At 60.7% G+C, this 56,125-nt stretch carries 61 protein-coding genes and 1 pseudogene (1 of these 62 cut by a window edge); 8 read left to right on the top strand and 54 right to left on the bottom strand.

The features are described 5' to 3' along the window. The 23 genes from KHO33_RS36110 to KHO33_RS36005 all read right to left on the bottom strand — a co-directional run. On the bottom strand, positions 1-493 hold the 5' portion of the coding sequence (locus tag KHO33_RS36110; protein ID WP_200567500.1) for a phospholipase D family nuclease. The gene continues 89 nt to the left of window position 1, outside the view; only the first 493 of its 582 coding nucleotides appear in the window; its start codon is at positions 491-493; its stop codon lies off the left edge, out of view. Between the two features lie 178 nt (positions 494-671). Beyond that, the gene (locus tag KHO33_RS36105; RefSeq protein ID WP_200567445.1) at positions 672-1,001 is read right to left on the bottom strand and encodes a type 1 fimbrial protein; all 330 of its coding nucleotides are present in this window, start codon (positions 999-1,001) and stop codon (positions 672-674) included. 76 nt (positions 1,002-1,077) lie between these two features. After that, positions 1,078-3,993, bottom strand: coding sequence for an autotransporter family protein (locus tag KHO33_RS36100; RefSeq protein ID WP_234480804.1), 2,916 nt, complete (start codon positions 3,991-3,993; stop codon positions 1,078-1,080). A gap of 138 nt (positions 3,994-4,131) precedes the next feature. Then, positions 4,132-4,584, bottom strand: a complete 453-nt coding sequence (ssb, locus tag KHO33_RS36095) for a single-stranded DNA-binding protein (RefSeq protein WP_200567446.1) — start codon at positions 4,582-4,584, stop codon at positions 4,132-4,134. A gap of 20 nt (positions 4,585-4,604) precedes the next feature. Then, positions 4,605-5,051: a hypothetical protein gene (locus KHO33_RS36090; RefSeq protein ID WP_200567447.1), complete on the bottom strand. Its 447-nt coding sequence runs from the start codon at positions 5,049-5,051 to the stop codon at positions 4,605-4,607. Between the two features lie 7 nt (positions 5,052-5,058). After that, positions 5,059-5,805, bottom strand: a complete 747-nt coding sequence (stbB, locus tag KHO33_RS36085; protein WP_328822823.1) for a StbB family protein — start codon at positions 5,803-5,805, stop codon at positions 5,059-5,061. Next, positions 5,766-6,182, bottom strand: a complete 417-nt coding sequence (locus KHO33_RS36080; RefSeq protein WP_200567448.1) for a hypothetical protein — start codon at positions 6,180-6,182, stop codon at positions 5,766-5,768. The genes stbB and KHO33_RS36080 overlap by 40 nt, the downstream gene beginning before the upstream one ends. A gap of 11 nt (positions 6,183-6,193) precedes the next feature. After that, positions 6,194-7,891 carry an LPD7 domain-containing protein gene (locus KHO33_RS36075; protein WP_200567449.1) on the bottom strand — a complete coding sequence of 566 codons (1,698 nt, stop codon included), beginning with the start codon at positions 7,889-7,891 and terminating at the stop codon, positions 6,194-6,196. Further along, positions 7,884-9,908 carry a type IV secretory system conjugative DNA transfer family protein gene (locus tag KHO33_RS36070; RefSeq protein ID WP_200567450.1) on the bottom strand — a complete coding sequence of 675 codons (2,025 nt, stop codon included), beginning with the start codon at positions 9,906-9,908 and terminating at the stop codon, positions 7,884-7,886. Before KHO33_RS36070 ends, KHO33_RS36075 begins: the two co-directional genes overlap by 8 nt. After that, on the bottom strand, positions 9,905-11,041 hold the full coding sequence (locus KHO33_RS36065) for an ATPase, T2SS/T4P/T4SS family (protein ID WP_234480805.1): 1,137 nt from the start codon (positions 11,039-11,041) through the stop codon (positions 9,905-9,907). The genes KHO33_RS36070 and KHO33_RS36065 overlap by 4 nt, the downstream gene beginning before the upstream one ends. Next, on the bottom strand, positions 11,022-12,272 hold the full coding sequence (gene virB10, locus KHO33_RS36060; protein WP_236074778.1) for a type IV secretion system protein VirB10: 1,251 nt from the start codon (positions 12,270-12,272) through the stop codon (positions 11,022-11,024). Before virB10 ends, KHO33_RS36065 begins: the two co-directional genes overlap by 20 nt. Then, positions 12,265-13,110 carry a TrbG/VirB9 family P-type conjugative transfer protein gene (locus tag KHO33_RS36055; protein WP_200567452.1) on the bottom strand — a complete coding sequence of 282 codons (846 nt, stop codon included), beginning with the start codon at positions 13,108-13,110 and terminating at the stop codon, positions 12,265-12,267. Before KHO33_RS36055 ends, virB10 begins: the two co-directional genes overlap by 8 nt. Further along, positions 13,107-13,949: a virB8 family protein gene (locus tag KHO33_RS36050; protein WP_200567453.1), complete on the bottom strand. Its 843-nt coding sequence runs from the start codon at positions 13,947-13,949 to the stop codon at positions 13,107-13,109. Before KHO33_RS36050 ends, KHO33_RS36055 begins: the two co-directional genes overlap by 4 nt. A 2-nt stretch (positions 13,950-13,951) precedes the next feature. After that, complete coding sequence (locus KHO33_RS42705; protein WP_267915728.1) at positions 13,952-14,074, bottom strand: hypothetical protein; 123 nt, start codon at positions 14,072-14,074, stop codon at positions 13,952-13,954. Positions 14,075-14,129: 55 nt separating this feature from the next. After that, positions 14,130-14,456, bottom strand: a complete 327-nt coding sequence (locus tag KHO33_RS36045) for a hypothetical protein (RefSeq protein WP_200567454.1) — start codon at positions 14,454-14,456, stop codon at positions 14,130-14,132. Positions 14,457-14,506: 50 nt separating this feature from the next. Next, the gene (locus KHO33_RS36040) at positions 14,507-15,445 is read right to left on the bottom strand and encodes a type IV secretion system protein (RefSeq protein WP_200567455.1); all 939 of its coding nucleotides are present in this window, start codon (positions 15,443-15,445) and stop codon (positions 14,507-14,509) included. A 28-nt stretch (positions 15,446-15,473) separates the two neighbouring features. Continuing rightward, positions 15,474-16,151 (bottom strand): P-type DNA transfer protein VirB5, encoded by a 678-nt coding sequence (gene virB5, locus KHO33_RS36035; protein WP_200567456.1) that lies wholly within the window; start codon positions 16,149-16,151, stop codon positions 15,474-15,476. 32 nt (positions 16,152-16,183) lie between these two features. Next, on the bottom strand, positions 16,184-16,468 hold the full coding sequence (locus KHO33_RS36030; protein WP_200567457.1) for a hypothetical protein: 285 nt from the start codon (positions 16,466-16,468) through the stop codon (positions 16,184-16,186). A gap of 34 nt (positions 16,469-16,502) precedes the next feature. Continuing rightward, a complete protein-coding gene (locus tag KHO33_RS36025; protein WP_234480806.1) occupies positions 16,503-18,992 on the bottom strand; it encodes a VirB4 family type IV secretion/conjugal transfer ATPase in 2,490 nt (829 codons plus the stop codon). After that, positions 18,992-19,378, bottom strand: a complete 387-nt coding sequence (locus tag KHO33_RS36020; RefSeq protein ID WP_200567458.1) for a hypothetical protein — start codon at positions 19,376-19,378, stop codon at positions 18,992-18,994. Before KHO33_RS36020 ends, KHO33_RS36025 begins: the two co-directional genes overlap by 1 nt. Then, positions 19,371-19,802 carry a VirB3 family type IV secretion system protein gene (locus tag KHO33_RS36015; protein WP_200567459.1) on the bottom strand — a complete coding sequence of 144 codons (432 nt, stop codon included), beginning with the start codon at positions 19,800-19,802 and terminating at the stop codon, positions 19,371-19,373. Before KHO33_RS36015 ends, KHO33_RS36020 begins: the two co-directional genes overlap by 8 nt. An 8-nt stretch (positions 19,803-19,810) precedes the next feature. Further along, positions 19,811-20,128, bottom strand: coding sequence for a TrbC/VirB2 family protein (locus KHO33_RS36010; protein WP_234480807.1), 318 nt, complete (start codon positions 20,126-20,128; stop codon positions 19,811-19,813). A gap of 26 nt (positions 20,129-20,154) precedes the next feature. Continuing rightward, positions 20,155-20,808, bottom strand: a complete 654-nt coding sequence (locus KHO33_RS36005; protein ID WP_328822822.1) for a lytic transglycosylase domain-containing protein — start codon at positions 20,806-20,808, stop codon at positions 20,155-20,157. 15 nt (positions 20,809-20,823) lie between these two features. On the opposite strand from KHO33_RS36005, the gene KHO33_RS36000 reads away from it, so the two are divergent. Next, positions 20,824-21,441, top strand: coding sequence for a hypothetical protein (locus KHO33_RS36000; RefSeq protein WP_200567460.1), 618 nt, complete (start codon positions 20,824-20,826; stop codon positions 21,439-21,441). A 484-nt stretch (positions 21,442-21,925) separates the two neighbouring features. On the opposite strand, the gene KHO33_RS35995 is transcribed toward KHO33_RS36000, so the two are convergent. The 16 genes from KHO33_RS35995 to KHO33_RS35920 all read right to left on the bottom strand — a co-directional run bounded on the left by KHO33_RS35995 (position 21,926) and on the right by KHO33_RS35920 (position 37,078). Then, positions 21,926-22,249: a hypothetical protein gene (locus tag KHO33_RS35995; RefSeq protein WP_200567462.1), complete on the bottom strand. Its 324-nt coding sequence runs from the start codon at positions 22,247-22,249 to the stop codon at positions 21,926-21,928. Further along, positions 22,246-24,357, bottom strand: coding sequence for a DNA topoisomerase (locus tag KHO33_RS35990; protein WP_200567463.1), 2,112 nt, complete (start codon positions 24,355-24,357; stop codon positions 22,246-22,248). Before KHO33_RS35990 ends, KHO33_RS35995 begins: the two co-directional genes overlap by 4 nt. Continuing rightward, positions 24,354-24,575: a hypothetical protein gene (locus tag KHO33_RS35985; RefSeq protein ID WP_200567464.1), complete on the bottom strand. Its 222-nt coding sequence runs from the start codon at positions 24,573-24,575 to the stop codon at positions 24,354-24,356. Before KHO33_RS35985 ends, KHO33_RS35990 begins: the two co-directional genes overlap by 4 nt. An 84-nt stretch (positions 24,576-24,659) precedes the next feature. Beyond that, a complete protein-coding gene (locus KHO33_RS35980; protein ID WP_234480808.1) occupies positions 24,660-25,304 on the bottom strand; it encodes a hypothetical protein in 645 nt (214 codons plus the stop codon). A gap of 85 nt (positions 25,305-25,389) precedes the next feature. After that, positions 25,390-25,698 (bottom strand): hypothetical protein, encoded by a 309-nt coding sequence (locus KHO33_RS35975; protein ID WP_200567466.1) that lies wholly within the window; start codon positions 25,696-25,698, stop codon positions 25,390-25,392. A 318-nt stretch (positions 25,699-26,016) separates the two neighbouring features. After that, a complete protein-coding gene (locus tag KHO33_RS35970) occupies positions 26,017-26,877 on the bottom strand; it encodes a fatty acid desaturase (protein WP_200567467.1) in 861 nt (286 codons plus the stop codon). 100 nt (positions 26,878-26,977) lie between these two features. Next, complete coding sequence (locus KHO33_RS35965) at positions 26,978-27,706, bottom strand: helix-turn-helix transcriptional regulator (RefSeq protein WP_200567468.1); 729 nt, start codon at positions 27,704-27,706, stop codon at positions 26,978-26,980. Positions 27,707-27,747: 41 nt separating this feature from the next. Next, positions 27,748-28,002, bottom strand: a complete 255-nt coding sequence (locus KHO33_RS35960) for a hypothetical protein (protein ID WP_200567469.1) — start codon at positions 28,000-28,002, stop codon at positions 27,748-27,750. A 271-nt stretch (positions 28,003-28,273) separates the two neighbouring features. Then, positions 28,274-28,948 carry an OmpW/AlkL family protein gene (locus KHO33_RS35955; protein ID WP_236074776.1) on the bottom strand — a complete coding sequence of 225 codons (675 nt, stop codon included), beginning with the start codon at positions 28,946-28,948 and terminating at the stop codon, positions 28,274-28,276. A gap of 871 nt (positions 28,949-29,819) precedes the next feature. Further along, a complete protein-coding gene (gene mnmH / locus KHO33_RS35950) occupies positions 29,820-30,863 on the bottom strand; it encodes a tRNA 2-selenouridine(34) synthase MnmH (protein WP_200567471.1) in 1,044 nt (347 codons plus the stop codon). Positions 30,864-31,075: 212 nt separating this feature from the next. Continuing rightward, positions 31,076-32,209: a hypothetical protein gene (locus KHO33_RS35945; RefSeq protein WP_200567472.1), complete on the bottom strand. Its 1,134-nt coding sequence runs from the start codon at positions 32,207-32,209 to the stop codon at positions 31,076-31,078. Continuing rightward, on the bottom strand, positions 32,206-32,373 hold the full coding sequence (locus KHO33_RS35940; protein WP_200567473.1) for a hypothetical protein: 168 nt from the start codon (positions 32,371-32,373) through the stop codon (positions 32,206-32,208). The genes KHO33_RS35945 and KHO33_RS35940 overlap by 4 nt, the downstream gene beginning before the upstream one ends. Before the next feature lie 357 nt (positions 32,374-32,730). Next, the gene (locus KHO33_RS35935; protein WP_211629265.1) at positions 32,731-33,318 is read right to left on the bottom strand and encodes a hypothetical protein; all 588 of its coding nucleotides are present in this window, start codon (positions 33,316-33,318) and stop codon (positions 32,731-32,733) included. A 55-nt stretch (positions 33,319-33,373) separates the two neighbouring features. Next, entirely contained in the window at positions 33,374-34,597 is a 1,224-nt protein-coding gene (locus KHO33_RS35930) for a Replication protein O (protein ID WP_200567475.1), read from the bottom strand. A 256-nt stretch (positions 34,598-34,853) separates the two neighbouring features. Further along, positions 34,854-35,843 (bottom strand): ParB/RepB/Spo0J family partition protein, encoded by a 990-nt coding sequence (locus KHO33_RS35925; protein WP_200567476.1) that lies wholly within the window; start codon positions 35,841-35,843, stop codon positions 34,854-34,856. After that, positions 35,840-37,078, bottom strand: a complete 1,239-nt coding sequence (locus tag KHO33_RS35920; RefSeq protein ID WP_200567477.1) for a ParA family protein — start codon at positions 37,076-37,078, stop codon at positions 35,840-35,842. The genes KHO33_RS35925 and KHO33_RS35920 overlap by 4 nt, the downstream gene beginning before the upstream one ends. 741 nt (positions 37,079-37,819) lie before the next feature. Between KHO33_RS35920 and KHO33_RS35915 the strand changes: the two genes are divergently transcribed. The 3 genes from KHO33_RS35915 to KHO33_RS42845 are packed head-to-tail and all read left to right on the top strand — an operon-like array spanning position 37,820 to position 41,528. Further along, entirely contained in the window at positions 37,820-38,122 is a 303-nt protein-coding gene (locus KHO33_RS35915) for a type II toxin-antitoxin system TacA family antitoxin (RefSeq protein ID WP_200567478.1), read from the top strand. Then, positions 38,119-38,610: a GNAT family N-acetyltransferase gene (locus KHO33_RS35910; protein WP_200567479.1), complete on the top strand. Its 492-nt coding sequence runs from the start codon at positions 38,119-38,121 to the stop codon at positions 38,608-38,610. The genes KHO33_RS35915 and KHO33_RS35910 overlap by 4 nt, the downstream gene beginning before the upstream one ends. Before the next feature lie 2 nt (positions 38,611-38,612). Continuing rightward, entirely contained in the window at positions 38,613-41,528 is a 2,916-nt protein-coding gene (locus KHO33_RS42845) for an IS1096 element passenger TnpR family protein (protein WP_328822821.1), read from the top strand. Positions 41,529-41,610: 82 nt separating this feature from the next. Here KHO33_RS42845 and KHO33_RS35895 read toward each other — a convergent pair whose 3' ends face one another. Further along, the gene (locus KHO33_RS35895; RefSeq protein WP_200567480.1) at positions 41,611-42,102 is read right to left on the bottom strand and encodes a hypothetical protein; all 492 of its coding nucleotides are present in this window, start codon (positions 42,100-42,102) and stop codon (positions 41,611-41,613) included. Positions 42,103-42,435: 333 nt separating this feature from the next. Next, positions 42,436-43,659 carry a Swt1 family HEPN domain-containing protein gene (locus tag KHO33_RS35890; RefSeq protein WP_200567481.1) on the bottom strand — a complete coding sequence of 408 codons (1,224 nt, stop codon included), beginning with the start codon at positions 43,657-43,659 and terminating at the stop codon, positions 42,436-42,438. A gap of 359 nt (positions 43,660-44,018) precedes the next feature. Between KHO33_RS35890 and KHO33_RS35885 the strand changes: the two genes are divergently transcribed. Next, entirely contained in the window at positions 44,019-44,723 is a 705-nt protein-coding gene (locus KHO33_RS35885; protein WP_211629263.1) for a hypothetical protein, read from the top strand. On the opposite strand, the gene KHO33_RS35880 is transcribed toward KHO33_RS35885, so the two are convergent. The 9 genes from KHO33_RS35880 to KHO33_RS35845 form a co-directional block, all read right to left on the bottom strand. Then, a complete protein-coding gene (locus tag KHO33_RS35880) occupies positions 44,707-44,958 on the bottom strand; it encodes a hypothetical protein (RefSeq protein WP_200567484.1) in 252 nt (83 codons plus the stop codon). The genes KHO33_RS35885 and KHO33_RS35880 overlap by 17 nt on opposite strands. A 15-nt stretch (positions 44,959-44,973) precedes the next feature. Further along, complete coding sequence (locus KHO33_RS35875; RefSeq protein ID WP_200567485.1) at positions 44,974-45,297, bottom strand: hypothetical protein; 324 nt, start codon at positions 45,295-45,297, stop codon at positions 44,974-44,976. A 271-nt stretch (positions 45,298-45,568) separates the two neighbouring features. Beyond that, a complete protein-coding gene (locus tag KHO33_RS35870) occupies positions 45,569-45,766 on the bottom strand; it encodes a hypothetical protein (RefSeq protein ID WP_200567486.1) in 198 nt (65 codons plus the stop codon). 190 nt (positions 45,767-45,956) lie between these two features. Then, complete coding sequence (locus tag KHO33_RS35865) at positions 45,957-46,208, bottom strand: hypothetical protein (protein ID WP_200567487.1); 252 nt, start codon at positions 46,206-46,208, stop codon at positions 45,957-45,959. A 693-nt stretch (positions 46,209-46,901) separates the two neighbouring features. Then, complete coding sequence (locus KHO33_RS35860; protein WP_200567488.1) at positions 46,902-48,281, bottom strand: lysozyme inhibitor LprI family protein; 1,380 nt, start codon at positions 48,279-48,281, stop codon at positions 46,902-46,904. 117 nt (positions 48,282-48,398) lie between these two features. After that, a complete protein-coding gene (locus tag KHO33_RS42365) occupies positions 48,399-48,881 on the bottom strand; it encodes a helix-turn-helix domain-containing protein (protein WP_234480809.1) in 483 nt (160 codons plus the stop codon). An 8-nt stretch (positions 48,882-48,889) separates the two neighbouring features. Continuing rightward, positions 48,890-49,018, bottom strand: coding sequence for a hypothetical protein (locus KHO33_RS42700; protein WP_267915729.1), 129 nt, complete (start codon positions 49,016-49,018; stop codon positions 48,890-48,892). Continuing rightward, the gene (locus KHO33_RS35850; RefSeq protein ID WP_200567489.1) at positions 49,015-49,287 is read right to left on the bottom strand and encodes a hypothetical protein; all 273 of its coding nucleotides are present in this window, start codon (positions 49,285-49,287) and stop codon (positions 49,015-49,017) included. Before KHO33_RS35850 ends, KHO33_RS42700 begins: the two co-directional genes overlap by 4 nt. A 17-nt stretch (positions 49,288-49,304) precedes the next feature. Next, positions 49,305-49,766: a hypothetical protein gene (locus tag KHO33_RS35845; RefSeq protein WP_211629261.1), complete on the bottom strand. Its 462-nt coding sequence runs from the start codon at positions 49,764-49,766 to the stop codon at positions 49,305-49,307. Positions 49,767-49,966: 200 nt separating this feature from the next. Here KHO33_RS35845 and KHO33_RS43045 point away from each other — a divergent pair. Both KHO33_RS43045 and KHO33_RS35835 read left to right on the top strand, forming a co-directional pair. Further along, positions 49,967-50,703: pseudogene (locus tag KHO33_RS43045) on the top strand (tyrosine-type recombinase/integrase); the annotation flags it as partial. Positions 50,704-50,840: 137 nt separating this feature from the next. Then, positions 50,841-51,119, top strand: coding sequence for a hypothetical protein (locus tag KHO33_RS35835; RefSeq protein WP_200567491.1), 279 nt, complete (start codon positions 50,841-50,843; stop codon positions 51,117-51,119). A 135-nt stretch (positions 51,120-51,254) separates the two neighbouring features. Here KHO33_RS35835 and KHO33_RS35830 read toward each other — a convergent pair whose 3' ends face one another. Together KHO33_RS35830 and KHO33_RS35825 are read right to left on the bottom strand one after the other, a co-directional pair. Further along, entirely contained in the window at positions 51,255-51,551 is a 297-nt protein-coding gene (locus KHO33_RS35830) for an XRE family transcriptional regulator (RefSeq protein ID WP_200567492.1), read from the bottom strand. 364 nt (positions 51,552-51,915) lie between these two features. Continuing rightward, positions 51,916-52,296, bottom strand: a complete 381-nt coding sequence (locus tag KHO33_RS35825) for an antirestriction protein (RefSeq protein ID WP_236074772.1) — start codon at positions 52,294-52,296, stop codon at positions 51,916-51,918. A gap of 463 nt (positions 52,297-52,759) precedes the next feature. On the opposite strand from KHO33_RS35825, the gene KHO33_RS35820 reads away from it, so the two are divergent. Further along, positions 52,760-54,586, top strand: coding sequence for a ParB/RepB/Spo0J family partition protein (locus KHO33_RS35820; protein ID WP_456291056.1), 1,827 nt, complete (start codon positions 52,760-52,762; stop codon positions 54,584-54,586). Between the two features lie 212 nt (positions 54,587-54,798). Here the strand turns inward: KHO33_RS35820 and KHO33_RS35815 are convergent, their stop codons facing one another. Further along, positions 54,799-55,281, bottom strand: a complete 483-nt coding sequence (locus KHO33_RS35815; RefSeq protein WP_200567495.1) for a hypothetical protein — start codon at positions 55,279-55,281, stop codon at positions 54,799-54,801. Positions 55,282-55,863: 582 nt separating this feature from the next. Continuing rightward, positions 55,864-56,125, bottom strand: a 262-nt coding sequence (locus tag KHO33_RS35810) for an autotransporter outer membrane beta-barrel domain-containing protein (protein ID WP_211629260.1), incomplete at its 5' end; no start/stop codon positions are given.

The raw sequence follows: 56,125 nt of genomic DNA, 5'->3' as shown, positions 1-56,125 counted from the left end.
GCACCATTGCGTTTTCGCTATTTCGCGAAGCTGCGGCCGCCGAATAATTGAAACTTCCCGTCTCAAGGTCGGTGCCGTCGATAACGGCATATTTGTCGTGGTGGATTGGATAAACCCGGATCGTGCGCGTCGGGATGCCGGCGTTCACCAGCAGGTTCAGTGCCGCGTGCGCCTTGCCCGAGCGGTCTTCGGAAAGGTTGTTCTTCTCGTCGACGACCACGGCCACATCAACACCGCGCCGCTTCGCCGCGATCAGGTGATGCACCACGTCGGGCGACGTGAATGAATAGGCAGCCAGCCGGATCGAGCGCTGTGCACTGTCGATCGCCGTGTCGACCAGACGCGCGGCACTGCCCTCCGGCGAAAACCCGACCTCTGGCCGGCATGTCGCACCGTCGCCACCCGACGTGGCGAGGTTTTGATGGCCGGCACTTGCCCGTATGCCATCGAGCAGTCCGGCGTGAGCGATATCCGTTGCCGATATCGCCGCCATTGCAAGCACCATTGGTGCGATCGCTGATCGGTTAAAAAGGCGCATTTCCTGTTTCCTTAAATTTCTGTTTCTGGACCTGCGTAAAAAATGGGCCGACCGACATCGTCGGCCCCCAAAGGGGCGCTGTGCGAGCCGCCCCACGCTTCTCCCTGCGGTGCTCCAAACAACGCTTCGATTCTTACCGGTACGTGACGACGACGATGAGGTGACGGATGTGGTGAACGGTTGCCGCGCGAGGCGTTTCAAGCTGACGGGACGCCTGCGTAAACGCGACGGTGCGCAACGTCGTACCGGCCGTATCCACAAACGACACCGTGCCGCTGGCCGGCTGGGAACAGACGGTTTGCACCGCGGGCCGCCTGGCCACGTTTTGTGCAACGTCGAACGAACACATGGGCGCCATGACCATGCCGCTGAAGGTGATGGTGCCGCCCAGCGCATGCGCGGCGCAGGATGTGAGGAATGCGAAACTCACCACCACGTACCGGATCATCTGCAAAACATTCATGCGACATCTCCTCGAAGATCAGCCGGTTCGGGAACTGGCCGAATGCACGGAATTTCTGTTTGCCTTGAAGGCGTCCTCACCAGAGATACCTCACACCGATATCGCCCCAGACGCCCTTTCGGCTGCCGCTGTCGGACGAGTTGACCGAGAACTGGTAGCCGAACTGGCCATACACACTCATGTGCGTATCGATCTTCGCCGTGACACCCGTGGCGACATCCATCCGGGTCGCCTGCCCGACCACCGGCACCTGATCGATTCCGGAGTACGTCGTGCTCGCCTGCGCGCCCCAATCCCGCCAAAGGTTCGCGCGCACATACGGCTGCCAGACCTGCCCGTTCTGACGCGTAATGGTCCACTGGCCCCGCACGCCCAGCCGGCCGCTTACGCCCGAAGTCGAGCCCAGATCCACCGCACCCAGCCCGTCATTGGCTTCGCTCAGGCCGACGTGCTGCCAGATCACCTGCGCCTGCGGCTCCAGCACAAAGCCGGGCCCGAATGGCAGCGGCACCGGGTAGCCCGCTTCCAGCGAGGTGATGAGTCCCGAGCCCTTGACCGGCAGCTGGGCGAACTGGGTGCTCGCCTGGCCGTCGTAGTACGTGCCCTGGAACACCGCGTCGACATACCAGCCCCCGGGGCCGTAGTGGGTCCAGTAGGCGCCGCCGGAATACGCATCGAGATCGAGCGACCCCGTGTGGCTCGTCACATAGGCGGTGGCCGCCGCGTTGGTGATCAGGCCGTCCACGTCGACACTGCTGTTGCCGTAGGAGTAATAGACGCCAGCCGCGTCATGATGGCCGGGCAGGAAACTGCCGCGCCACAGGTCGACGCCCATCTCGAACCCCACCTGCTTGCCGCTGGCATTGGCATCGGTGAACGACTGATAGCGGTTGTCGATCTGCTGGCCGAAAAGACGGACCCAGCCGGAGTGCCCCCAGCCCTCGTTGCCCGCGCCTCCATCCGCCTCGGTGAGCGTGGCGCCGATGCGTTCATGCATCGTGCCGAGCGTGGTGAGGCCCAGCTGCCGCGCGACCGGCTGCACGACGCTGTAGGTGGCGATTTCGGGGCCGATGATCGGCAGGCTGTTTGACTGCGCGGCCGGCGGCACCGTCCCCAGATCGTCCGGGGGCGTCACAGGCTGCGGATCTTCCGGGGACGTTACGGTTGGCGAGGCCGGCGTCGTGGTGGGGGGCGGCGTGACCGGGGTTGGTGTCGGCGTAACCGGCGGCACGGCCATGGTCGAGCGCAGGAACCAGTCGTTCGGATCGCTGCCGGCAACGCCTCCCTGGAACAGCCGGTAGTCATAGGCACCGGCCCGCACTTCGCCGGCGAGTGAAAAAGCCCCCGCCGCAGTAGTGCCGCCATTGATGGCCTGAACCACCGCAATGCCATTGGCCGTGCTACTGGCCCCTGGCCCGCCGGCGTTGGTCACCGCAAGCGATGTGGTCCCGGTGGCGGTGCCGCCGTTGATGACCAGCTTGTCCGACGGCGAGTTATCCGCACCCAGGTACGTGTTGAGCGCCAGGGTCCCGCCAGCACCCACATAGTTGCCGCTGATGGTGAGCGAGCCGAAATTCGTGGAGCCGGCGATACCGCTGCCTGGAGCCACCGTGCCGGCGTTGCTCACGTTACCGGTGACGGTGCCGAAGCCTGCCAGGGTAGCGCCCGGAGCGATGGTCGTGGCCGGCACCGTCAGGGTGCCATTCACATGAAGCGTGCCGCTGCTGAGCGTCGCGCTGCTGGAAAACGCCCCGTTGCCATTGAGCGTCCAGTCGTCCCCCTGCATCGTCAGCGTCTGGAAATTCGAGAACTTGCTGATGTCCTCGGTATTCGTCCCTGCGAGGATGAGGTTGTTTGTGCCCGGGCCGCCCAGCACGTTGCCGTTGAGCACCGAGCCGGTATCCAGCGTGAGGTTGCTCAGCGCGCCGGCCGCCTGCGAACTGAAATCAATTGCCGTACCACCTGTACCCGTAATGGTTCCGGCGTTATACACAGTGCTGCCGTTCCCGCCGAGGCTGATACCGGTGGTCGCGCCGGTGATGACGCCGCCAGGCATGTTGCTGATCGTCCCGCCTTGCGGAAGCGAAACGCCCATGCCAGCATTGCCCTGGATCGTGCCGGCATTGGTGACACTCACGTCGGCTGTGCCAGCGCCGACGTAGGACGAGATGCCGTAGCCTCCGCTGATGGTCGCCCCCGCTTCATTGGTGATATTGACCGTCACACCGCCAATGCCAGGTTCGACGCCTGTGGGAACGTAGATACCCGCATAGAAGGGACTGTTCTGGCTGGTCAACCCCAATATCTGTCCACCGGACTGATTGTCGATGGTGGTGGTGCCAGGATGGCCATCCTCAATGCCGACGGCTCCCCCACTGATGGTTCCGCTGTTGATGACGCTGGCGTTGACGAGATTGCCGCTGATCAGCAAAACACCGTAGCCACCCGCTGGGCCCGCGATGGTGCCCGCATTGGTCAGATCGACGCCCTCGACATTGATGGCCGAGCTGCCCGCGACGGTATCGCTGATGAGCGCGCCGGCCAGATTGTTGATGGCCGTTGGAGACCCAACGATCGTATAGGGTCCGCTTCCGGCTGTTGAACCGCTCCCGGCGGTCGTAATGACGCCCGCATTCGTGAGCGTTCCCGTCCCGTTGAAAAGGATCGCAGGACTTCCGTCCGCAGTCGTCACGGTGCCGTCATTCGTGATATTCCACACGCTGCCTGCATTACTCACGACGCCGACCGATGCCGTACCGGCCCCACCCGATGGCGCCATGGAAACGCCCGCATCGATGAGCACGGTTCCACCGCCTGCGGGCGACGCAGGAAGGTTCACGGCGCTGCTCTGGTCTGTGGTGATCGTGACGTCCCAGGCGTACGCCGGACTCACGCTGGTGGCAAAGACCGCGCACAGTGCTGCCGCGCATATAGCCTTGCCCAGGCCGCTGCGCGCCGCAGCAACCTCAAGTTTCGCCAAACGACCATCCATTACAATGTCCTCATAAGAACAACAGTGGTTGGACTACTCCGTCCCCCACGTTCCGGTCTCCCGCCAAGGTTCGCGGAACGTGGGATTTTTTACGCGGCTTGTGCCGCCATACCTGCAGATTCAGTCTCGCGGGCTAGATCACTGACCCGCCTGCACCGCCTCGTCATAGTCGCGAGTCCAGTCGTCGGGTGCGTCATCGGCTCCCTGCGGTGCATCAGAACCGGTTGGCTGCATGGCTCCTGTTGCGCCCTCTGACCCGGCCCTGGCACCGCCCATCATTTCGAGGTGCTGCACGACCACTTCCGTCGTATAGCGGTCCTGTCCGTCGTTCGACTGCCACTTGCGCGTGCGCAGCTTGCCGTCGATATAAATCCGCGAGCCCTTGACCAGATGTTTGTCCGCGACCTCGGCAAGACGCCCAAAAAACGCCAGCCGGTGCCACTCGGTCGCCTCGCGGGCCTCGCCGGTCGTTTTGTCCCGGTAGTGATCGGTTGACGCGAGGCGCGCATGGGTCACGACCATGCCATCGCCAACATGACGGGCCTGCGGATCCGCGCCGAGACGCCCTGTCAGAATTACGCGGTTTGCCATCCAAACTCTCCTTGCGTTGTCTAGTGAAAATGCAGCAGCAGCCACGTGCCGCCCAGCGTGAGCACCGAGGTGATCGCCGCGGTCACGATCGCCACCGCCGCCCGGTCGGCGAACTGGCGCCCGGCATGGGCGTTCAGGCCGTGTCCGATTTTTTCCAGCGTGCCACTCATCCTTGCGAGCAGATCGCCCATCGCTTCCCTGAACGCGCGCTGTGCCTGCTCGCTTGCGAGCACGCTGATCTGCGCGAACGCCGCTTCACGTGCACTGGCCAGGTCCGCTGCTACCTTGCGCAGCTCGATCACACGAGCGCTGATTCGCCGGTCTGCGTCTTCGGTGATCGCCACCAGATCCCTGACCGACCGATGCAGGTTTGCGACGTCCCCCATGATTTCGGCGATCGCTGCATCGCGTAGCTCAGCGCTCGCCGCTACACCAGGCTTTTCGCGGTTCGTGTCCGGTTCGTTCATGGCAGCCTCAGGCAGTGATCGCTTTGAACACGGCGTCCAGTTCAGCGCTGACCCCGCCGGCCAGACGTCGGATCGAAACAAGCCTTGCAAGACGCGCCTTCTCGGCCTGATTTGCTGTCTGCCCGATCTCTGCCTTGTAGTCCGTCGGGTCCGAGAGGATGGCGTCAATGCTCATGCCAAATGCGGCGGCACGACTGTAGATCTCGCTACGATGAATGACCGCCGTGCGCGAAAGCGTGAAGCTCCGATGGGCCTCGTGGCATGCAAAAATCGGCTCGAACACGCGCTCCATGTCTGCGTGCTCAACCCGGTCAACCATGTTGAAGATGACCCTGATACGGCTTGCCGGTACGCCGTACGCCTGCAGCTCGCTGATCGTCGCGACGGTATCGCGCTGCTGCTTTCCAGCCGGAACGGTCGGCACAACAAACTGATCGAAGTCTTCGTGAGAGCCGTCGAATTCGCCCATCAGCGCCATGAAGTCTTCAACGTTGGACGCACCGATGTCGACGATCACTGCGCCACCTGAAAGCAGACGTTCCTGCAGCTCGCCGAATTGCTGGCCACGCATTCTTTCCGCTGACAGGCCCGCTGTCTCGTCAGCATTGATCGACTCGATCGCAATGACTTCCGATTCTGGCAACCTCGGCGCGAGCAGATGACGAACAACCGTTGTCTTCCCGACGTTCCCACTGAAATTGATCACAGCAATATTCATTTCTGATTCTCCATATAGCTCGCGCAACGAGAGCACGTAGCCTCGACCGGTTCGTAAATCAGGACGATGCGTTCGCCCGCGACGGGCTCGCACACGCATACGCCACTGCACTGATAGCGCCACACGGTGTTGCCCATCACGCGCAGGCCCGTGTCAGCACGTTCGCCGGTTGACGCATAGGCGGCATCGAGTTCGGCGAGTCCCAGTCCAGCACGCAGGCAGGCGCGTGCCTCGATATCGGCCGCCTGATGCGAAAACCTCGCCTTCAACGCTTCCACGAACGGCGCATACATTGCGTCGCCCAGCTGGCACAGATCGCACCAGTAAGGCGCTCGCGATACGGCACGCGTCAACCACCCCTTCGACCGGTTGCGTACCGGCCGGCGCACCGGGACAAACACTCGCTTATCCATCCGCTGCCCCCCTATCGGCCCAGGTCCGGCACGTCCTTGTCCGGCACGCCGCGGCTACGACCCGATGCTTTCGGCGTCGCCTCAGCCGGCGGCGCCTGCCGGGCAACGCGGTCCTGATCCGCTTTGCGCAGGCCCGCAGCCAGCGCCGGCGCCAGCGTCTCGCGTGAAGCGCCGCCACGCTGATGCTCGCGCTCGACCTTCGTCCCTGCCGCGACGCGCTCAGCCGTGCGGTTCATCAGCTCGCGCCGCACGTTCTCCGGCAGGTGGGCGGTGGCACGCTCAAGCTGTTCCCGCAACTGCCCGACGCGCACGGCCGGAGCAGCAGCGTCACGCGCCGGCGTTGCGTTTTCGCGAACCGCTTCGCGGGCGGCCACTTCTTTGACCACCTCGTTCGGTGCCGGCGTTTCTTTCGCGGCGTCGGGCGCACCGGGTGCCTGCGGTTCGCGTCCTGGGGCCGAGATGTTCAGGCTCTCGCGCTCACGACGGGCCGCCTCGAGCAGTGCTTCATCGCGCGCCTGCGGCTGGAAACCCTTCGCCTCGATGCCGGCGAGACTCGCCTCGATCCAGGCGTTGCGGCGAAACTCCTCGCTACCGTTGAGCGTGACCTCCTTCCAGCCCTTCGCCTGAGCCACCGCGATCATGTCCGCGACGGTGTTGCGGTCATCGCTCGGCGTGGCCAGCCGTGCTCCCCTGTCCTCGAAGTGGGGCTCGCCTCTCGCCTCCGGCGTTTTGTCCGTACCGTCGAATTTCCAGTACTTGCCGTGATGCACGACGTAGCGGCTCAGGATCGCAGCCGGGATTTCATAGCCGTCCTTCTTCGCCCGCGCATCGGCCGTTTTCGCTTGGCCGCGTACATCAACGGTTCGCGTCGACAGCAGCTCGATGCCGTTCTCCGCGACAGCAGCCGGCACACGCGTGATGGCCACCGGGTCGCCTGACGGTTGCGGGCCAGGTTGCGCGACGGGTTGTGCGATCGCTGCGCGGGCGGCCTCAAGATCCCGTGCGCGCCGCGCGGCCACCTGGTCCAGCGCCGGCTGGTCAATCGACAGATCCGGCCGCGCCTGCGCGTCATTGGCGACCACCCGTTCAGCGAGCGCAACACGCGGTTCGTTCGCCGCCGTCTCTGGCCGCCCGGCTTCACGCGCGGCGGGTTCATTAGCGGCAGGTAGCCCGGCTGCAGCCAGCGGTACCGGAGTAGCGGGCGACACCTCCGCGACGGCCGGGCCCGACTCAGGCCCGGATCCGGCGGCTCTGGCTTCACGCGCATCGCCCGATGCCCTCACGGTCTCCATGACCGTGTTCGCCAGATCCGGATCGACCCATCGCAACGCGTGCGCATACCCGGAGTCGCGCGCGTTCGTGGCGAGCTGACTGATTGCCGCCGCCCGCGCGTCCGGCTCCCTGATGCCACGCATCTCTTCAACGTCCTGCTCCGCCCAGTTGCGATAGGCCCGCTCCTTCGTGATATCGGCCAGCACATCGATCATGCCTTTCTGCATGGCGCCGCGCTCCGCCATGCCGACCGGACGCGCAGACGCATCGGCCACCGCTTCACGCGGGTCCGTTTTCGCGGCCGGTCCGGTAGATGAATTCGCATCCCGCGTCCCGCGTCGCAGAAATTCCTCGCGCGCCTTCTCGATCGCCGATTTTTCCGGCGACGCGTCCAGGTCCGCGCTGGCGTTGCCGCGCGGTGTCGTTTCTTCAGCCATTGACTACCTCACTGGTTGTTTGTGCTGTTTCGGTTGTTTCTTCCGGTACGCCAATACAAAGCAGGCTGACCAGTTCCGCCAGATCGCCCTTCACGTTGAGTTCCGGCAGATCGCTGAACAGCGCATGCCGGATCATGTCCGCGAGCTCCGGACTGATCTCTTCCTCATCCATCGCAAGCAGTTCGCTGGCCCGCATCACCTTCGTGCCGTCCGGGTTCCTGGGCGCGGCCGCCGCATCACGCCTCGCCATCCACGCCGCGATGTCTTCCCGCGGGACCTCATCCCACGTGGCCAGCTCGCCGCTGCCCGCCACATCCTTCAGTTCCTGCTCGGTTGGAACGCGCTTGCGGATCGCATCAAGGGTCGGGCTGATTTCCCGAAGCCGGTCGAGAAACAGGTTGTCGTTGTAGAAGTACGCCTTCTCGCACAGGATCGGCTTGCCGAAGCCCAGGATGATTTCCTGGTTTTTCGGCATCTCGGCCAGCTCCTGGGGCAGCATCAGCGCGCGGCGCTGGTCGGATTTGTTTTCGCCGCTCGACGACGACTTGCCACGTGTCCGGCTCTTCGACACGGACGTTTCGGTGAAGTAGCCCAGCGTCTCCGAAACCGTTTTCGCTTCCTCCGGATCCGTCGGCGGATAGACGATCTTCGCCGCGTGGTTGACCATCAGCGTGCGCGCACCTTCCTTGCCATACAGTTCCTGCGGCTCCATCTGCGCGGTGGCCTGGATGATCGTGAGCAGGCGCAGGTTGTAGCCGGCGATGAAGGAATTGGCCTTGTTGATGATCCCGATGCGCCCCATCGCCGTGAACTCGTCGAGCATCAGCAGGCACTGGTGTCGCAGCGTCCTGTCATGCTCGGGCAGCACCTCGGTGTTGACGTCAATCAGTTGCGAGAAGAACAGGTTGGCCAGCAGCGCCGCGCTCTCGAGGCGGTTCGGCTGGATGCCGACGTAGATCGTCATGCGCTGGCGTCGCACATCGTTCACGTCGAAGTCCGAACAGCTCGTCGCCGAATCGACCACCGGGTTAGAAAAAATCCCCATCCGGGCGTTGAACGTGAAGAGAATGCTGGTCAGCACTTTCTCGTGGTTCGACAGGAACCGGTCCAGTGCGCTCGTACACGTGAGCGACAGGCCGTGTGTCCTGCGTAACGATTCGATATGCTCCTTGACGGGTTTGCCCATACCCGAGGACTGCCGCAGGATTTCCCCGAACGTGCAACGACGCCCGGGCGTCGCAGTCTCCATCAGGAACAGTGCGAGCCCCATGAAGAGGTCGCGTGCCGCGCCATTCCAGTCGCCGCCGTCGGAACCCGTGTCCGGATAAAACTTGCGTGCAATCGACTCCACCTCGTCGATCCGTTCGTGCTCCGCCTTCGTCGCCACTGCGTCAAACACGTTCCACCGGTGCGTGCGGCCATCCTTCGAGAACGGCGCCCACAGATAGATTGCCTGGCCGTATTTGCGCCGGTATCCGGACGTATAACTGTAGTTCTCCAGCTTCAGGTCGAGCACGACCATCGAGTCCGGAAAGGTGAGAAGGTTCGGGATCGCAACAGCCACGCCCTTGCCCGAACGGGTCGGTGCAGCGAGCATCACGAACTGCTGGCCGGGGAACGTCAGATACCGGCCCTTGTACTTTCCAATCAGGATCGCCGGCTTGCCGTTATCCGCATTGAGCAGCCCCGACTTGCGGATCTCGAAGTCGCGCGCAAAGCGGGCGCTGCCGTGCAGTTCGCGCTTCGGCTTCGCGAACATCACCGCACACGCGATCGCGATCGGCGCGACCGGCACCACAATTGAGACGAGCGAACAGGCTGCGAGTGCTTTCTTGACGGCCGGAACATGACCGTACGCCTGCCAGTAGTCGTGCAGCGTAAAAATTCCGACCACCGACTGAGGCAGGTGCTCGACCCGCGCGAAGAGCGTCGCGCCGGCATACTGGCCCGCCAGCACAAAGCCGGCAATGCCCGCTGCTGCGAGCGCGCCGGCAACGACTTTCTGGCGGCGATTCATGCGAGCCCCCGCTGCAGCTTCCACTTCTCGACCGGGTTGTAGTACACCTGTGTCAGGCGCTTCTTCTCCATGAACAGCACCACGTCAATGGTCGTCTTCACTTCCCGTAGCAGGTAGTTGTAGTCAAGCGTCTGCCCTACCGGGCTCTGCTTGATCAGCGTCGCGATGCGCGAAAGCGCGGACACGCAGTCGTTCGCGTGCACCGTCGTGATGCCACCCTGATGCCCGGTGTTCAGCAGGGTCAGGTAGTCCCACGTCTCGTCGCCACGCAGCTCGGCCAGATACACGCGATCGAACTTCATGCGCAGCGTCGCCTTGACGATGTCACGTGCCAGCAGCGAATCGCTGTAGAACAGGTGCACATGATTGGGCTGGTAGGGCAGCGGCAGCTCGTGCGTATCCTCGATCGTCGCCACACGCACATCCGCCGCTACCAGATCAGCTAGCGCCTTCATCAGCGTCGTCTTGCCCGAGCCGGTGCCGCCCACCAGCACCACGTTCAGTCTGTTCGCAATCGCGAGTTCCAGGAACGTCAGGATGTCCCGCTGGCGTTTGGCCCTGAGCATGGCCAGCTCGAACGGCGCAAGCTGAACAGTGGCCGGCACGACATCCGCCGGCAACGCATCGTCGAAGCCCGACAGCGCCCCCGTTGTGGCCAGCGCTTCAAGCGCGGCCGGATGCGTCGCCGCGGTGGCCATGCTGACGTCATGAAAGTCCGTCAGGAACCCCGCGTCCACCAGCTGCCCGACCGTGAACCGGGCTGCGCTCGGCATCCGGATCGTCATCGAGACCGTACCGGGCTCGCATGCCGGCGGAATCACGATCTGGCCACGCTCGCCCTCCGGCAACCGCACCGGCTTGATCGGCGCCGCCACCGACAGCGGTGGCACCGCCTTGTTAAAGATCGCCAGCGCGTTCGCCAGCTTCATCAGCATGTCGAGCGAGCACCCCGGCGCCTCATGCCGGACCCACCCGTCGCGGCTTTCCGTCCAGACCTCGAACGGCCGGTTCACCGCGACTTCGGTCGCGCCCGACTGCGCCATGAATCCGGCAATGCCGCTTGCGAGCGCGAGGCTGCGCACGGTCACGCTGGCGTCGTACATCGGCTCGGCGTTACTGATGCGCGAGTTCATACACGCTCCTGAAGTCGACGTCGCGAGCAACGAAAATATTGATTTCCGAACCCTGGTTCGAATACGCAGTCGGCGGAATGTTGATCGTGTTTTTCAGCGTCTCGGCGGCGATGTTCTGCGACGACGAGGACGTACTGTTCAGGTTGATCTGGCCACTTCCACCACCCACGGTCTGATTGCTCAGTGCCTGACCGACGTCGCCCACCACGCTGAGCATCAGCGCACCGCCAAAGCGTTCCCAGAAATGGGTATCCACATACGCATCGAGACCGCTCGCGCCGAGTGAATCCGTGCCAGGCGAATCGAGCTGCACGCTCACACCGTTGGGCATGTCGATGCGTGACCACAACACGAAGATGCGCGCCTGACCCTGCAGCAAGGCAGTGCGCTGCTCCCCGGTCGCTTCGCTGCCGCGCTCGACCAGCAGTGTCCCGCCATCGGCCGAATACACATCCTTCGACACGATGCACGAGGTCATGCCCGGATAGGTCGTGACGATCTTCGTCTTCTGCCCGCATGGAATGGTGATGCCGCGCTTGAGCAGGAAATCCAGATCCGGCAACCAGGCCGCCTTGACACTGACGAGCTTCGACGGTGTCAGCCGGTCGTCAAGGCCACCTGAACCTGCACTGCTACCATTCCCCGTCGCGGGCTTTGCTGCCCCGGCGTTCCCGTTTGAGGCATGGCTATCACCCCCGTCAGGATTCGACACCAGCACATTGCCGTCCAGCCTGCGTTCGGCCGGCGTCTGCGGCGCCTTCTGCTGGCTGCCTGCGGCCCCCGTGCCCGGACCGGTGCCATGACCCGTTCCTCCACCGGCGCCTGCGTAGGTCGCCGGCTGGGCGCCCACCGGCTGCACGGGCATCGCGCTCGCGCCCACCGCTCCGCTGGGCGCCGGCATCGACGCAGCCGCCGCGATCGCGGCCTGGCGGTCGGCTTCCTTGCGCTGGCGCTCCATCTGCGCCGCGTCCACCGAAAAATCGTGACCCGTGTCCGCGGTCGAAGCCTTCGGCGCGTTGCGCGCGTCCTGTCTTGCCTGCAGGTGGCGATCGGCGATCCGCTTGATGAACACCGCCGTGCCCAGCGCACCCAGCGCAAGGGCGAGAAACACCAGCGCCACGATCCACAGCTTCCTCACGTTCGTCTTGCGACGCGCGCGGGTCAGTCCGGGCACGCCGCGCTCATCCATGCCGGCCGGCGGAACGCCTTCCTTTGCCTCTACGCTATTCACCGTTCTTCTCCTTCGAAAGCCGCACGGTGCCCGGCACCGTCGTACCCGTGTGGTTGAATTCACCATCCGGCGAATACGCGTTGTTGCGGATCCCCAGCACCGATTGCCCCAGTCGCAGCACGAACGACGCCGACGTGTCATGCACCACCACCGTGTCGCCCTCCATGTGGGAATTCACCAGCGCCTCCGCACCGTCGGGCAGCACCCGGAAAATGACCGGCAGGTCACGGCTCGTCGCATACTGGAAGTACGTGAACCGGCCGTCGTCCCACATCGCGGTTGGTGCGAGCACCGTATCGCCGTGCATGTCGTAATCCGCGTTCCTGTGTAGGGACTCCGAGGCGCTGCTTTTCGCCACCGCCGCTGCGCGTGCGGATTTTTTCGCGGCCTCGGCGGCCAGCCTCGCCCGCGTGTCCGGATAGTCGAACGACATCGACCAGACCGGCGTGTCGTTGCGTCCGGCGTTCACCAGATCGAACACATAGCGTCGGCGATCGGTCACGATCACCAGATTGGTCTGCGCGTTCGTTGCGTGCGGCTTGAACATGATCCAGTTGCTTTTCGCGCCCACCGTCCACGCCTTCGCATCCCCCACGCCCAGACCCGAAGCAGGTCCGTCAATGACCTCGCCCTCCTCGAGCTGCACGAGCGCCGCATTGCCGGCACGAAAGGGAATGCGGTACACCTCATTGGCGTCATAGACCGCGCATCGCACGTGGTCATCGCCACCACACGGTCCCGCAGTCACCAGCGCCCACGACGCCGCGGGCAGCATTACCGCCATCGCACCCAGCACCGGCGCTCCCGCACGCCTGATCCACCTGCTGATCTGGCTCATGGCGACACCCCCCGGGCTGTACCCTGCGGGGCGGCCGTCGGCGCGGTCGCAATCTGCGGCTGCGCCGCACCCGGCCCTCCCGTATCCGACGCACGCGTCCAGTCGCGATCAACCGTGTAGCTCGTCACCCGGAAGCCCGTCGGATCAATCTCCAGTTCGCTCTTTTTTTCCGGCAGGTTGTCGTGCCGGTACGCAATCGTCGCGACCCAGTACTCGGTCTTCGGCTGCATGCCGCCACCCAGCGGAATCAGTTTCTTCGAGAAGAACACCTGCGCCGTCTGACCGACGAACGTGATCGGTCCCACGTTCGCCACGATCCGGAACTGGTCCTTGAGGACCTTCTGCGGCGCGTTCGGCAGGCTGTAAAGCGCCACATACTGGTCACGCTCCTTGTCCGCGCTCATGAGCTTCACCGCATCGAACATGTTCTGGATGGTTTCCCAGTCGTAGCTTTCGCGCATCGTCACGTACCGGCGCAGATCGGCGCGGTCCTCAATCTCGCCAAACGGCACGGCGCCATCGCGCACCACGTCGAGCACATCGACCTTGCCGGTCACGGCGTTGTCACGCAGGATCGCCGGCGGATTTGGCCTCTTTAGTTGTACTAAAGCTGAAGATCCAACAATAGAAACCGCAGCAATCACGCCAGCACCGATCGCCACACGCCAGGCAACGGTCGTCTGTCGTGCCTGCGAAGCCTGCTTCGATTTCTCGAATTCGAGCGCCTGGTTCAAATACCACTTAGCTTCCTCGCGCCCCGATGCCGAAGGCGCTGATGCGGCCCCTGCCGTGGCTAGCTCCGTCCCCTGCCCCGGCTCTACCCTTTGATTGAGCGTCATTTTCACGTCCCCGACTTTGCAAGCGTGTGATTCACCGGCATCCAGTCGCCACTGGGCTGCGGCGGCTTCGGTGCCGTACACGCAGCCAGCAGCGACAGGCTGTACACGACAATAATCAGCTTCATCCTAGATTCTCCTTCTGGCAGGAAGACGCGCCATCCGGCGCGCCTCTGTTCCGCGTTATTTACTCACCCGCTCCAGCACTTCGCCCGGTAGAACCAGATGGCCTGTTTTCACATCGATGGCCCAGTTCTCTGGACCCAGACCAGTCTGGATCTGAAAGGCGCCGCCCTTCACAGTCGCCGGAAATGACAGGACGCCCGGGGGAAGCGGTATGTCCTGCTTGACGAGATACCCGTCGCCATTGCGTTCGATCACCACGCCCATGCCCTGCCCGCTTACCTTCTTCCAGGTCCCCACGAAGGCATCGCCATCTTTGTGCTGCCCGCACGCTGCAAGCAGGAGCGAAAGACAGATTGCCTGTACCAGCCGGTTCATTTTCATCATCAGATTTCCTTTGATATAGGGATATTTCAGACTGCCTCACCCGAGTGGCGTTACGCCCCGCTCATGCTGCCGCCCGGTGCCTGACCGCCACCGCCACGTCGACCTTTCATCAGGGCGAACGCTGCAGCAGCCATCCCGGCGGCGCCACTGACCTTGCCAACCATCGACGAGATGCCAACGCCACCCGCCAGCGACGACGCAAGCGACGGCAGATTCAGCGAGACGAACAGGAACACAATACCCATCGACAGGATCTTGAATTCCAGGGTCCAGGTCAGAACAAGCTGATCCGGCGTGAACGCCGACGGCAGAATGCCCGTTGCGAAGTTCACTTCGATCGCGCCGGCGGCGGCAAACAGCGCCGTCAGGAATGCATAGTTGAGGCACTGCCCCACCCACGCATCGAAGAACTTCCGCGTCGCCGGAAAAAGCGCTGCCACCACAAACATTGGTCCCAGCGCGAGCAGCAGGCCCAGCGCAAACTTCGCGAGAATGATGTAGGCCGCTGCGATTCCCAGAAACGGAACGGCCGCCAGGATCGTACAGAACGTCAGTGCGGCCGCCTCGAGCATGAGGCCAATGCTACCCAGTGATAGCGTGACGCCCTGCCAAAGGTTCAGGATCGCATTGAGATACGTGTTTAGCAGCGTGTCGAGTGCGGTGGCCGACGATGCGCTCCCCGTCAGCGCCTGCGCAATGTCGTCGCCAACACCGTTAAAGAACGGCACCACGTATTCACTGTAGTAGCCGATGTTCATTCCCGCAGTTAACACGGCCGCCCACCCCACCATCCGCAGGAAGAAGTCCACGATCGGCTGGTCGTTACTGCCGCGCCAGTACGACAGCGTCACCAGCAGCACATAGACGCTGAAGCCGGCAGCCGCCAGCGGGCTGATCAGCGAAATGAGGTTCGCTGATCCCGTGTTGATCGTGCCCAGCACGCTCTGGTCGAACGAGTCGAACATCGGCGTAAAGATCTGGATTGTCATGTTTGCCTCCAACGGCTTCGCGTGCGCGTCACTGCGCCATCTGGTTGTGAACGTCCTGCTCAGCCTGGCGCTGCGCGAGCTTTTCCTCGATGTCCTGCAGCCGGCCCATCAGGGCAAGGCGCGTCTGCTCGTTCTGGATCATCGCGTTCTCGGACTGCAGGCGGTTCTGCAGATCCGCCTTCGAAGCCGGGTCCTGCGTCAGGTCCGACTGCTGCATCAGGTTCTGGATGTTCTGCAGCCGCGAGAGCATCCCCGAATACGCCTGCATGGTCATCGCCTTGTTGGCCGAAACCGTATCGTTGTAGCGCTGCTGGCCCGGCGTGTTGGCCGTCATGCCCTCATCGCTCTCGATCTGCTGCGCCGCGCCGCTGATGCCCGAGAGCTGGCCGTTTTTGACCTGCTGGTAGATCGATTGCCACGAACTGGGCAGGTAGCTCGTCAGCGACGGGTTATTGAGGATCTGCCCCAGCCCACGGTTGCCCGTCAACGCCGTGTATTGCGCCGACATGGTCTGGTATTGCTGCTGCAGCGTCGTGACCGCCTGAACCATGTTCTGCACCGTGAGCACCGCCTGCGCCAGCGTGCTCACGTCAATCACCGGAATGCCCTGCGCACGCGCCGGCGCGCAGACGCAGGATGCGGCGATGGCGAGCGCCACACAAAGCGCGCGTGCCGGGCCAATCCTGGCTGTGGTTTGCTGTTTCATCAATCGACTCCTTGAGAAGGGTTCTGCCGGCGTTATTGATTGGCCTGCTGCGGTTGCGTCCCAGGTGAGGCCGGCGGCGGCTGCGGTAACTGGCCATCGGCCGGCACTTGCAGCTGGGTATCCGGCCCAATGGCCGTACCGCCCTGCTGCTGCAGGGCCTTCACCTGCTGCGCGAGCTGCTGGAGAGCGGGCGGGTCATATCCATCCATCGGAATGCCCTGCGCCCGCGCGGCGCCCGACACGAACGACAGCGCGAGTACCAGCGCTATCGATGACACGGTCGCCGCGCCCTGCGAAAATTTCCTGACCTGCTTCATTGCAAAGCTCCTCTCAGATGTTCACTGTGCAGCGTCATGCCACCGCCGCCGGCGCATCCGACGCTTCCGGCTGCCGGGCGGCCCTGCTCTTTTTCCCTTGGCGGCGCTCCTGGAACCGCTTCATGCGCAGCTCCAGATCGTCCCCGCATTCGGCCCGCGTCTCTTCCCAGATCGCCACGTTGTCGAGACTGCCCGAGAGCACCGCGATCTCGTCGGAGAAATCGATGCCGCCCGATGCTTCCTTCGACAGGTCCATCATGGCGAACGCCGACTGGTTGCTCTGCTTGATGAGGAACGTGCGCGACTGCTTCGACAACGCCTTCAGCTCCCTGAACTCACGATCCGTGAGGTTCAGAGGCCGGTAGCTTTCAATCGACGCGTCCGGGTTAGGCAGATAGATTTTCGTGGCGGTCTGGTCCCGGATCGCGGCAAACACCGGGCAGTTGATTGCATCTTCCGGCGACTGGGAAACGAGGATCATGAACTCGTCCGCCTTGCGCCCCGTCTTCAGGACCTTCAGCATCATCTTCTGCGTCGTCGGGTACGTCGCTGCCAGCCAGAACTCCTCGACGATGGTGGCCAGCAACCCGCCACGGGCCTGCATCAGGTCCTTCAGATGAAGCAGGTACGCGAGCACGGGCTCCGTCGGCGGATAGTCCGCCTTCAGGAAATCCGTCACGTCAAAGCCAACCCGTCGCGCTTTCGTGACGTCGACCATCGCGTCGGGGGCGTTATCGAGCACCCATGCAAACCGGCCGCCTTCCGAATGGCACCATTTCGCCAGACGTGCGGCCAGAGAGTTTTCGCCGGTGTACGGAATCGACTCCAGCAACCGGCTGAACCGCCGGTCCTCGACACGCTCGATCTGATACACCGTGTCCACCGCGTCCTTGATCTTCTTCTCGTCGGAGGCCGACAGCGTGCCGTCAACGTCGCGACCACAGGCGCCGACCAGGTCGACCAGAAACTCCCGGTTTTTCGGCGTATCGGGCAGCCCGAACGGCGCAAGTCCGGTGGGTTCGCCCGCTCTGAGCGAGTAATACAGGCCGCCCGAACTCTCGATGAAGATCTGCATGCCGCGGTCCAGATCGAGAGCGAAGATCTTCGGATTGAAACGCTCCAGAAAACCGATCAGGGCGAGCTGCAGGGTCGTCTTGCCGACGCCGGTCGAGCCCAGAAACAGCGTGTGGCCGGCGACCTTTTCTCCCGTGCTGTCCTCCTCGAGTCGCGAGGCGTGGAAATTGAAGTTGAACAGGCCCTTTGAAATCGTCCGCAGCGGCATCACCGCTGAGCCGTCACCGAGCGGATTGCCTCTCGCCTTGCCGGCCAGGTAGTTGTGCATCGAAAACGACGACGCGAGGTTGCGGGTGGACTTCGGCATCGGCCGCGGCTTGCGTGCATGGCCCGGCACCTGGCTCATGTAGGTCATGGGCGCCGACAGGGTTGCCTTGATCCAGCCGAACCCGCACAGGTTCAGTGCCCGGCTGGTCACAAAGGTGCCGTTGCTGATCGCCTGCTCGGCGGTATCGCCATAGACGACCAGCGCACCGTGATAGTCGCCGAACGCCAGCTCGCGCCCGGTGATGAGGCCCTGCGCCTCGCCCAGCTCCCTCACCTGGTGTTCGGCCTTGTCGCCCACCGACGTCAGCTTGTTGACCTGGTCCCCGATCGCCTTCACCGCCTCATGGTTGCCCATGCAACCGAACGACTGCGTCAGCGTGAATTCCACCGGCAGCGTGAGCAGCGGATTGAGCTGGCCCCACCCCGACTTCGGAAAATCCTTCAGGTCGTAGCAGCTCGCAAAGCGCGTCGCGTGGTCAGAACGGATCTCCACCGTGTCATAGTGAAAATGCAGCCACGACGAGGGAATCAGCGTCCGGCCGGTCCCATGCGTCACCGCAACGGGGTCATCGGTCCCGTTGACCAGCTCGCTCACGAACTGGTACGGCTGCGAAAACAGCACGCCGTCGCGCTCGAACGTGGTCAGCACTTCCGGATCGTAGGCCTGCAGCGTCCTGAGCAGGGTGTTGCCCAGCTCCTCGAGCTCGCCCACGCCCTCGGCCAGATCGTCGGCTTTCAGGACGGCCGACACATAGAACGTATTCTCGAAATAGTCGTCCTTGCGAAAGGGCTCGAGGTATTTCGCGCTGAAGCGCTGCATGAAGGCGGAAGCAAACTGATACCGCTCCGCAAACGACACGCGCCGGCGCTGGAAAGTTGTCCAAAGCGCAAGCCTGTTGCCCTTGTCCATCGCCAGGGCGGCAAACAGCCGGTTCAGCGAATCGAAGTTGTTTTCGATTTCGCTGCGGCTCACCGATTCGAACGCCATCCCGTTCACGCGGATCGTCAGCATCGAGCGGCCATCCTCGAAGCTCGTGACGCGCTCCGATACCGGTCGGCCGATCGGCGGCATCAGGTCCTGCACGGCGCCCTGCCGCTTCATCACCTTGCTGACCCACCTCGCCGTGCCGTCGTCGACGAACGAATGGTGGATGCCTCGCTTCAGAAAATCGAACAGATACATTACTGGCCTCCCGGTGTGGGCTTCTGTTGGTTCAGAGCATCGAAGTTGTTTTCGATCTCGCTGCGGCTCACCGATTCGAACGCCATCCCGTTCACGCGGATGGTGAGCATCGAGCGGCCATCCTCGAAGCTCGTGACGCGCTCCGATACCGGCCGGCCGATCGGCGACATCAGGTCCTGCAAGCCGTAAACCGTCTTGCCGGTCCCCGTCGAGCCCAGAAACAGGGTGTGGCCCGCGACCTTTTCCCCCATACTGTCTTCCTTGAGGCGCGAGGCGTGGAAATTGAAGTAGAACGGACCCTTCGAAACCGTCTGCAGCGGCATCACCGCGATGCCATTACCCAGCGGATTGCGCCTATTGCGCCTGTCGGGATTGCGCTTACCCATGAGCGGACCCCTCCTCTTGCTGGACGTGCAGGCGCGCCAGGAACTGTTCGAAAAGCACCATCGACTGCGGACGCTCCAGCGCATTCATGTAGCCTTTGAGGGTGCGACCGTATTTCATCGGCGCGAAGGTGCAGGTCCGGCCGAACAGACCCGCATTGGCGCGAGCGAGAAAACACAGCACCTCTAGCCCCAGGATGCGCAATGCCTGATCGTCGTTTGCGCAAATCTCCTTGAAGAACACCAGCACCGGCACACCCGGCACCGCGAACAGCAGCCCGCCTGGGCCCAGCACCGCAGCACCCAGCAGCGCCGCCATCACCGATGCGGCGAACACGCCGAGCGCCGCGAGCAGCGGGATGCCCCAGATCATCGCGGTACGCCCAAGGCCGGCGTACGCGGAGTACAGTGTTTTTTCCTCGCTCATACCCACGCTCAGCTGGTGAACAACGTCCAGGCCCACGGCGCGAGCACGATCACGCCCCCGACCGCCGCGACCTTGGCGATCGCGCCACCAAAGTCATGCACCCAGTCGGCCTTGTTGCTCCAGCACTGCAGGCCCACCCACAGCAGGTAGCAGACGGCGAGAATCCCGGCGGCCGCGTAGAACCACGTCTGGAAGCTGGTGATCGCCGTCGTGGCCGAGTCCAGCCCACTGGCGTTTGCGTTGCACGTCGCCAGCGCGATTCCTGCGCCAGCGAAAAGCGTGCGCAGCAGAACAGATTGTTTGAAGCGTTTGAAGCTCGATTTCATGAATATCCTCATGGGGTTCAGATGGATTAGAAGTCGCCAAAGGTGTCCCAGCCCGCATGGACTGGTTCGTGGTCCGGTGTTGCCGAAAGAGAGCCTTGCGGCAACACCGCTGCATCGCGCGCCGGCGACGGACGCGCGCTTTTACGACTAGGTGACACGTCAGGCACAACCGGAACCGGTTGCGCTGACGCGTTGCCCACCGCAGAAACTGGAAACGCGGTGTTCGCCACGACACGCTGAACGTAGCTCGTGCCGTTGCCGTCTCGCTGGAAACCGCGCTGGAAATTGCCGCTGTAGTAGCAGCTGAATGCCGCCTGCAACGCAGCCTGGCCAGCGCCGGTGCGAGCAGAAGCGCGCGCATAGCAGTCCGAGAGGATCGCGGCCCCCGCGCGCAGGTTCGCGCACGGATCAAACACCGACGTGGTATCGAGTCCGTAGCGGACCAGATTCGAGCGGTTCACCTGGCTCAGGCCCATGCTGTAATTCCAGCCGGACGCCTCCAGTGCACGCGCGGTCGCCACCGCCTCATCACGGTTGCGTGGCTGATGTTCGAGGCGGCCTCCGACCACGCCGATCGCGTACGGGTTGAAGCCGGATTCGGTCCGCACGACCGCCTGCAGCGTCACCGGATGCACACCCGGTGCGCACTGCTGCGCGAGCGTGTTGAAGTCGATCAGCACGAACCGCCCTCCTCGATGACCACAAAACCATTCATGTCAAAATCCGTTTCTTCCACTGCGGCCTGCACAGGCAGGCAATCTGTGATGCAAAACCAGCCCAAACCAGCGTCGTCGCAAGTACCCGGGAAAAACCTTGCCGGTCCGGCAGACAATGCAACCGTCCCCAACAAGCATGTCGGCGAGACCAATACCAGCGACCCGGCAACGGCCGTTGCTTTCGAGCAGTACCTCACGTCAACCCTTCTATTCATCCTCGGAGGCGGCCTCGCCATCACGGTCGATCTGCTAAAAACCGACCCCAGACACGACGTTCTGAAATATGGTGGTTTGGCGGGCATCAGCTTCCTTTCTGGCGTGGTATTTCTCGTGATCGGCCTGTTCCTTCGGTCGTGGAACCTCCAGCGTCGATACCGGCGAGCGGATCCGTTCATACACGTCATGATGGCCATCGCTTTTGCCATCGGCAGCGGGGCCTACTTCATGGCGCTCCTAAAGCATGTACATGAGCAACCGGTCCAGCCCCTCCAGCAACGCGCCAATCCGGCCCCAGTACAGGCTGATGCCGATGACGTTCAATGCAACGACAAGCGTCTGGCAGCAGCGAAACCAGCGAACAGCATGTCCGCCCACTAGCACGAGGCGGTCGAATGCGTGACCCGATTCCCCTAACAGCACAACCGACACAGAGAGCCCAACAACGCCGGCCAAAATATCGATGGTGAGCTGGCGTTCGCGGAAATCCGCGAACGCCGACGCGCCACCACCTATCAACACCAGGATGCTCAGTTCAAACACGACCAGGAAACCAATCCACGCCAGCATCGACAATCCAAAATCGGCTCGACAGGTACGGTTCATCGGCGAACGCTTTTTCAGCCTTGACCTGATGAATGTCATTTGCGCTCCCCACATTTCCCGTCATGCCTCGTGGCGCACACTTCACAGATCCCATCAGCAGGGACGACAGGAAACAGCTTCCGGCTGCTACGAAAGCGCCGGACACGCTGCAGCGCATCCAGCGCCGCGTGCGAACTGACCGACATCCCGCCGCCGGGATGGCCGGTCTCCAGCAGATCAAACAGATCTCGCGTCCTGACGTCTTCCGGATGCCTGGCCATCACACGGGCTCCTTCTTCTCGCTGTCTGTCAGTCGACCGGGCCACGGGCGCGGATAGGCCTCGCGCGGATGGATTGTGGGATCACGATGGGGCAACCCGAGCTCTGTTGCGATCGCGAGATCGGTCAGGAATTCATCCTGACTGGCCAGCCATCCCTCAATCCACCAGGCGCGGCGCAGCAGATCTGGTACCGCTCGCTGAAGCAGATCCAGCAGTTCGCGGTTCTCGTCGATGCGCTTATGGATCCCGCGTTGGCTGAATGCGACCACATTCACGACCGAGGCCAACTGACGCCTTGCCTTGATTCCAAAGACGTCAATCACGCTGCCCCCGCTTTCTTGAAACCGAACCCCTTGCCCTTCGCCTTCGGCTTCGCCTGAAAGTCCGGCTTGCCATCCTGGTCGGGAAATGACGCCGCGCACTTCGGCTCGGCCTGATAGTTCGAGCAGCCCCAGAACGCGCCCTTCTCGCCCTTGAGACGGCGCAGCTGACCGGTCCTGCATTTCGGACACTGCACAGTTGAAGCAACCGGCAGATTCATCTTCGCAGTACGAAGCTGCTCGATCACCTTCGTGATGAACGCGACGCTGCGATCGATGAACTGTTCGTAGGTGACTTCGCCCGCAGCAACACCGTCGAGTGCGATCTTGAACATGCCCGCCATCGTCGGGTTCTTGACCGGATCGGGCAGCGCATCGAGCAGGCCGCGGCCACTGCGGCTGACCATGAACCTGCTTTTCGTGCCCTTCACCGGTTCGAGAAAGCCGCGCTCGCGCAGCTCCGCGATGATTCCTGCGCGCGTAGCACTCGTGCCGATCCCCTTCCCTTCCTTGAGACGCGCCTTTGCGGCTGGATCGGTCGTGTACTTATGAAGGTCGATCATCGCCTCGAGGAGTGAGGATTCATCGAAGCGCTCGGGAGCCTTCGTCTCCCGGCTCTGCAGATCACACGTGGCGCAGTTCGCCGTGTCGCCTTTGGTCATGACCGGCAGCTGCTGCTTGCCTTCGGCATCCTCACCCGTTGTCGCAGCAGACGAGCCGGCATCAACGGGCGCATAGACTTCACGCCAGCCCGGCGACACCGGCGTCTTGCCACTCGCAGTGAAGCGCTCACCATCGACGTGCACCTCGATCTTCGTCTGCATGAAGACCGCCGACGGGTAGAACTGCGCAAGATAGCTGCGCACGATCATGTCGTAGACATTGCGTTGCAATGGCGTGAGACCGGACAGGTCACGCACCGCGACGGTCGGTACGATGCCGTGATGGCTCGTGCCATCGACTTTCTTATCGTTGAATGCCGCCGACTTTACGGACGGATCCGCGCCATCGATCACCGTCTGCATCGCAGGCAGGTTTTTCGCCAGCGCCGCCAGAATCTCCGGTGCATCAGCATGTTGCGCTTCGGACAGGTGGCGCACTTCAGTACGCGGATAGGTCGTCAGCTGCAGCGGTAGGGCGTACAGCACCTGTGCCGCTTCGAGCACTTCGGCGCCGGTGCAGCCGAATTTCGTACAGGCCGCCACCGTCAGCTCATTGAGCGACATCGGCAACGGCGCACCTTCCTTGCGCTCAGCCTTGTCGAAGTCGGCGATCGTCGCGGCCTGACCTGCCAGACGCTGCGCAAGCGCTTGCGCCACGGCCCCGTCAACAAGGCGCTTCGCCTCATCGAGACCGGCCTGTTCCTCACCCGCCTTCCAGGTTGCAACAAACGGACCATTCGCGTGCTCGATGCGAGCGGTCATCGTGAAATACGGGATCTGCCTGAATGTCTCGATCGCACGATCACGGTCATAGACGATCTTGAGCGCCGGCGTCTGCACGCTGCCAACGGTCAGCGCGCCGTCGTAGCCCAGTGCCCGGGCACGCAATGTCGCTGCCCGCGTAAGGTTCAGGCCGAACAACCAGTTGTAGTGCGACTGCGCATAGGCCCACCGGTACCAGGCACGGAACTCGGGTTCATCATTACTGCGCATGCTCGCCAGCGCCTGACGTACCTTGGTCTCGTTGTAGTCATTCACCAGCAGGCGGATGACGGGCTTGCGGTTGCCATAGAAGTTCAGTACCTCGTCGACAATCAACTGCCCTTCCGGCTCCGGGTCGCCCAGGTGCACCACTTCATCGACCGTCTTCAGGAGCTTTTCGATGGCCGACAGGTTGCGCTGCAGTCGCTCTTCCGGTTCCATGATCCATGTGGCAGGTACAACCGGCAGATCCTGCTCGCGCCAGACCTTCTTCCCGTTCTTGTTGAGCGGCACGTCGTCAGGCAGATATGCGTCAGGCATCGCCTGCGCGAGCGCATGACCCGCAAGCGGGACGAACGCGTCTTCCCCGACGTACGTAACGGCACCCTCTTTGCGGACGGTGCCTGGCAGGAACCTGGCGACCGCTTCGGCCAGGCTGGGTTTTTCAGAGATGAAAAGACGGCTCATGTCAGGCGGACCTTTCTGGTATGGGAATAGCGCACGAAGCCCCTGCACGGCTCACTACCCATTGGTTCGTCATAGAACACGCGGCTTGAAAGCGTCTCGTCGGTATGGAACGCGTCCGGGTTGGTCCGACGAATCCGCTTCAGAATCTGGTCAAGTGATTCTGCACGATTGACTGATGCGCTTAGGAGTGCTTGACGCTCGTCGTCTGTCAGATACATGGCAAAAGCTGCTTCCTGTTTCGAACCGGGGTTACGCCGCTACGGGCTGACTACTTCTGGCCGGGATTGAAAGTCCATCCGGTCTCAGTGGTTGCCACCACCATTGCCGGACTGGTTCGCGTTCTGCAGTTGCATGAACTGCTGCGCGGCCTGGGCAGGGTCGTAGGGAGCGGCAACCGGCACGCCCGCCAGTGGCGTGCCGTAGTACTCGCTGATGCTCGCACCCTGACCACCGGCGTCCCACCACACGCGCGTGAATAGCGTGCCGTCGATGGTCACGTTGATGGCGCCGCTGGCATTGCAAAGCAGTTCGCTCTGTTCCGGGCCGCCCCAGTGCAGCAGGTCTTCACGGCAATAGCCGGCGCTGGCAGGTGTGTTTGCAGCGCCCGAGCCGCTACCGAGGTTGTCCAGTGCACTTGCGGGAATCGCATTGCGCAGGTCGGCCGGCAGGTCGTTCAGGCTGCTGTTGAAATCACAGGTGGGGAATGGATCGCCGTGGCGCAGGGCCGTCCACAGCTGTTCGATCGGAGGAACGCAGGCGCTTTCGGCCTCGGGGCCGCGTGGGTCCGCCAGACAGAGCAATACCGTGCAGCCCCAGTCGTCAGCACGCACGACAGGAGATTGCAACGCGGTAGCCCCCGCTACGCAAGCCAGAAAGAGCGCGTTCGTGCGGCGCATTGCACGCACGCGAAAAGCAAGCGGTTTCCCGCTTATAATAGCGTCAGCCATGCCTTGATCTCTCAACGGTTCTACATCATGGTCAGGTTGGTGTCGGTGTTACCAGCACCGGCATCAACCGCTTCACTACTCGTCTCTACGACTGCTGCGTGCCCGCCTCGCGTTCTTCCGAACGCAACTTCCAGACTTTCCCGTCAACGGCAATGCTCAAATTTTGACAATTTGCACAATACTCATTGACGAAAGCCAGCGCGTCATCAAGATACTTCCACGTCTTTGTTTTACCGCGATTGGTTTGAACCAAATATTTCTGCTGCACCTTCTTCCCGGCATCAAGAACCGACACTTCGATCAACCACTTCCCCGCTTCCTTGCGGAGATCCACGAAGTAGTTAGTTCCGCCTGTAAGCGCCACAGCAGCCAATTCCCTGAACGTAAAGTACATAGTCCCCTCGGGCTGTTCGAACAGCGCGTATTTTCCACGCGAGTCAGCCTCGCAAGGGATGTTTCGGAGAGAAATTGATTGAATCATACACCAATATTATTTTCTTGAAATCAAAAAATTGATTTTGATATCAAAAAGCGTTTTTCGGTGCTCGCGCCAAGTCCAAGGAACAACGCCGCTTTCGTCCTACAGCAAAGTTCTCTTGTACGCGAACGCCAATCAAGACCACAGCGTACCCGGGACTTGACTAGCAGATAGCATCACCTGTTTGATATTGACAAGTAGCAATGTATGTGGACGCAATCTGTCGACCGTAGATCACTTGTCGACACTTTCGAGTCGCATTCGAACGCGGCGATCCATTGTCGAAAACCATAGTCTGGGCACCAACGCAAACCAAAGCATGTGAAGGTATCCGCCAGGCAGTGCTTGCCCCATCGCGGACAATCTCTCGTATGTCTGAGTTTGTTCGTGATGATGGTGCGCATGAAGCCCATTGTTCGACAGCAGCCGATTCGATAGCCAAAAGTGGACATCCCAAGCGGCATGTCCGCTGTCAATTGCTACGCCACCATCCAACCCATAATGCTGAAGATAACCAACAGCCTCGACAAGAAACACACTGATCAAACCGTAACCGAGGCAAAACAAAAGGCTCCGCCATGACCCAAACCGGAATGCGATCGCCAATAACATGCTTACGGCGAAATAGCCGCGAAGTACGCGGGTCCACGCGGCGTCGTGTTCGACCGTCGCTTTGAGGGACGCCATGAACGATCGCGGCACGTGATGCCATACCGATTGACCTATAGCCGCCGTCGAGCCGAACCTCGGATTTCCTACGTTCGCGTGATGTAGCCGATGTGCAAGTCGATAGTGAGGATAACCCACGATCACAAACGCGAACTCCGAAAGCGTACGGGAGACAAAACTTCCACGGTGCATGATTTCGTGGATGTGCGCCATAGCCATCGCGCTCAGAATGCCACAGCCGAACGCGAGCCCAATTAACTCGACCACACTCGCGTGACGCGCTACGCCGAGCGCCATCAGTATGGCCCCAAGCCATCCAATTAGAAACCAATGCGGAATTGTGACTCTGGTTGCTCCGGTTTGCTTACCATTTTGGCTAGAGGCACCCTGCTCCGGACCGATCACCTCATCTATGATCGGCATCATGGCACCGATCGAAACAACGAACGCCCACGGATGATGATTCAGAAATGATATTGCCGCTGCCGGTGGCACAAGCAATGCCAACCAAAAGCCATCTCTAACCTTATGAAAACAGGTCATGCTCTTCGGCAAACTTCACTGCAGCAGTGATGTGCGTTACACCGATCTTTTCATTGAACTTTCTGAAGTGGCTATACACTGTTGCAGCTGACCGTCCAAGCTCCTTCGCGATATCGTTAGCGGTAAAGCCAGAACGGACGTACTCCGCCAGCTTCACTTCGTCCTCCGTTATTTGATACTTGGAAAGGATCTCCTTCCTCAGAGAACGAGACGACCAGTTCAGGAGTTCAAGAGCCAAGCCTAAAAATAGTGGCCTATTTCGGCTCATCTTTGGCCCACCCACGCGCGGATCTTCATCTGAACCCACGTATAGAACGCCGATTCGCCCCCTTTCGCTGGCGTGCACAGGAATGATGTAACCACTGCGAAAGCCGTTTTCCGCAGCTACAGCGAGCATTTCTCGCTGACCTGCGGTACGCAATTTCAAGTCGGTACCAAGAATCGGAGAGGTATTGGTGCGGGCGTAATCAAGACACGGGTCTGTTACATACCACTTGTTGGCGTTGTACAGCTGACACCACTCCGGCTTGCAACCGATCAAAAACCGGTGGGATGCTCGCTCATCGGATTGATCACTTGGATGAAGAGAGACAAACACGAACCATTGCCCGCCCAGACCCTCGATAACATCCCTAATACACGGTACGAGTTCTGATTCATCCGTCGCAGCGATGATGTCCTGAAAGCGTTTTTCCAGTGTTGTTTCACTCACGGCTTTTCCCCTTGGTAGCTGCACCCGGCAATCCAGACGATTTAGGCCAACGCGAAACCCGATCGCTTCAAAACCTCATCGTACAAAACGGCTAGTTCCTGGCGATGTGGATCAGAAAGGACGAAGCGCTGCAATTCTTCTCGCGACGAAACGGGCAGCACTTGAACCAGTGAGAGTTGATCCCCCTGCACCAGATAGCGCTCCAGCAGGAGGCCAACCTTTCCCCGGTAGAGGCGAAGCCCGAGTCTCTCGTCATCCAGCGGAATCTCACGCTCATAAATTATGTGCTTCGTCATCAACATCTCCGTGGCGGTAAGGGGCCCCACAAGAGCTGCATGAATGCAGACCAGGATCGACTTCCCCGAGACTGGTAATGACGTCGTCGGCACCACACCGAAGACACTCGGTGATAAATGCGGAGAACGCAACGCGACATGCGGGACACGTTAGAGCATGCGCTTCCCCTTCCGGCAAGATTTCCCAGCCGTCATCCATTGGAATGCGACAACGAGGACATTGAATAAAAAATGGTGTTTGTTTATGCATGGCAGGTAACGGGTGCAACAATCAGAAGCGGTATCCAATACCCGCGAAAACAGTGATCGGATCGATCGTAATGCGTGTTTTATTAGCTAGCGTCGTCGCCCCATTCGCGGCAACAGATTGGATGGTGGCCGTTGTCCTGAGCGGGAAATAGGTTAGTGATGCCGTCGCATACCATCGGTCAGAGAATTCGTACGACAGGCCCGCTGTGACGACGGGATTCCACGACGAACTAAGCGACGCTTTCACTGCTCCCCCCGGCCCGGCAAAAGCTTCCGCTGCTTGGGAAAACGCCGGGTTGAGATGGATGTTTGAATACCAGGTGTAATTCAGCCCCAGCCCTAAAAAAGGGCGCACGCGAGACCGCGCGACGCGAAAATAGTATTTAATCAGTGCAGTTGCTGGCCACGCATGCGTACTCGCCAGCGGTTGCAAGTTGCCCAGCGGAAGCTGTGGTCCGTTTTCGCCCAATGGAGCAATCGTGCCTTGCGCATACGCATTGAGTGTAGGAGGAGCGCCCATCGCGGCTTCGAACGCGATGTTGTCCGTGAAAAGATGGGTTGCCAGCAACTCAGCGGTCAAACCGTCATGGACCTCGGCCTTTGTCCCCACAGAAGTGAAATCCCCGAATGCGGATCGACTCTCAAAGGGGGTGGACGATGAGTTCGCGAGATTCAACCAGGCGCCACCAACAGTCACGACGGTGTCGCCAGCACTTTGCGCTCGTGCTCCGTGCCAATGGCAAAGGCCGGTTAAGACACACACAACTAACGCAGCATTTTTTTTCGGCATCTTAGTGCGACGGTCAGCGCGGCAATTGCGCTGGACTCCAGCTCGTAACCGTCCGCTGATAGGTCTCAATGCAGGCGAGGGCTGAATTGTTGTTTCTCGCGGCGTTAGGACTTCTGCCTGATTTTCGTACATGCCGGCGACGTGGGGAGTGGCGGAGTGCTGAGAACGTCCAGAACGGGGCTTGATGTATTCAACTGAATGTCTGTGAGGCATGTTTCGATCTTCATCTTCTACGGCTCTCCCTACTGGTGCTTCCTGACTACTTCGTAACTGTTCAGCGGTTACGCGGTAGCCTCACACGTTTGCCGCACCAGCCGCTCCGCCACCTCTCCCGTCAACCATGCGACCTATTTTCGCAGCTAAAGCTGACCGGCTGAAAGCCGGTGGTTTCAACCTTGGACATGGAAAATGAATATTCGGAGGCCGCCCAGAAGACCGATTTCGAAAAATCTCAAGATAGTTTGACAACGAGCCGATAACAATCAGATAAATCCGAAAATGACTGCCATGCCCTAAATTTTTTTGGCGCGCTATCCAATGGTGCAGGAGCCCGAGCCTATGCCCATAGCAGCCTTACGCAAAGCGGATTGATAGGATAGCCGGATAGAGCAATCAAATGTTCAAGACAGTTTTCAAGGGAGCAATAGTCGGGTACTTGGGACCACCATGGATCGTGAACGCAGTGTGCGACTGCGTCATTTCGCTCGGAACGCTCCACTTGAACAGCGTTGTCCAACGGCAGATGAGCCTGAACGGCGATTTTGAAGCCGATTCGAGACTATCCGGCGCCGCTGCTTGCCGCGATAAGACATCTCGCGATGTCAATGAGGTTGTGCGGGTTTAACGTGTCGAGCCGAATCTGGGTGCAGAGTCCCGCGGCCGAATAATTCTTATGCGTCGAGCGCAGATACGCTGGATCGTAGTGGTCGATCATGATGCTTTCGAACAAGGCGTCGATTTCTCCATGTTCAGCCATTGAGACCCATTTCTGCAGCGTTGTCCCACCAACAAGCGCCTTCAGGTAGCCTAGCTGCGTAACTAAGCCAACGGGGTCTTTTGCGAAGTGAGGATACTCCCGATGCCACATCAACACGCGCTCAGGCATCGGCGTTTGTACCGTAAAAAGATGGCTGCGGTGCATCGCCTGGAAAAGCGCAGTAGGTAGCTGAACGCGGCCTATTCGCTTGCTTTCGTTCTCGATCCATACCGGCTGTGAGACATCAAGATTGTTGATCGCTTCTAACAGTAAGCTGTCGAATAATTTTTGACTTGGCTGCGGCTGTCCGGGTATCGCGCCGATGACTGAGCCGCGATGTGAGGCGAGGGCTTCCAGATCGAGAATCTGAGCTCCGCCCTCTCGCAATGCGTGGAGCAGTCGGGTTTTTCCGCAACCCGTTGGACCTGACAGGACATTGAGTTGCAACCGTGCTGGAATGTCGTCGAGGGACTGACGCACCCAGGTTCGATAACCTTTCCAGCCAGCCGGCAACCGCTGCACCTTGTAACCGATGGTTTCCAGCGCGTCCATCCATAGCTTGCTGCGTTTCCCGCCGCGAAAGCAGTAGACCAGGATGGCGGCCCTACGGGTTGTCCCGAAAAATGGAAGTTCCAGATGGTGAGCGATATTCCTGAGCGCGTACCTGACACCTATCTGGTATGCCAGCATCGGATCAGTGCGGTGTGTGGTCCCCACCTCCGCATATTCCTCGTCAAAGACGACCGGAAGGTTGATCGCGCCGGGGAGGTGATCCTGGGCAAATTCGCGCGGGCTCCGCGCATCAATGATGAGATCGAAGGCTCTCAGAGAGTCAGGCTCGTACATAGATTGTCCAAATAGAAACCGGGCTAACACCGCTACAGATAGTGGCGCGGTCGTGCACACGACGGCACGATACGTCCACGTGCGGCTGGCCGGCAGCCGCCAGCTTTGCCTATACGGCGTCAACTACGGTGGCCGCCAACGGCGAAGTTTACACGGATGAAGAAAGGGCAGTTAACTGCCCTACGCTGCCGACGCCCGATGCTGGAGATCAATCAACCGGCTCTGGTGAATTCGAGCATAGCCGCGCTGAACTGTCTGCGCAGCACCATTGCCCGCTGCTGGGAGCATCTGAAATGCTTCCGGATATCAGACACGGTAGCCCGCGCACGACCGGCGGCCACTTCCGCAGCGAGTCGTGCGAGATCCCTACTGTCACAGCCTGTTGCGACCTCAGTACGTTCGGCGACGGGTTCACTCGCGCGAAGCGTACCGCAATTACGGGTCGTTACTGCATCGTTACGCGTCTGGGAGAGATCGCTATCCGCCGGCCCGTCTTCCAAACTGGGCATGAGCGCCGTCGGCGATTGCGTCTGCGCGCTGTTACCGATCTCCACGGCGCCGTTACTCCCGACTACTTTTTGAGTTGCATGGCTAATACGGGGCAATGCGAGAAGCCAGCCGGCACAGGCAAGACTTTCAAGCAACCCACCGAACCCGAGTCCGACGATGAGATCGACGCGCGGCGTGCTGGTCCGGAACATCTGGGCGAGGCGGCTCGTCACAGGATCGGCTGTAGCGGCATCACGCTTCGTCGCCTGGTGCTCCTGAGCATTTTCAGAACGATCGTCATCCCGTTGCTGCCGGCGTAATTCGTCCATTTCGATGTCGAGCGCATCCACCCGAGCCTTGAGGGAAGCCCGGATGGCACTCGCACCTGCGCAGGTGCCGGAACACTTGCGGAGCTTCGCGGTTTCGATCTCCTGTATCACCCGCGCGCGCTCCCTGGCGACCGTGGTCAGGCTGCGGGTGCTGGAGGGTGGCGGCCCGCTCGCGGGAACGGATGAGAGAATCGCCGAAGCACGAAGCTCCCCCGCATGCTGCTGGGCGGAGATGAAGAAGATCGCGTGACCATATGCTGTGGCGATCATCGATACAGCCCAGAGAAAAATCGCGAAGCTGCGGATAGCGGCTGGAGCGCCGCGGGAAAGCGCGGGCATCAGGTGCGCGGCCAGTAGTACAACCAGTCCGATACCGACCCACACCAAGCGCTCCAGAAGCTGGCCGCCCCGTTCCCATGCCGCGATGACGCTGACACATGCTGATGTGCATGTGGCGACAGCGGCAAATGCTGCGGAGGGAACCTGAAAAGAGCGTACGTGCGCCCATGTGGGCACGGAGGCGTTCATTGAAGCCCCCGTTCGTGGGCGATTTCAGCGAGTCGGGTCAAGGCATCGCCGAGGACATCGATCGCGCCGTTAGGTGTCGACGCGTGGGCGGCGCCACGCAGGGCGTCATGAATGATCTTTTGCAGGGACTGCGATTGCTCAGGACGAGCGAGGATCTGGCGCATGGCGCATGCCTCCTTTTGCGGTTTGAATCCCGCTCCCCACTGTCAAATGGGTGGGCGGGCACATGACAGGGTTGACAGACCGGCGCAAAAGGAAACCGGCAAGCCCGAAGGCTTCCCCGCCATGGCCCACCCATTGAAGGCGCGCGAAGGCAAACGGACGAAAAAATACCGCCGGTCGGCGGTTGTCCGCCTTTTGCTTTCCAGGCTGTCAAACCCGGTTCCCGTTGTTTCAGGAACAAATATAGTATAGCGCAGGCCTCACTGCGGCAAAAGCGAAATGATGCCCAATACAGTCTTTAGTACTACTTGTCGCTTTTTCTGGATTCGTCGACGGAAATGCATTGCTCTCTGGTTGCGCTAGCGTTCAATGTGAACGACCGTCGATGCGGAGATGAAGTCGGTGTCCGGCTTGCCGTGCTCATCGAGCGTGCCGTTGTTCATTTCCATGTCAGCTGTCAGCGCTACGACTGTGCCGGCCGGCACGACGACGATCCTCATGTCGTCCATTTCGGCGTTCGGCGCGAAGTCGTATTCCCCCCCTGTCTTTGCCAGGAGGTCGATGTCCGGAACCAGTACGTCACCCTTGTCCGGATCGATGACGGTGTTGCCTTTGGCGTCGCAGGCAATCTTCCGCACGCGAAGCGTGAATGAGTCACCCTCTTTCTTGACCAGATCGAACTCGACGCTGCGGGGGTTCTTCGACTTAACATGCACGACCAGCAGGCGCAGGTCGTCGTGATACGGCAATGTCTGGGTTTCGAGCGTGAGGTTGGTCTGCCACGCGGTGGCCCCCCCGATTTCATACTGGTAATAGACCCACAGGCCGCCAGCGATCAGCGACGCCAGCGTAAGCAGCCGGATAACGAAGTCTGCAATTTCGAGTTTTTTCATGAGCGGATTGGCGGGTGACGGCGGAGCCGCCATGATACCGGGCGCCTGACGCAAACCATTCGCGCGGAAATGGCGTAGCAGCCATGCAGAAAAGGGAAACGACGGCCTCTCACGCAGCGGCCATATGCAGACGACCAGCTACGGCCACGCGCAGGATCTGCTTCATCTGCGCGAGCCGTTCATCTGCCTCCCCGGTGAGGACCCGCGGCCTCGCGTGGACGGGCTGGAGACGTGGTGCGGATGACTCCAACTCCCTGCCCTGCAGCCGCTTGCTTTCGAATGCCGCGTCGAGCTCTGGCGTGCCAGGAACGAGGTGACCGTTTTCGAGCGCGACCACAAAATCGGCCTGCCAGTTTCCGGGACTGACGCGTGGTGCGTGCTCCCCGCACTCGTGGACGATCAGCGTGGTTGCGTCGCTCGCCATGCAGATACGTCGGGAGGTATCGCGGTCGAAGAAAATCCCGCCGGCGTTGCGCAGAACCACGGCCGCGACCCGGAGCGCTTCCTGCTCGGCCTGATGGCGTTCTGTGGCGGCTTGCCGTTTGCTGCGTGCCTGCCAGGCAAAATCGGCGGTTGAGCGAAGCAGGGCACGCAGGTAGTTGATAGGACGCTGGGCCTTTTTCAGGTGTTCCCACGCGACGTCGACCACATCCGAAAGCAGCTTGTGGTGCTGGCGTGCCTCGCGCATGAGTTTGAAGATCAGGAATTCATGAAATCCCAGGGACAGCAGACGCTGGAGGTCCGCAGGGAGTTGGCCCGGTTGTCTCTTTTGAGAGGCAGGGAAAAGATCCTTATATATAGCTCCGTCTGCCACGCTGGCAGACGGTTGCATCAAGGAAACGGCTGCTGCGTCCTCGGTCTCCTGCTCTCCGGGTGCCGGGTCCTCGCTGACGACCGTGGGCTGTGCCTCGACAAGACCGAGCAGCTGGGCTGCCTTTTCGGTGAGGTGCAGGTAGGCGCGACCAAAGAGCCCGGCCTCGCCATATCGCTTTTGTGGCGGACGAACGATCAGGCCGCCAGTTTCGAGGTCGTCAAGGCTGCGATAGAAAGTGCGCATGGATTGCATGGCGCGGCCGGTCAGCAGTTCTCGACGGGCGTAAATCGCGGCGTAGGGACGATGCGCGTCGACCGTGCGGGCGAGCGCCGAGAGCAGGGCGCGGGCACGAGCGGGAACGCCGGACAGGTGCGCGGCGCGATGCGCAGCACGGAAGATGATCCACGGCAGGTTCGTGGTGTCGCAGGTGAAGTCCGCGAGGGCGCCGGCATCAGCCTGATCTGCCGGTTGAGGGCGAATGTCACCCTCGCCAGCAACGAAGTGTTGCGCGATAAGCATGTCTACACGTCCATTTCTAAAAAATGGATGGCACACGCTTGACTGCCGTCCGCGTTCCGCTACACTTCGAGATGTCTCTTGCTTGCCCGATTGGCGTCGGGGAAGTGCAGCAGTAGGGCGAGCGACAGCAAGCCCAATATTCAAAAGCCTTCGGTTCCAGCCGAAGGCTTTTGTCTTTCTGGCGGAATTAATTCATCGCTGCGCCTCGCAAGCAAAACTGATAAGTCATTGATTTTTCAGTGATCTCAAGTTGAGATCACTCTTTTGGTGTGGCAAAGTCAGCAAGAACAGCGTGAATCGCCTGTTCCGCCGCGATCCGAGCATCCTCCGACTGGAAATCGATCCGAAGCGTTTGCTTGGCACCAATCACTTTGCAATAAACACTCTTCCCTTGGCGGATGGTGACGGGCGTGGGCCGGACAGGCTTGGGTGTGGCAGTCTTGCTTTCCTTCGCCATGCGGACCCCCGCCTCTTGCGTTGCCGTACCCTCAGCAATCGCCTTAACGGCGCTAACCACCGCGTCCATTTTCCCCTCGCGGGCAATCGCGGCTAATGCCATTGCCGCCGTGCCCCCGATACAAGAGGGAGATGCCTCGATGATTTTGAGCGCACCCTCAGGAAGGTCGCCGAACGACATCCATCGTGACACCGATTTCTCATCGGCTCCGGAGTCACTGGCAAGCTCCTTTTGTGTCTTGCCGGTTTGTTCAAGCAACTTCTTGAACCCGAGGTATTTCTCAAAGTCCGTCAGATCTGGCTGGAACAGATTTGCGTAGAGCGCGCTGGCCTCGGTAACGTAGTCGTCAGCTCCTTGCAGGAAAACAGTCGGAATGCGGTCGCGACCGAGTTCCCTATAGATCGCCACGCGGTTGTGTCCTGAGACTATTTCATAGCCGTCGGCACGCTTGCGGACGGTGACCGCCTGAACCAACGGGTTGCGCCGCAGGTTTTCCTTCAGCTCGGCATATTGTTCGGCTGTCAGCTTGCGCCTGCGGCCGGGAACTTCGTGAAGCTCATCTAGAGAGACTTCTGTTGCCGTGCCGTTTTTAAGCTGCTCACGCAGCGTCTCGTTCTCCTGAACCATCTCTCGCAGCTCGCGCTCTTTTTCTGCAAGAAACGGGAGTGACGACATCAACTGCCCCGGCGCAGTCTTCGGTCGCGTCGGTCCTTCCTCAACCGGCTTGGTGGTCTTAGGGGTCGAGCCGATCATGGCCGACTTGGCGGCTAATCTGTCCTTGATACTCACGAAGCCTCCGTCTCTGCAAGCCAGAGGGCGACGAGTTGCTGATCGATAATCTCCGCCAATCGATCGTATGCTTCGCGCGCACGCTGGTAGGTCTTCAAGCTGCCTTCATACTTCGAGATGTCATAGACCGTACCGAACTCCGCCGCGGCGCTTTGCGTCACGGTCGTAGTTGGAATTTCAATCGGCAGCACGAGACCCTCATATGTCTTGTTGATCCATTCCCGGACAATGTGGGTCGCGGCCTGACTGTGATCGACCTTAGCCAGCAAGACGTGGATGAAGTCGAAACTCTTGTCGAGACTGGGGGCGACCTGCTTCATGCTTTCAGAGAGGTCAGACAGCAGGCTCCAGAACTGGGTTGACGAAGCGTAGTCCAGTGCACTCGGCGGAGTCGGGACAATTAAGCCGTCGGCCGCCATGAACGCGTTGATTGTCATGTAGGACAGGGCAGGGGGCGTGTCAATTATGATCACGTCGTACTTGTCCACTAGGGACTCCATGCCTTTATTCATGACGTTCCAGAACTGAAACTCAGGGTCTTTGGATTGTTTGAACGGCAGGAAGAATTCGGCGCCAAAGAGAGCCGCGCTTGCCGGTATCAGATCAATTCCGTCCCAGTATGTTGACTGGATCGCATAGTCAAGGTTGTCGGTATCGCCGTAGATCAGAGGAAGGATCGTCTGCTCATCAGAGACCTCGCTGTCCGCCAGTATTCCGTTCAGCGCAGAGAGCGACGCCTGCGGATCCAGATCAATCATGAGGACACGTCGGCCGAAGAGCGATAGACCTTGCGCGAGTGTCATCGCAGTCGTCGTCTTGCTCACGCCACCTTTGAAGTTGCCGATCGCAATTTTTTTACCCTTCGCACCCGGCGGGCGTTTTGTGAACGGCGCGACCTTGTCGATCCATACTCGCGTTTCGGCCAAGGTGAATTCTCTGCTTCGGCCACTGCCATGGAGCGTGCCTTGTGGCAGTTCGCTTTCTGCTCGAGCGAGATAGTTCGCCCGCTGCCGGTCTATCCGGCATAGAGCGCCGACTTGAGCCGTCGTAAACACTGGCGGATTCTTCCGAGGATGCGGGGCGAGCATGCTCTCCCGAACGTCCACAAGCATCCCGCTGGCGTTATCTGCGATCGTCTTAATGGACGACAGCGGCATACGCTTCGGCGCGTGCTTTAATTGCGGTTGTATGGAAACGATCGGCTTTTCAGCGCGCATCCGACTTGCAGTAGTCATCCGTGGACTCCATGGCTAACAGACCGGCGGACTTTCCTCGCCAGACGTATCACTGAACGCTCAACGAGAAAAAACACGCTGAGCGTTTAATTTGTGGAAGGCTACGCAGTAAACCGCTGCTTTGCAAGTTAACTTTTCTAGGGATATATCGCCTGGAAGCCGCGCGGCTGCTGCGACTCAGCGAAAAACGTGAGAAATTAGGTGAAGAATCGCCACGCGAACCGTCTCTTTTTCACCCGTGGTCAGCGGCAGTGCACGGCTTTTGTCATGCGAATTGATGGCATGAGATCGAGACCGGAGCCTCGATAGGCACGCCGCGTGAACGAAGCACTCGCATGCAGGCAGAGGAAGGGTGTGTTTGCTGGCGACGAGGCGAGCAGCTTTGCTGCGGGAGGGATACGGCGCCCTGGCATTGGCAGGCAGGCCCGGCAGGGCGGCGGAACAGCGACTATCATGTAGAGGTGGTCCGTGCTGGCGACACGTGACGACAAACGGAGCAGAGGTGGGGTGGCGGGAAAACTGGCCGCCCGTTTTTGCTCCGCGACGCAGCGGTCCGCGCGGTGCGGGCCGTTTTTTTGTGCCGGTCCAATGTTGCTAATGTGTATTAGCAACATTGCGTTTAATGAGCTTTCTGGGCCAAAATCGCGCTATGCTCCGGATTCCGCCGTCTCGTGTAACGACAATGTCATTACGTTTGTGCTATGATGGGTTTTCCTGTCCATGACCGACCCGAGGCTCCCCATGTCCGCCACCCATGCACCACCCGCCAAACGCGAGACGCTCAATCTGCGGATCCGTCCCGACGAGCGCGGGCTCATTGATCGCGCGGCGGCCAGCCGCGGCAAGAACCGCACCGATTTCATTCTCGAGGCGGCCCGCGCGGCAGCCGAGGAAGCGCTGCTCGAGCAGGTCGTCATGAGTGCCCGCCCCGAGGCGTACGCGGCCTTTCTCGCGCGGCTTGATGCGCCGCCGCAGCCCAATGAGCGCCTGCGCCGCACGATGCAGGCGGCCGCGCCCTGGGATGCCCCAGGCGACGCCGCATGACGCTGGGCGTACCCGAACCGCTCGAGGCCCGGCATGCGCTCGACGACTTTACGTGCGGGGCCGACAGCCTCGACCAGTGGCTCAGACGCCGTGCCCTGAAAAACCAGGCGAGCGGCGCCTCCCGCACCTTCGTCGTGTGTGATGGGGCACGCGTGCTGGCCTACTATGCGCTCGCATCGGGCGCGGTGGCCGTGGATGAGGCGCCTGGCCGGTTCCGGCGCAACATGCCCGACCCGGTTCCCGTCGTGGTGCTCGCCCGCCTCGCCGTGGACCGCTCGCTGCAGGGCAGGGGCATCGGTCGTGCGTTGCTGCGCGATGCGGGACAACGCATCCTGCAGGCGGCCGACACGATTGGCATCCGCGGCCTGATTGCGCATGCGCTGTCGGAGGACGCCTGGCGCTTTTACACGCAGATTGGCTTCGAGCCGTCGCCGCTCGATCCGATGACGCTCATGATCACGCTGGCCGATCTGAAGGCCGCGCTCTGACCATGGCCAACCAGCCTCAGCCACTGCTTGTACCGGTACCGCGCACCTACACCCGCGCCGAGTTCGCCGCGCTGCGCGCGTGGGTGCAGCGTGTGCCACTCGCGACGATCGCGCGCCTGTATTTCGACCTGGAGACCAGCCCGTGGGCCGGCGAACACGACGCGATGGAGCGGCACCTGCGCCAGATGCGTGACGAGCTCGTGCGGCTGGCCATCCTGAACGGCTCATCGGTGCTTGCCGACCACCTGAGGAATTCGGTTCGCCAGCACGGCAGCGCGCACCTGAGCGCCGTTACGCTGCGCATGGTCGAAGATGCGTCCCGTCTGGCCGTGGCCGCCCCGGCAGCGACGCACGCGGCCGGCCTGTGGTTCCGGCCGCTGATCGCCAGCCGGTTGACAGGAGAGGGGATTGCGACGCTGGGCGAGCTCGTCGCGTTCTGCAACCGCCACGGCGGCAGCTGGTGGCGTGCGGTGCCGCGCATTGGTCTCCTGCGCGCGCGCGCGATCGTCGCGTGGCTGCGCCAGCACGCCGGGTCGCTTGGCGTCACGATCGACGCCGACGTCGATGCAGCGGACCCGCTCGTTGCACCCGCAGCGACGCACATCGTGCTGGTACCCGCCGGCGACGATGAACCATCCGGGCCACTCGTGCCGCTCGAGCGCATCGCGCTGCCTCACGCGCTGTCCGGCGCGCACGGGGCGAACCGGGCACCGGGTCTCTGTTACCTGAAGGCGCAGCACGACCTGGACGCGATCCGCGCCTACCTGCATCGCTATGGTGACCGGCCGCAGGCGCGACGTGCGTACACACGCGAGCTCGAGCGGCTCCTGTTATGGTCCGTGACCGGGCGCGGCACGGCGCTCTCGTCGCTTACCGTTGAGGATTGCCAGGCGTACAAGGCCTTCCTCGCCGCGCCGGACGCACGCTTTGTCGGGCCGCGTACGGCCCGCAGTTCACCGCGCTGGCGGCCGTTCGCGCCAGATGGCCTCACGCCCGACAGCCAGCGCTACGCGGTGCGGGTGCTGCGCGCCGCGTTCGACTGGCTCGTGAAAGCCCGGTATCTGGGCGGCAACCCGTGGGTGGCGGTCACTGACCCGGCGACTGTGACGCGCGAGCACGCGATGCGCATCGAGCGGGCGTTGCCGGTCCAGCTCTGGACGAAGGTCCGTCAGGGGCTGGACGAGCGCGTGCAAGGTCCGGGGCACTCTGGTGCGAGATGGCGCGCCGCGGCCGCGGCGATCCTCATCATGGGCGATTCGGGATTGCGCATCACGGAGGCGTCGCTCGCGCGCCGTGAGCAGCTGCGCTATATCCCGGCTGACGGGGATACTCCGGCGAGCTGGATGCTGGGCGTACTTGGCAAGGGCCGCAAGCAACGGTCGGTGCCGGTCAGTCTCGCGTGCGTGACGGCCTTGCGCGCGCACTGGACTGATCGCGGACTCGATTTCAATGCCCCGCCGGTGTCGGCGCCGCTGGTCAAACCGCTCGACATTCCGCCGACGCCGGCCGCGCAGCAACGGCACAACGCCGGGCAGGCCGTCGGGGATGACAGCGAACCCGCGCACCCGCAAGGCGACCCCGTTCAGCGCATTCAGGAAGTGCCGGCTGGCTACTCGAGCAATGGCCTGCGTGGACTGGTGAACTGGGCGTTCGCGCAGCTGCCCGATAGCCTGGATCTCACCGAAGACGAACGTCGGCACCTGGCGGCGTCGACGCCGCACGCGCTGCGCCACACGTTCGGCACACAGGCGGTCGCGGCCAGTGTGCCGCCTGATGTCGCGCAGAAAGTGCTTGGCCATGCGTCGCTCGCCACCACGACGATCTACGCGCAGGCCGAGACGCGGCGCGTGCGGCGAGAACTGGCGGGTTATTTTGCGCAGATGCAGGCGCTGGCCGCGCCGCGCCCCGAAGGAAGTCCCCCTGGGGGGCAAACGCCCGACGCGGCAGATGCCGCCCCGCGCTCCGGATGCGGGATGCCGCTGCAGCCCATGAAGAGTCAGAACGGCGAGCCGATGCAGAACATCGCCCGGATCCGGCTGTCGCTGCAGGTGCGTGCCGCCTCCGCGCGTCGTGCCGGGCGCGTGCGCGGCGAGCTCGAGCGCTGGATCCTCGAGATGGGTGACGCTGAAGTCGTCTCGCCCGGGGTGATCACGCTCACGCTGACGTATTCAGGTGAATTCGTGCTCGACATGGAGGTCGAGGCGTGGCTCGACGACATCGCCATCGAGACGCAGGCGCGCAACTGTACGTGCACGATCAACGCGCAGTGGGGCGAACGCTGCTGGACGTATCGTGACGAGCGTGAGCCGGCCGATGAGGCGGCTGTCGGGAAGGTCATCCAATTTCCGAAATCAGCGAAGCCTGCGGAATCGCTGCCGCGCATCTGGCGGGTGCGGGTGAGTCTGCCCGGTTTTGCGCCGGAGATCTGGCGACGCATCGAGATCCCCGCCGATATCAGTCTGGCCGGGCTGCATGCGATCCTGCAGGCGGCGATGGGGTGGGGAGACATGCACCGGTACGGCTTTAGCTTTTCTGGCGACCCCGGGCGGGTTGACGTCGATGTTGACGGCGCTGATCGCGTGCGGCTCACCGATGTCTGCCAGTCGGGTGACACGATCGGCTACACGTACGACATGGGCGACACCTGGCAGCATGCGATCGAGATCGAAGCGGAAGTGCTACCGTCAGCGCGGATCAGGTATCCGCGCTGTGTGGCGGGCCGCCATGCGTGCCCGCCGGAAGACTGCGGCGGGCCACCCGGTTACGCCCACCTCCTGAGAACACTGGCGGGGCGGATGACAGCGGCCAAACGCGAGCTGCTCGACTGGCTCGACGGGCCGTTCGATCCGCACGCGTTTCGTGTCGCCGAGGTGAATGCCCGGTTTGCCGAACTGCGCGCCGAGCTGCTTGATCGCTGATCCCGGCGATCCTCCTCACGACGTTACCGCCGGCGGCCCGATGGATTTTTGAGCGCCAATTTTTATGTAAAATTTAGCAATCCTAAATACACCACTGTAAAAGCTTGATTACGCCAATATTTCCTTTCACGCTCGTCATCTGCCCGCGATGAACAACGAATTCGACGTTCTCCGGCAAGCCGAAGTCCTCAGCCTTCAATATTTTCACGTCGGCAGGAGGATTGCTGACTAGGCTTCCAGCTTGCAGCCCCAGAAGGGAGTCGTCCTCTTTCCGATCATTTGATGAGATAAGCGCAAGAAAGTCATCCAACCACCGCCACCGATCAGGACGAGCGAAGTTCTCAAGCGAAACCAGTTGCACCCAAAAGCGATGCCGGTCGCTCCGAATGCAAACCTGCCGCGCATCTTGTCCTGCCTCGTCCAAAGCTTGTTCAGCGCGTTTTGCGTCGCTCTCACCGCTCCAGACTCGAACCCGGTGCCACCAATTTCTGTAGCTGGCATCTATCAACGCCATCTTGTAGGCAGCAAGGAACTGCCGGACCTCGCGTTCGACCGCACAATTGTGAAACAACAATATACTTTGACACGATACACACAAGCAATTCAGATGCTGAGCGAAGATTGCGATTGAGCTCCGGAGAAATAGAGTTCGACACAAACGCAGCCCAACGCGATTGGGGCAGAAATCTTGCGACAAAATACTTTGACACAACCTGCTAGCGGCAGGGCGTCATCGAATGCTCCGGCTTGCATCGACCGCGAAGTGGCCGTTCGTCAAACCGAGCATGCTCACCAAAAGCCGACAGTCAACGTCTGTGGTCGTTGCGTGTAACTTGGCACTGCCAGCCTCCTACCTGCCGGGGCACTTTGTTCCATGGTTTTGTAGGCCCGAAGATGTGCCTCCGCGCTACTTCGTTCCGATCGCCCTGAGCAAGCGCTTCGTCTCGACCAACAGCAACAGCTCGTCATCCTGGTTGATAAGACGAGCGTGCATAGTCGCAATACGGACTGGGAACAGGCGTTGGAAGGATTCCCGCATGTCCTCCGCGCGGCCGAATACCGTCTTGAAGACAGCGTTCCAATTGTCCTTGCGCTCAATGATCGCTCTGTAGTCGGTGAAATCCGCATAATCGATCAACGGATGTTCGGCATGTCCGGCCTTCACCGCCTTATCCCTCTTTTCGGTCCAGGTATCGAACATTTTCGGGGGGAGCTGTCGCTTCATCCAGTCATCGCCAAATGCGGCCTGCATCACCCGCTCGATGAAGCGACGAAGGGCGACTTCGAAACGCTGCAATCGGTCGAATGTCTCCTTCGCGCGTGCAAAGCTGTCCTGTTGGTCATCAACACTTTCGGTTGACTCCTGCTCACGTAGACCCGCGATCCGTAGGCCTTCGTCGAAAGCCGACGTCGTGAAATCTGTGAGATCGGGATCGAAACCTCGTTCCACATAGAAGCCCGAGCGCCAAAAAGGATCGATCAACGATTCAGGTGCCGGCGTCAGCATATCGCGCCAATCGCCGAGACCGGGTCGTAGCGCTGCCGCGAAGTCATGGTCGAACGCACGCAAGCTATCGATCCCGCGACCCATGGCGATGATCTCAGAGAAGGCCTTGGCTGAAGCAAGACTTCCGTCTATCCGAAGCCACGGGGAACGCATCGTCGCCATAGCCGTCTGCAGACGTCCTTCGGTTCCCAGCACAGTGCGGGCGAGACCAGCCTTCTGCGTGGCCTCATGGGCGATTCGGCGCAGTTCCGAAACATCCGGCAACCGAAACAGATCTTTATAGGTCTGTTGCACCGCAATTGTCGCGCTGATCGATTTGCGGATATCCGACTGAAGATCGAACAGCCCCAAGCGTCTCGCCGCCTCGACAGGTCCCTCGAGCAGTTTGCGCTGACGCTCAAAGTCTTGGGCGATCTTTGCCATGCCGCCGACGTCGGCGAGACCTGACAGCATCTTGCGGTGCGCCTCCTCCTGCCGGAGGAAGTCCATCATCGCCGATCCTATCCCAAGCCGCTTGTGAGCGTCCCCTAACAGATCAATGTGTCGCCGCAGGTCGTCAAAGGAGTTCGTCAACTGCCGCAACGCTTCCTGTTGTTGAAAAAGGCGAAGGAACTCATCGGACATCGTGTGCTCGCAAAGTTATGGGCCTGACAAAGGTACGGGCTGAATCGCCACAGTATCCCTGGACCTTCGTCAGCCGTTCGGAATGGCTTTGTCCGAATTTTACTGGCGACAGGCTGCCAGCGGCGCCGTCCTCGCCGTGATTCGATGAATTTCCATACTAACCACCTGCACCCGCAGATTTAAGATGCCAATTTCGCTGCCGATGGCTCCCTGTTCTCTTATCGCCAGCGAGCGCCCGCTTCAGAGCTTCATCCAGCCGCAGCGGCCAGAGTCCGCTGGCCAGCTGGCGCTCATCGCGCGCGGCGTCTTCGATCCACCAGGGCCACCCTGTGTCTAACTCTGTTGTTTCGTGTCAAAGTATGGAAGGTCGCGCTAGGCAGGCGTCTGAGATCCACTGCCTTACCGGCTTTGATGAGCGATCGCCGCTCGAAATGCTGAAAGAGCATCATGCCAAGCGCGACAGCAAAAATGACAACGGCGTCGGTCCCAGCAACATCGACAAACGCGAACCAGCAGATTGCCAATTGGTGAACAAACGTCACGATGTTTTCGTTCATGCGGTTTTTCCTAAAGGCCCGTCAGGCGCGTTTCAACATACTTCGGCCTCGGCAATGTCAACTACTTCGGTGTTTTTAGTTGTCGTCGTGTTTTCCCTGTCGCGCGGCAGGATGCGTCGCTTTTTATCGGCATCAGTTCTGCTCGCTCGATTGCGAGCACCAGTGCTCGACTCGGTCAGTCGTGAAGCGAGCAACGACTTTGTCGGCATCCTTCACGACTCGGCCGAAGCCATCTTCCTTGGCGTTCACGGGTTGTCCCAGCGGCCATCAGGTCGTGGATTCTGGTCCTCCGGCATGACCTTGCAAATCCAGTCGTTCCTTCGCAGCTCAGCGGCGAGGTCGAGTGCGGCAGACAGCGGCTGCGCGGGTGGATCCCAGCACCAATCGGCCGGCGATGAACCGCAGTTCAGGTCGTACCACACAATAAACAATCCATCAGTGGGAACCTGTTCGTCCACTGAATCGGTATGCTTTGTGTCAATAAGCGTGCTCATTTTTTTCCTATGACATCAATCATCACTTTTTCCTGCTCGCGCTTCCAGCCGCGATCCAAGCTCCACACCATGTATCGATCTGCAAGCGGCGAGCCTACGCCCCAATAAGTAGCTACGCCAAGGGGGATCGTTACCAGGCAGGTCTGCCACACAGCCAGGCCGAACCATTGGCACAGGAGGGAGGCGGCGAGGGCCAACAGTAGACCGGGACCGTACGTTATGAAGTTCAGTAGGTGTTTTCGTTTCATCACTTTTCCGATGGTTCAATCGACGCGCCGCGCGACGTCGAAAAGCTTCATGTTGATCTTGTCACGATCGCGGCGGCGGTTCGCTATCGTCTCGTCATTCACGTTGCACGTAGCGTCATGCAAGTTCACATAGCCGAACAAGCGAGACAACAACTCCAATCCCTGCGCGTGCTGAATTGCCCTGTTCGACAGCTTTCGAATCGTCTTCGCCGCTCTCTTGAATTCAACGACAGTCACAGAGTCGCTTGTTGCGACCAAAAGCATCAGATGGCCTATCGTTTGCTCGGAAAGATAGTCGAGCTCGTCTTCAGAAAAACCGTGAGCGTTGTTGGCGTTCAAGAATGCGCGGAAATGTTCTCGAAGCGTCCTCGGAACTGCTTTGGCGGTCAGGGGTCCTAGGCACAGCCGGAAGAACCATGACGACTGGCGGTGCTGTTGCGTTGTTGACGGAACTATCTAATACGCTCATGGCTTTCCAGAAGCCCGCTCCCGCAAGGGTTCGGGCGGTTGCCCTGGCGAACCAGGGAGATATCACAGTCGAAACGCAATGCCGGTAAGTCCACTTACCAGCATTGCCGCCAGGGCAAAAAATTTTCGCGTACGCGAAAATTTACTGTTCATCGCTCACAAATATCTGATACCAGAATCCCCGCTGGGCGATGTACACGGCCGATGCAACTCCCGCAACGATTCCTGTGACTGCCCACATGGGCAACGCGAGTTTGAACGTCGCCCACCCAATCAGGCTCGCCGACACGGATGCAACCATGATGCGGCAGACCCCGGTCCTGATTACTTCCGTTTTCATAGTTGGTCCTTTTTTCGCGTACGCGAAAATTTCTTCCCGGCGACAGGCCGGCAGCAGTTATGCACCGTTTCTGTTGAAAGGTCTGTGGATAAGGTGTCGGACGTAGCGCAAGCATCTTCACCTCCGTCCTCGACGGCTTCGAGCAACTTCTGTAAAAGTCCGTTCGTCAGCATATTGTTTTCCGCCCCATTCACTCGGCGATGTCGTAATCGGCGTTCGTCGGCCAATCGATTCCATCAAGGGCGCGCAGTGATTCCTGGATGCGCGCCTGCGCCTTGAGCAATTTGTCGCGAAGCTCGTAAGGGTTGTGGTGGATGCCGTAGCCGTTCGTGCTCACCGAGCCGGACAAGGTGTTGTACGCATCGAGCCAGGCCTTCTCGGCGGCTTCGCAACCCTTCGCGGCGGCATTGAGCTTCGACTTCGCCTCTTGTTTCGTGGTCATGTTCGATCCTTGTCTCACTTCCGGCCGCGTCCGGGGCGTCGCGCGCCATGTGCATTACCATGCGCCTTCATACTTTCTCCGGGGCTGGAGAGTCCGTCATCCAGTATGCCGATCGTCCCATTATAGTGAAGCAGGTCGCTTCGCACGGCCCGGTCGATCGAGGTGCCGAGGGATGATAGTGGATACTCAGTCATCTTCTACATCTGGTTCAGGGCGACGTGTGCTGTTGAGCCAGATGCGCTCATACCTGTAACGGCTCGCAATCGACGGCGGCCGTGCTCGCAATCAACGCAGTTCCCGGCTCAGATTAGTTGCGACTGACGCACACCGCCAGCTCACATTATTTGCGACTGAGCTTGCAATCATCCGCTTCGGCTTGCAATCCATCGACGCTGGCTCACATTATTTGCGACCGGCCGCTTACCACATGGCGTGCCCCGGTTGCGAGTTTCTCGAGCGCCGACTGGGCGATGAACAGAACTGGCCCCGCCGCGACGGGCAGCACAACCCACAAGAGTCGTTCAGGCTTCTTCGAAGCGGACGCTCAATCACCTAAAGTCGGAGCTAACACACGGCCAGTTATCGCCAGGCTATGCCGCTTAGGACCAGTAGTGTTGTTCATGTCGAGGAGTAGCGCCTGGCTAGGCAGACTGTTTCCTCGCGTGCAAGGGCGCCCAGCTACTGGCATAGACACTATTCCCCTTCCGGATCAAGTATCCATGATATCCAGCTATCCAGATAAGTGCCCACGATGCCTTTGGCCGCGCGTTGCGCTTCGTCTGGTGGCAAGCCGTAATAATGCATAGCCCAAGCTTCGGTTTCTCTGATGGTTGCGGGAATGTTAGCAATGGCGCGGTCGCGGTCTGCGCGGGGCCACAGCGTGCGGATGTTTTCAATGCCCCGATCATGGATTTCTTTTTGGTCGTTCCATGCCTTCATGGCCCGGACGGATTGGTCAATCTTCCTAATATTCTGCGCCGTGCCATAGCTTTGCGGCGTAATGGTCATGCGCACGGCGTCCAGCTTCATATTCGCCAATACGCCGCTGGACATGGAGCCTGAATTTCCCCGCGTGATGTCGATGGGTGTACTGAAAGCCGCATCCATGGTCCGCCACGCCGGCAGCCAGAAAAGTCCGTTCATGGGTTCGCAATAAGGGGCACCATCGTCCCGGTGCGAGAAATTGAGTCCCCCGAAGGCCTTGGACGCGTTGGGCCAATCATCACGAAACACAAAGGCGTGCGCACAGGTGACAAGCCCCGGGTCCGGATTGTCGCGCAGCAGGAGCCGCAACAGGTAATAGATGGCCTGCGCGCGTGGCACATCGGTGGGGGTGTACTCTGCCCAAGCCTGATCGGAATGGTCGGCGTTTGCCTCGGCTCGCTGCAGCGCCGAACGTCGTTCAGATTCGTTGACGCCGCTGGCCGGATAGTGTAATGAAAGATAGGCCAGCCAGGCTTGCCCAAGCGGGTTGTCCGGATACTGACGTAGCAGCTTCGCGGCGGTGTCCGGATGTTCGGGAATAAAGCTGGTGACGGCCTGGACGGTGGCGGACTCCCTATCCTTGCCGACGGCGTCGTGGAATATTTGAATCCTCGCCGTAATCCGCCTCGTCAGGCATTCGCTTATACCTTCCTTATTTACTGGCCGCTCGCATTCGTTGCGATATCCCAGCCAGTCTCGCTCCCCGGCGCGAATGGCGGACGCAGCCTCGGCAGGCATGGCAACCAGAGTGGTCAAAAAAGCCTGCTGGAGTTGCTTGTCCAGCGCCGCCAGCTTGGGGTCGCGGCAGATCGCTTGCTCGATCACGCCTCGCTCTTTGGCGCAGTCAAACGATGGCGCCGGCAATGGCGCTTGAGCGGAGGCAATCGCAGGCGCGACCACTGTGGAGATCAAAAAAGCCAGAAACCTGGTCAGTTTGACGTTACGTTTCCGGTCCGTGAAGTCGGCGTGCTTGAGCAATTTGACAAATTCCTGTAGGTCGAGAAACGTGCAACATGTCAATCCATCTCGCGCGGAAACACGAAGCGCGACAAGGATTATTATTAAATTCAGGATTCCGAGCGTTTTCATGTGGCGTTGGATGTCCGTAGTTGGCCGACTGCTGCCCGATGCGCTTTTATCCGAAACGTTCTTGCGGGTTCTATAACTGTGCCGATCGAACCCACGAGTTTCCAATAGTCCGATGCGTCAGTAGGTCGTGACCGTACCTGTCATCGGGTCTATGACAGATACGCTGTCGTAGGTACGTTGGAATATCTCTAACCCATGGACCACGCCTGCGGTGTCTTTGAACTTGTTCGTACCCACCATCTTATAAATACGTGTCGGCTCATTGGTCCTTCGAATATGGACATCTGATCCGACCGGAAGCACTATCCCGTTTGACATTCGAGTCTCCGCTTTTCCAATATGAGGCTCAGACCGTGCGAGCCCAGCCCGGACGGTCGCGGTCTTGATAAGGAACAGTTCCCAAAGGCCCGGATGCATACGCCGATGCTCGGGCGTGCCGGGTTTCGCCTCCCAGCACTGCCACGCACGCAGCTTGGAATGCACGACCCCGGCCGCTTGGGTCTGGGTGAGGCCGGCCGCCTGGCGAGCGGTCAACACCTCATCCGGCGTCGGGATAACCGCGCTCGGCGTGCGGTTGCTGCGGTTTGGATGGTTGACCATGCCGGGGCTCACTGGCTCACGAGTTGGCTGGGCAGCACGCCTACCACGCTTGCGAACGTGACAAGGTTGTGGACCACTTCGACGGGGCTGGCATGTACGACGTCGAGCAGGGCGGCGAAGGCGAGAGGGTTTTTCATGGGTCAATTCTCAGTGATTCGCCCGCGAGGTGCGGACGTGTTGAATTGCGAGCCCGGCGACAAACAGCGTCACGAGCACGGTAAAAGAGCCGGCCAGCAGCCAATAAACCGAGTCGGCCGGCTGGTTGCTGCCGATCGCCACCATTACGAAAAATGACCGGCACGGCCAGCACAAGTACCGCGAACTCAAGCAGGTGGAACAGGCCCATATCGTCGCGCTGGGTGACCTCGCGGCCGAGGCCGCGAGCGAGGGCAAGCAGGTTTTTCATGGGCTCACCCTCCGTGGTTACGCGTGGATAAACGGCTTGTCCCAACGGCCGATGCGCAGGCGCGTGTGATAGGCAGTGTCGAAATAGTCGGTTTGGCTGTCGCTGCGGTCGTACCAACCTGCCGAGCGCATCGCTTTATCGATCGCGCGGAACGCTTCGCCGGCCGGCGAAGCGTCGTAGCGGTCCAGATTGAACAAGTTCACGTCGAAATAGCCGTTGACCTTGTACGGCTCATCGCCCAGGCGCGCGGCGGTCTCACGGTTGAGGGTGTTGGCAATCTCGATCAGGTCAACCGGCGCAGCTGCGATCGTGCAGACGATGGACGTGTGATTCTCGACGCTCACGCTGTATTTCCAGCCCTTCGGCATGACGCGCTTGAGCTCTGCGGCGATGACTGCTTTTTGCTTCTGGTCCATGTAGGCCATTTTTCGGCTCCTGCCCCTGAATCCCCGAGGCGCGGGCGGATGCGTTGCATCCATGACCAGAATATTACACGCATTGCGTGTATTTGTGTGGATGGAAACGGCCGTTTTTGATTGATTATTCCTATCCAAACATACACGCAATGCGTGTATTAAAGCGTTCGCTCGAAACACCTTTCTTCGTTGGAGCTTTGGGGCTGATCCGATGAACCAGACGCTCGCACTCTCTTCACCGCAGTCGTTGCCGGCGCTCGTGATTGCCGCCGGCGACCGCGCCGGCGTGCGCTTTCTGGAGTTTTTCGCGTCGGCGATCCGCAATCCGCACACACGCGGCGCGGCAGGCGACTTCCTGGCGTGGTGCGCCGGCGTGCCGTCGCTCACCGCGGTGCAGCCGCTGCATGTCGCGGGCTGGATCGAGTTGCAGACACGGATGCTATCTGTAGCGGCTTGATTACATCCGTCGCAGGGCGCGCAAGGGCAAGACCACCGTGCTCGAGGCGACCGAGGCGCGACAGTTGCTCGACAGCATCGATGTTACGCCGCCGGCGGGGCTGCACGACCGCGCGCTGATCGCGCTGATGGTGTTCTCGTTCGCTCGGATGGGCGCGGCGCTCGCGATGCGGGTCGACGAGGTCTACGTGCAGCAGCGGCGCCTGTGGGTGCGCCTGCGCGAAAAAGGCGGCAAAAGGCACGAGATGCCGTGCCATCACACGCTCGAGGCGTACCTGCATGCGTATCTGGACTGCACCGGGATCGGCGACGATCCGAAAGGCTCGCTGTTCCGTACGATCCGGCGCGGCACCGGTCGGCTGAGCACCACGCCGTTACCACGGGCCAATGCGTATGCGATGGAGCGGCGCCGCGCGCTCGCGGCCGGCATTGGCACGGGCATCGTAACCACACGTTCCGCGCGACCGGGATCACCGCGTACCTGAAGAATGGCGGCACGCTCGAGAACGCCGCGGCGATGGCGAACCACGCGTCGATGCGTACCTGTATCGGCCCGATTACATCCGTCGCCGCGACGACATCAGCCTGGATGAGTTGGAGCGGATTCGGCTGTAATATTGCAGCGCGGTTTATCCCGGTGCTTTCTTTGTTCTTGTTATCGCGGTTCAGGAGCTCAATTTGATGGCTATGCCCAAGCCCCAGGTTTTCATCGCGTCTTCGGTCGAGGGCCTGCCCGTTGCGGACGCCATTAACGCGAACCTCGATCACGACACGTATCCCACCTTATGGCGGACGGGAACGTTCAGGCTTGGATCCAATGCGCTTGACGATCTCGTGGAAAATCTCATCACTGAAAGTGGTATTGACGTTCTGATGAAGAACGAACATCACTTCCAGGAAAACGGATCTGGCGGAAAGCCGGGCGGTTTCGAAGAGATGGACGACTCGATTCCGTTCTAGAACAGGCAGTCATTCCCACCATAACTGGTCGACACGCACAGGCCTTTGTCGACCAGTCCGATCCCGTAAGGTCTCACCACAAGCTCGGAACCTATCCCGGGCTCCGCCAGTTATTCTGGTGTGGCGTCTGGATACTCAGTCATCCTCCACATCAGATACCGGCCGAGGTGTGCTGTTAAGCCAAATCCGCTCAAATCCGGCGAGATCGCACAGTAGCGCCCAGGCCGCATAAGGGATCTCCGCATCTTCGCCGACCCATCGGCGCACCAGGCGGCCGCCGTTTTCGCTCAGTCCCAGCACGCGCGCCACGCCGCGCCCGGGCAGGCCCGTGCGACGGATGATCTCCTGTATCTCGCTACCGCTCGGACGGGCCCATTCGGTCGCTGCGCGCAGGCATTCGGGACGGATTTCTAGCTGGTAATTGTCACTCACTGCCGTTTCCTCATCATACGTTGTGTGTCACAGGACTCTCGTCCTGAAGCGATCCAGCCCCCACGGCTTACGCCGCGGGGGAAAGAACGCGGCCTTTGGCCGCTGGACGACCCCATGCCGTGGGTCACCCAGGCCCAGCCGTCACGCCCCTGCGCTTCGCTCCGGGTACGCCGCTCTCCCCACGCCTACCGGCGCAGGTCCCCGTGCGGCTCGATCCGGGCGCGACGGCGCGCGCGAGGCGTCACTGGTGACGCATACCCTTGGCTTGCAGGAAGGGGGATCAGACGGACGGCGTACAGACAGGGTGCTCGCAATGGCGGGAAATGCTAACCCCAGCCTTAACGGCTGGGGCTTCCTGTTTCAGTTAGTCAACGGCGCGAAAAATCTTGCCTGCATCGACGTGGTTCAATGCGAATTCACGCAACGCGTAGAAGCGTTCGATAATCGAGTCGTCCATGGTTATTTCCGAAAGATGGCACAGAGTAAACAGCGTGACGACAATTCCGAATGCGTCGGGTTGCATCGTATCGCTAAAGCTGTTCAGATTCCACTCGACCATAAGCGCATTGCTGCGCGACGGCGCAACATAAAATCCGCTATTCGACAGTTCGAAAAACTCCCAGCTACCTCCCGTGTATTCTGCAGACAGACGCCGCGCCCAATCATAGATCATGCTTTCGCCCTTCAGGAAATGCCCGCCGAGGTAGCGCGGGAAGAATTCCGTCCGTCGTTCGGCGGGCACCACTGAAGAAACGATTGCTACTGTATTTACATCAGTCATCGGAAAAACTCCGGATAAACGCCATCGCGTTATGCGAGGCTCACCGTCATTATAACCAGTCTATGTTTTTATTTTTCACCATTTTCGATTAAATATGTTTACTGAGATTTCGATTCAATTAATAAAATCATAATGAGATGGTGAGTTAAGTATTGTTTGATCGATTTAGTTCTTTATAATAACTGCTGAGCCTCGCATAACGCGATGGCGATTTACCGGAGATAATCTGATGGAAAACGGGCTTACTTCCCTGGCCGAAAATATCGGTGACGCCACTGTCGGCGCTACGCTTGAAACGGACTTCGGTGGCAACGCAAAGATCGTATATGTCCCCTACACACGCCTTTGCCGATCGCCACACAACGTGCGTACCAAACCGCCGACTGGCATCCCCGGCCTGGCCGACAGCATCCGCGCCAAGGGCCTCATGCAAAACTTAGTTGTGCATGTGATGCCGGGATCGCGCGGCAAGAACCCGCCGCTTGGCGTATGCGCAGGGCAGCGCCGGTTCGCCGCGCTCAATCTGCTGCTGGAGAATGGCAGCATTCCGGCCACCTATCCGGTCCCGGTCAAGATCGTCAGCGAAGCCGAAGCGCTCGCCACGTCCCTGATCGAAAACCAGCAACGCGAGCCCATGCATATCGCTGATGCCTGTATCGCTTTCCGCCTGTTACTGGAGGAAGGCCGCAGCATCGATTACGTGGCGTTGTTGTTCTCAACCACGCCGCTTGCCGTGCGCCGAAGTCTCAAGCTGGCGAACGTCTCCCCGAGGTTGATTGAACTGTTCCGTAATGACGAAATGTCGTTCGAACAGGTCAGCACCCTGGCGCTCGTTGACGACCACGCGGCACAGGAACGCTTCTGGTTCGACGTGGCGCAACCCTGGCAGCGTGAACCGGCACGACTGCGCGCGGCGATCACGCACGAGGAAATCAGCGTGCGCGACAGTCATCTGGTGGCATTCGTCACCCTGCCCGCCTATGAGGCCGCAGGCGGTCACGTCCGCCACGATCTTTTCAGCGAGGACGCCAACGGTGGCTATGTGACCGATGCCGAACTGTTGCAACGGCTCGCCGCAGAAAAGATGCTTGGCATCGCGCAGCAGTTGAGCACCCAGGGCTGGTCATGGGTTGAAACCAGGCTGAAATACGACTTCAACGAAATCGCCCGATATGGTCGTTTGCCCTCCGTGACGCGCAACTACACGAAGAAGGAAAAGACGGAGCTTCGCGCCCTGGAGAAGGTCAAGGAGAGCGCACAAAAGGCGCTCGACGCGTTTTACGATGATGATTCGGGCGACGACGACCCCGAACAGCGCGAGCGTCTTGAAGCCGCGTCGGAACTCGCTGAGCGCGCCGTTGATGAATTCGCTGCGCGCCTCGAATCCTGGGACGAGACGCAGAAGGCGCACGGCGGCGCATTCGTCACGCTTGACCATGACGGCAACGTGCAGATCGAGCACGGCCTTATCAAGCCGCAGGACCGGAAAACGGCGAAGCTTGAGAATGTGACTGGAGCCGCCGAAATCGAAGGCGGTCGTCTTGAAAAGCCACTGCACGGGAAGGAGCTTTGCAAGCGCCTGACCTCGCACCGCACGGCGGCGGTGCAGGTCGAGCTTGCACGCAACCCGGTTGCGGCCCTCGCTGTTTTGATGACACAGCTTATCCCGACCGTGTTCGATGAACACTACGAGTACCTGTACGACGCTCACGCAATCACCGTGCGTGCGACCTGCACGCACGGCAAGCTGGCCGAGGTCGATGACATGGATACAAGCCCAGCCTGGCTGGAAATCTCAGCCGAACGCAAAAAATGGGCGGCGATGCTGCCGACGCGGTTCGACCAGTTGCTGCCCTGGTTGCTTGCGCAGAGCGAGGACGTGACAAGCAACCTGTTTGCATTCTGCGTGGCCGCGACGGTGGACGGCGTGAGTATCACGGACACCCCGCATCCGGTGAATGCTCTCGCGGACATGCTTGAACTTGACATGACGAAGTACTGGACGCCGACCCGCGCGAGCTACCTGAACCATGTGCCGAAATCGCGCATTGTCGAGGTGGTGTCCGCTGCCGTGTCACCGGAGGCTGCTGCACCACTGGCCGCGATGAAGAAGGACGCCGCAGCCGAGGCGGCGCAATTGCGGCTCGCGCAGAGTGGCTGGTTGCCGGAGGTGCTGACGAACCGTCAGAAACCGCACGCCTATGACAGCGTAGACGACGAGGTGACAGACGATACGGAGGACGAAGCCGCATAACCCCTGTATCCCGCGCGTCTCAATCGGGATGCGCGGGATCGGTCAGCGGCACTGCGTGAACCACTTCCCTGCAAGCCATCGGCGTTCGCAGACCGCGAACGCTTCGCGCGCACCGTCGCGCCCGGATCGAGGCGCACGGGGACCCACGCGGTAGCGTGGGGAGAGCGCCGACCCGAAGGGGCGATCCGGACAGACGCTGGAAATCCGCTGACCTAAGCAGGTTTTTTGTACGGGTTAGGAAAGACCTCTTCAACAGCGGCCTGGCGTTTCTGCGCTTTCTGTGCTGTTGAAAGCAGCCGGTACTGTGCTGGTGTGAGTTCGGCAGTCAGCCAGTCCTCAGGCACGGCGACAAGCGTACTGCCTGTCTGGGCAAGACGCTGGTCTGAACTTCGAAGTGGCTCAGGTGCGCCGCCGAGCGCTGGCGTCGAGACGACTTGAGCAAGGCTTGAATCTGCTGGTTTCTGCGCGGTCGGGCGTCGCCTCTTGCGCAGACGCGCGAGCGCGCTTTCAAAGCTGTAAAGCGTCATTCTAAAGCCCTGCCGGTGTAACGCGTCCAACACGGCAGCACGCCGTACGCCCGCCCGCAACGCCGTTTCAACTTCATCGAATACATCGTTAAGTCTGGCGGTTTCTGAGCGGTGTCCATCGCCAGTGGCAAGCCGGACAAGCGTTTTCCTCAGGGTGCTTTCAGTCATTACGCGTTGTCCATTTCTAGGTCTTCACGAAAAATGCGCATACTTCGCACTGCATCATAACTGATCACGCATTGATTTCGCCATGAAAATGCATTGCAAGCGCATTGTGATGAATTGAGAGTGCATTGAAGGTGCACTGGCTATGCACTGCGAAGCGTAAAACGGAGGCAGAGGGAGGCACGATGCATATGTTCGACAAATTGCTACGCACTTTGCCAAACATATCGCGCCCAAAGGGGATGCCCCTTTGGAAACCCCGGCGGCGAAGCCGCCCGGGTGCGCGCCTGACGGCGCTGATGGGCCGCGAGGCGGCCGGGCTGGATGAGGGGCCTTTGAATGGCAATGGAATGGCAAGTGCCCTTCAGCACGCTCAGGCATGCTTTGGTGCGATTTCCGGTTTGCCCCCGCCGCCTGCGCGTGACGTCTGCCTCAGCGCGCTTGGCACGTCGTCACATCTTGCGCAACAGCGATCAGGAGCATCCGCCCGCTTGTTACCCATAAGTGATCTTCGTGCTCTGGCCGCCGGTGGATCACCGTGAGGCTTGCAACCTCAACCATGAATGGTATCGATCCGGTGTGGGCTCACCAGAGATATCGCACGCCGATATCGCCCCAGACGCCCTTGCGGCTTCCGCTGGCTGACGAGTTGACGGAGAACTGGTAGCCAAACTGGCTGTACACACTCATGCGGGTATCGATCTTCGCCGTGACGCCCGCGGCGACATCCATGCGCGTCGCCTGCCCGACCACCGGCACCTGATCGACTCCGGCATACGTCGTCGTTGCCTGCGCACCCCAGTCCCGCCAGAGGTTCGCCCGCACGTACGGCTGCCACACCTGTCCG

The sequence above is a fragment of the Paraburkholderia nemoris genome (assembly GCF_905221015.1).
Lineage (GTDB): Bacteria > Pseudomonadota > Gammaproteobacteria > Burkholderiales > Burkholderiaceae > Paraburkholderia > Paraburkholderia nemoris.
The sequence above is the reverse complement of the archived record's forward strand: the minus strand, read 5'-3'. Positions and strand labels throughout refer to the sequence as shown.

Coding starts and splice junctions, on each gene's coding strand:
- KHO33_RS36055 (WP_200567452.1), bottom strand. CDS start 13,110: ATGAGCCAGATCAGCAGGTGGATCAGGCGTGCGGGAGCGCCGGTGCTG.
- KHO33_RS36020 (WP_200567458.1), bottom strand. CDS start 19,378: ATGGGTAAGCGCAATCCCGACAGGCGCAATAGGCGCAATCCGCTGGGT.
- KHO33_RS36045 (WP_200567454.1), bottom strand. CDS start 14,456: ATGATGAAAATGAACCGGCTGGTACAGGCAATCTGTCTTTCGCTCCTG.
- ssb (WP_200567446.1), bottom strand. CDS start 4,584: ATGGCAAACCGCGTAATTCTGACAGGGCGTCTCGGCGCGGATCCGCAG.
- KHO33_RS35860 (WP_200567488.1), bottom strand. CDS start 48,281: ATGAAAACGCTCGGAATCCTGAATTTAATAATAATCCTTGTCGCGCTT.
- KHO33_RS35980 (WP_234480808.1), bottom strand. CDS start 25,304: ATGGCTGACGCTATTATAAGCGGGAAACCGCTTGCTTTTCGCGTGCGT.
- KHO33_RS42700 (WP_267915729.1), bottom strand. CDS start 49,018: ATGAAAAACCCTCTCGCCTTCGCCGCCCTGCTCGACGTCGTACATGCC.
- KHO33_RS35975 (WP_200567466.1), bottom strand. CDS start 25,698: ATGTACTTTACGTTCAGGGAATTGGCTGCTGTGGCGCTTACAGGCGGA.
- KHO33_RS36080 (WP_200567448.1), bottom strand. CDS start 6,182: ATGGATAAGCGAGTGTTTGTCCCGGTGCGCCGGCCGGTACGCAACCGG.
- KHO33_RS35885 (WP_211629263.1), top strand. CDS start 44,019: ATGGAAGGTCGCGCTAGGCAGGCGTCTGAGATCCACTGCCTTACCGGC.
- KHO33_RS42845 (WP_328822821.1), top strand. CDS start 38,613: ATGGCCAACCAGCCTCAGCCACTGCTTGTACCGGTACCGCGCACCTAC.
- KHO33_RS35970 (WP_200567467.1), bottom strand. CDS start 26,877: ATGATGCCGATCATAGATGAGGTGATCGGTCCGGAGCAGGGTGCCTCT.
- virB5 (WP_200567456.1), bottom strand. CDS start 16,151: ATGAAACAGCAAACCACAGCCAGGATTGGCCCGGCACGCGCGCTTTGT.
- KHO33_RS35880 (WP_200567484.1), bottom strand. CDS start 44,958: ATGAAACGAAAACACCTACTGAACTTCATAACGTACGGTCCCGGTCTA.
- KHO33_RS36040 (WP_200567455.1), bottom strand. CDS start 15,445: ATGACAATCCAGATCTTTACGCCGATGTTCGACTCGTTCGACCAGAGC.
- KHO33_RS36015 (WP_200567459.1), bottom strand. CDS start 19,802: ATGAGCGAGGAAAAAACACTGTACTCCGCGTACGCCGGCCTTGGGCGT.
- KHO33_RS36025 (WP_234480806.1), bottom strand. CDS start 18,992: ATGTATCTGTTCGATTTTCTGAAGCGAGGCATCCACCATTCGTTCGTC.
- KHO33_RS42365 (WP_234480809.1), bottom strand. CDS start 48,881: ATGGTCAACCATCCAAACCGCAGCAACCGCACGCCGAGCGCGGTTATC.
- KHO33_RS42705 (WP_267915728.1), bottom strand. CDS start 14,074: ATGAAGCTGATTATTGTCGTGTACAGCCTGTCGCTGCTGGCTGCGTGT.
- KHO33_RS36090 (WP_200567447.1), bottom strand. CDS start 5,051: ATGAACGAACCGGACACGAACCGCGAAAAGCCTGGTGTAGCGGCGAGC.
- KHO33_RS35850 (WP_200567489.1), bottom strand. CDS start 49,287: ATGAAAAACCTGCTTGCCCTCGCTCGCGGCCTCGGCCGCGAGGTCACC.
- KHO33_RS35930 (WP_200567475.1), bottom strand. CDS start 34,597: ATGCTTATCGCGCAACACTTCGTTGCTGGCGAGGGTGACATTCGCCCT.
- KHO33_RS35890 (WP_200567481.1), bottom strand. CDS start 43,659: ATGTCCGATGAGTTCCTTCGCCTTTTTCAACAACAGGAAGCGTTGCGG.
- KHO33_RS35915 (WP_200567478.1), top strand. CDS start 37,820: ATGTCCGCCACCCATGCACCACCCGCCAAACGCGAGACGCTCAATCTG.
- KHO33_RS36000 (WP_200567460.1), top strand. CDS start 20,824: ATGACCACAAAACCATTCATGTCAAAATCCGTTTCTTCCACTGCGGCC.
- KHO33_RS36105 (WP_200567445.1), bottom strand. CDS start 1,001: ATGAATGTTTTGCAGATGATCCGGTACGTGGTGGTGAGTTTCGCATTC.
- KHO33_RS35870 (WP_200567486.1), bottom strand. CDS start 45,766: ATGAAAACGGAAGTAATCAGGACCGGGGTCTGCCGCATCATGGTTGCA.
- KHO33_RS35945 (WP_200567472.1), bottom strand. CDS start 32,209: ATGAACGCCTCCGTGCCCACATGGGCGCACGTACGCTCTTTTCAGGTT.
- KHO33_RS36075 (WP_200567449.1), bottom strand. CDS start 7,891: ATGGCTGAAGAAACGACACCGCGCGGCAACGCCAGCGCGGACCTGGAC.
- KHO33_RS35985 (WP_200567464.1), bottom strand. CDS start 24,575: ATGTATCTGACAGACGACGAGCGTCAAGCACTCCTAAGCGCATCAGTC.
- mnmH (WP_200567471.1), bottom strand. CDS start 30,863: ATGTACGAGCCTGACTCTCTGAGAGCCTTCGATCTCATCATTGATGCG.
- KHO33_RS36100 (WP_234480804.1), bottom strand. CDS start 3,993: ATGGATGGTCGTTTGGCGAAACTTGAGGTTGCTGCGGCGCGCAGCGGC.
- KHO33_RS35845 (WP_211629261.1), bottom strand. CDS start 49,766: ATGGATGCAACGCATCCGCCCGCGCCTCGGGGATTCAGGGGCAGGAGC.
- KHO33_RS35865 (WP_200567487.1), bottom strand. CDS start 46,208: ATGACCACGAAACAAGAGGCGAAGTCGAAGCTCAATGCCGCCGCGAAG.
- KHO33_RS35835 (WP_200567491.1), top strand. CDS start 50,841: ATGGCTATGCCCAAGCCCCAGGTTTTCATCGCGTCTTCGGTCGAGGGC.
- KHO33_RS36050 (WP_200567453.1), bottom strand. CDS start 13,949: ATGACGCTCAATCAAAGGGTAGAGCCGGGGCAGGGGACGGAGCTAGCC.
- KHO33_RS35910 (WP_200567479.1), top strand. CDS start 38,119: ATGACGCTGGGCGTACCCGAACCGCTCGAGGCCCGGCATGCGCTCGAC.
- KHO33_RS36070 (WP_200567450.1), bottom strand. CDS start 9,908: ATGAATCGCCGCCAGAAAGTCGTTGCCGGCGCGCTCGCAGCAGCGGGC.
- KHO33_RS35820 (WP_456291056.1), top strand. CDS start 52,760: ATGCAAAACTTAGTTGTGCATGTGATGCCGGGATCGCGCGGCAAGAAC.
- KHO33_RS35815 (WP_200567495.1), bottom strand. CDS start 55,281: ATGACTGAAAGCACCCTGAGGAAAACGCTTGTCCGGCTTGCCACTGGC.
- KHO33_RS35940 (WP_200567473.1), bottom strand. CDS start 32,373: ATGCGCCAGATCCTCGCTCGTCCTGAGCAATCGCAGTCCCTGCAAAAG.
- KHO33_RS35920 (WP_200567477.1), bottom strand. CDS start 37,078: ATGACTACTGCAAGTCGGATGCGCGCTGAAAAGCCGATCGTTTCCATA.
- KHO33_RS35990 (WP_200567463.1), bottom strand. CDS start 24,357: ATGAGCCGTCTTTTCATCTCTGAAAAACCCAGCCTGGCCGAAGCGGTC.
- KHO33_RS36010 (WP_234480807.1), bottom strand. CDS start 20,128: ATGAAATCGAGCTTCAAACGCTTCAAACAATCTGTTCTGCTGCGCACG.
- KHO33_RS36065 (WP_234480805.1), bottom strand. CDS start 11,041: ATGAACTCGCGCATCAGTAACGCCGAGCCGATGTACGACGCCAGCGTG.
- KHO33_RS36030 (WP_200567457.1), bottom strand. CDS start 16,468: ATGAAGCAGGTCAGGAAATTTTCGCAGGGCGCGGCGACCGTGTCATCG.
- KHO33_RS35960 (WP_200567469.1), bottom strand. CDS start 28,002: ATGACGAAGCACATAATTTATGAGCGTGAGATTCCGCTGGATGACGAG.